The sequence below is a fragment of the Paenibacillus macerans genome (assembly GCF_050565405.1).
Classification (GTDB): domain Bacteria; phylum Bacillota; class Bacilli; order Paenibacillales; family Paenibacillaceae; genus Fontibacillus; species Fontibacillus macerans_B.
Genome location: NZ_JBNYYG010000046.1, coordinates 1 through 40,553 on the forward strand (window position 1 = coordinate 1; position 40,553 = coordinate 40,553).

Genomic DNA, 40,553 nt, shown 5'->3' on the forward strand with positions numbered 1-40,553 from the left:
TCCGCTCCTATTCACGTATTACAGAGCAGTATTGACTACTTTCCTTTGATTCAGACTTTAAGCCACTAAGTATAGCGACGAAGCTAGAAAATTAACCGTTGATCAAAAAAGTTATATTATTTATTTGTGGCATAATTTTTCATAAGGATTGAATCTAAACGAGGTGGTTTAAATGAATGAGCCAACCACGATTCTCGCAGAAATTAATGAATACATGAAAAGGAGGGAGCTTACTCTAACTCAATTGGCAAAGGAAGCGGAAATTAATCCGGGAACACTAAGTTCCATCCTGAAAGGCAACCGTATTCTAACCGTCGAGCAATTGGACCGAATCACAGAGTTGATGGGGGGGCCAAAGGGGCATTATTATGAGGCTTATCTTCAAGAGCATCTTCAGGAGATAAATCCCGACTGGCGTAGAGTGTATCCGTTGCTAAACAGTTGTGCCGAGTTAAATAAATTGGATTGTTTTCGTAAAGGCATCGATTTACTCCTGGATAATTTATTTTATGCTCCTCTGTTGTTCGATTTGGCGGAAGAGTTGTTTAGAAAAGGGAAATATGAAGCTGCGGAGATCCTATACGAAAATGTGGCGTTAAGCGAACGAAGGCAGCATTCCGAGCGGTTGGCTTTATGCCAATATCGGTTATTTACGATAAGACTTGGAAGCAACCAATTTCAAAATGTAGTTCTAGCTTATCAGTTCGAACCGTTCGTGGAGCGTCTAAACGAAATTGATCAGCTGGATGCGCTGAAGGATTTAGCGAACATCCACCGTGCGCTTCATAATTGGGACAAAGTTGAAGAATTGACCGGCATGTTGAGAAGCAAAGGGGAAATACAGTATCATTTGGCACATCGATCCAATAATAAGAAGAACGACTCTCCTAGCCCGGGAAGACCGTTGTTTTTTTATTGCGCTTATGCCGATCTACTCCACGCTAGCGCAAGTGAAGCTAAAAAAGATTATTTAGTAGCTCTACAGTATACGTATAACTACGCGAATTTGGATTGGGTAATAGAAACAGATGACGATACTCAACAGTGGGTTCAATTATTTAAAGGATGGGCGCAGGCCAATACATACGCATACACAATATTATCCGGGGATGCAGGCATCCTTCCAAAATATATAGAGTATATTAACGCGAATCAAGATGAGATTTTACCCGCATTGTTTAATATCATTGAAGCAGCTAACCGTTATGATTTTGATGTGGATGACATCCTTCAACGGTTTGATACGCACATTTCCGATTATATTGAGCAACAACATACCATAGGTTTTTATACAAACCAGTTGATTGCCAATGCATTTACTGAAATTTTGCATGAAATAGCTTGTTATTATTTTGGCCGCTACCAGTTTGCGCTAGGATTTAAGTATGCATTACATTGTTTGGATTTTTCCTTTAACCTAAATAAGAGCGGCTGTATACTAAAGTCGAAAGCAGGGTTATTTGAACATCATAGGGATAAGGCATCTTCTGAGATGAAATCAGCTTTTCAAAATTTGATGGATGAAAAAGGTAAAGCCGTTACTATGATTGGCGTCTAGCTTATTAATAACCAGCGCGTTTTTCGGTAGTGTCCAGAATTTACTTCACCTTCTGGGCTTCACGCATGGAGGCGGATGAACGCATCGTATTTTTAGCTTATTGTAAATAGATTTGCAAAGGGATTTCAATAGCCGTGGATAACAAGGCTACGAAATCCCTTTTATATGCTTCTTGGCGTTATATAAAATCTTACAGCGAATCTGCGAAACGGTGAACTCTCTTTGCGCAAGGAAGTGATTCCAGAGATATCATTGGCTTCGTATGGCCCTGCCCGCTGCCTTTAGTTCGCAGCATAAAGGCGGCTTTGCTCGTAAGAGGTCGCCGTCCGGCGCGAGTAGCAGTAAAGCTCGCGGTACGTTTCCAACCGCCCGCGGAATACGAGCTGGAGCATGGAGCAGGCGGAGAAGTCGGAAGGCTTCGTTAATCCTGCGGATTTATCCAGCAGCTTGACGCCGGCTTCTTGAAAGACGGCGCTGACGAATTGCGAGCAGAAATAGGAGTTTTCCCCGCCAAGCTCCGTATTCAGGATAATGCCTAAAAGGCCTAAAAAGTTATAATTGTAGAGTTCGCCGTTTTCCTCGAATTTTCTCACGTAGTTTCGCATCTGCATGTAGGTTTCTTTGCTGACCTTGCAGCAGTAAACCGCGCAGGTTGCTTTTTCGAAAACCCCGCAATGGATGTCTTCCTTCACAAAACCGCCGAAAATCGGGATGAACGGGTGCTTGCGTCCAAAGCTATAAACCTCGCGCAGCTCGGGATCAAAGGCGATGGAAGCATGGTTAAAAGGGGCTCTGGTGTATAATCCGATCATTTTGGCTACTAACGTTTTTGGATTGCTTAACAGGATATAGATGTTCATCTCTTTTTTCATTTTTTCGACCACCATTATTTGTTGATGATAGTTTCTTTTGATATTACCATGGTACTTGGTTTCGGGGAATACAAAAACGGACCGCAGGCGGAAATTTAACTGGACTAAGGTCTTGGATGCAACTCTACCGACTGCCCAGGCGACGTGATTTACTTTTCGCAAGCAATACGTTAAAATCGGGGGGGAATCCAGGGTAAAGAAGAGGATGGTCCAACGATGTATAAGTTAATTTTGGCCGATGACGAAGAAGACGTTAGGGAAGGGCTGTTGCGCCTGATCGACTGGGATAGTCTCGGCTATGAGGTTATGGAGACGGCGGAGAACGGCAAGGAAGCTTCCGAGCTGGTGGAGAAGCATGTGCCGGACGTTGTCGTGACGGATATCCAGATGCCGTTCATGAACGGCTTGCAGCTCGCCGAGTGGATTCGCGAGAAATACCCGGCCACCAAAATCATTATCCTAACGGGATACGAGGAATTCGAGTATGCGCAAAAAGCGATTCGCCTAGGGATTGACGAGTATGTATTGAAACCGTTTTCCGCCGGAGAGCTGGCGGATATTTTGCGTAAAGTGAAAGCGCAAATCGACGCCGAAATGGCCGAGAAGGAAAACGTGCAGCTTCTTACCGAGCACTACCGCAAAAATTTGCCGATCCTGCAAAGCCTGTTTTTGTCTTCGCTCGTTTCAAGGCGGCTGCGGGAGGGCGAAATCTGCGAGAAATGCCAGCATTACGATCTGGATTTGCGCGGCGACAGCTACATGGTCTCCGTCATTCGCATCGATTCCGCGGGGATTCGCCGGGACCGCGACGCTGGAGGAAATGGCGAGCCGGGGATTGGGTCCCTTTCCTTAAAAGATACCAACGATAAGCAGCTCCAGCTGTTTGCCGTGCTCAACATTGCCGATGAAATCGTGCAGCGCCATCCGGGAGACCGGGCGTTCATCCATCATGACGAGGTGGTGCTGCTTAGCATCGGGCCATCCGGCGGAGGAGAAGAGGGTTCGGAACGAACGCTGCATTTATTGGAAGAGATCCGATTCAGCGTGGAGCGTTTCCTGAAGCTGACGGTTACGATCGGCGCGGGTCCGGTCGTCTCTCAATTGAGCGAAGTCGTCGGATCGTACGATGAAGCGATCAAGGCCCTGGATTACCGGGTCATCCTCGGCGGCAATAAGGTGATTTGGATCGAAGACGTGGAGACCCGCCAATTCGTGCCGCTTACGATCGACGAACTGAAGGAGAAGGAATTGATCCGCTGCTTGAAGGTCGGCAGCGATCAGGAGCTGGAGAATCTGATGGAGGAGCTGTTTGCCGCTTTGGCCGAGAGCAAGGTGTCCTATCAGGATTTTCAGGTGTATTTGCTGGAAATTTTGACCTCCGTCATCAAAGTGGCGAAGGACATTCACGTTGATCTGGACAAGCTGTTCGGCGAAGGCAGCGGGTTTCTCGGGCAGTTCGCCAAGTTTGCCCATGCCGACGAGGCGAAGGCCTGGTTCATGGACATTTGCATGAAGCTGAAATACTTCATCGCTTCCGACCGCCAATCCAGCTACAATAAGCTGGTGGATGAGGCCAAGGAGTACATCGCCGCCCATTACCGAGACAATGATATATCCATCACGAAGGTATGCCAGCAACTGCATATCAGTGCCGGATATTTCAGCAATATTTTCAAAAAAGAAACGAAAACGACCTTTGTGAACTATTTGATGGGCGTGCGGATGGAAGCGGCCCAGGATTTGCTGACGACCACGGACCTGAAGGCATTTGAAATCGCCGAGCGGGTGGGCTTTGCCGATCCGAACTATTTCAGCTTCTGCTTCCGCAAGAAATTCGGCATTTCGCCCAAAGAGTACCGCGGCGGAGCGAGAAGCTCATGACATTTTGGCAGTCGGTCAAACAGTTCCTGAAGGGATTCCATATTCGCAATATTCAGGTACTTATTTCGGTCTCTTTCATTGCGGTTACCGTGCTTGCGGTCGTGCTGGTCAGCACGATGCTGTATAATCGCTTCTCCCGGGCGGCCGAGGAGAACGCTTATTTGAGCCTGGAGCAAATCGTCGAACAGGTCAACTCCAATCTGGAGCTTTATGTCAGCGGAATGCAGGACGTATTCGATCTCGTAGAGCAAAAAATCGATGCGGTTCCCGACCTTGCCGCCAACCGGCCGTTGGGTGAGCAACTGGACACGGTGTTGAGTACCCGCGAAGACCTGGTCTCGATGGCGTTGTTCACCGAAGAAGGGAAGCTGGTGCGGGGCGTGCCGTCGATTCCGATGCGGCAAAATACGCGGCTTCAGGAGCAGCTCTGGTTCGAGTCGGCCATGGAGAACCCGGACACGCTGCAATTTACGCCGCCGCATATCCAGAACCTGTTCAAATGGCAATACCGCTGGGTCGTTTCGATGAGCAAGACGGTGCACTACAGCGATCAAGGGAAGCGAAAACAGGGCGTGCTGGTCATCGACATCAACTTCCGCACGATCGACGAGCTCAGCCAACGCGTGAGCCTGGGCAAAAAAGGCTATGTGTACATCATCGACGCGGTGGGAAACATCGTTTACCATCCCCAGCAGCAATTGATTTATGCCGGACTGAAATACGAAAATCTGGAGCCGGTGCTGAATTATGCGTACGGGCGTTATTTTGACGAGTCGGACGGGGAGCAGCGCATCATCACGATTCAGACGGTTAAGCCAGCCGGTTGGAAAATCGTCGGGGTCGCTTATGCGGACGAGTTCTTGACGACGAAACAGGAGCTTGGCGATTTCCTTTCGTGGTTTTTGCCCGTCGTGATCGTCATTATCCTGGCTATCAGCATCTATGTGTCCGCCCGCATTTCCCAGCCAATCCGCAAGCTCGAGCGCTCCGTCAAGATGGTGGAACGCGGCGACTTCGGGACGAACGTATTCGTCAGCGGCGCGTATGAAGTGGAGCAGCTGTCCAAGCGGTTCAACCTGATGCTGCGGCGGATCCGCGAGCTGATGGATCAGATTATCCAGGAGCAGGAGGCCAAGCGCAAAAGCGAGCTGAACGTACTGCAGTCGCAAATCAATCCGCATTTCCTCTATAATACGCTCAATTCGGTGACGCGCCTTGCGGAGCTGGGGCGGAACGAAGAAGTCGTGACGACGATCACGTCGCTGTCGCGCTTTTTCCGGATCAGCCTGAGCAAGGGCAACCACATCATCTCCGTTCAGGAGGAACTGGAGCATGTTCGGCATTATCTGATCATTCAGACGATCCGGTTCAAAAATAAGTTCCGCTACGACATCCAGGCCGATGAAGAGGTGCTTGGCTGCCTGACATTAAAGCTGATCCTGCAGCCGCTGGTGGAAAACGCGATTCATCACGGGATCGAAAAATCCGCGGAGGAAGGTTATATTCGCGTCGAAGCCCGTCTTGAGGGGGAGCGTTTAGTATTCCGGATTCGGGACAACGGCATCGGCATGCCACCGGAAACGGTGGAGAAGCTGCTGCTCGGCACGGTGCGCAGCGAAAGCGGCTCCGGCGTTGGCGTCCGCAATGTGCAGGAACGGATCTCCCTGTACTACGGCCAGGGTTACGGGCTGCATTTTGACAGCGAACCGGAGGAAGGAACGACGGTGACGATTACGATGCCGGCCGTGCTGCCGGAGAGTGCACAGAAAGGCGGGATGGGACCGTGAGAAGACCGCGGATAAACGTCAAGTTCCCGCTGCTGCCCCTGCTGCTGGGAGTACTGTTGTCCGCCTGCGGCCAATCGGGCGACATGCAAACCAACGATCACCAAGTCAAGGTGGTGGATATGATCGTGAAGATGGACCGGGGCGACTATTGGGAGACGACTAAATTGGGCGCGGAGGTGGCGGCCAAAGAATATAACGTCAAGCTGAATTTTTTGGCACCCGACAATGAAAACGACGTGGCGGGCCAAATCCAGCTTATGGAAGAGTCGATTGAACGCAGACCGGATGCGATCGTCCTGGCGGCCAGCGATTATGAGGGGCTGGGACAAGTAACCGACCGGACCTCGTATTACGAAATTCCCGTCATTTCCATGGATTCGGAGGTGGCTTCGACCAAAGTGAAGACTTTCGTCGGAACCAACAACTACGAAGCCGGCCAAAAGGCGGCGGAGCGGTTGGTTGAGCTGACCGGCCCGGAAAGCGAAATCGGGATCGTCAATTTCGTGCAGGGCGCCCGCAATGCCGATCAGCGGGAGGAGGGATTCCTGGACTATATCGCCCGTTTTCCCGATGTTCATGTCGTCGATATCCAATATTGCGGCTCGGATGAACAGTTGGCCTACAGCTTGACGGTCGATATGCTAAAGCGGTTTCCGGGCCTTGACGGGATCGTCTCCTTAAGCGCGGAATCTTCGATCGGCGCCGGCCGGGCCGTGGATGAGCTGGGCTACGGCGGCAAGGTCAAGATGATCGCCTTCGACAATCCCCCGGAAATGCTGGAGCTGCTGCAGGAAGACAAGGTGCAGGCGATGGTCGTGCAAAACCCGTTCAATAACGGGTACATGGCGGTGGTGGCCGCGGTGCAGGCCGCGCGCGGCGAGAAGTTGGAGGATCGGATTCCAACGGACACGAAGCTGATCGATTTAAACAATATGTTATGGCCGGAAAACCAGAAGCTGCTGTTCCCGTTCGTGAAATAATTTATCTTGCGGAAAGTGAGCGGTAAATTGCCGCCCCCGGGGTATATTACAAGTATCTTTAAGGCATGGATGCTGTGTGATCTAACTTTAGGGGGGATGGGAATGAAAGAACGCAGTTTGCTCAATACGGGACTGGTGGATACGGTCCGGGTTGCGGACGACGTATGGTGCGTTCGCACGCTGATCGTCAATGCAGTTTTTGTAGGCGATTCCTTCAAGGGAGACTGGGTGCTGGTCGATACCGGGCTTGCCCCCTTTGCTGAGGCGCTAATCAAGGAAGCCGACTCCATATTCGGCCGGCCGCCGGCCTGTGTCGTCTTGACGCATGGCCACTTTGATCATGTGGGGAACGTATCCAAGCTTACGGAGCTGTGGGACGTGCCCGTATATGCCCACGCTTCCGAAATGCCTTACCTTACCGGACAAAGAGATTATCCGGAGGGAGATCCTAGCGTCGGCGGCGGGTTGATGGCGGAGGTAGCCCCGGCTTACCCGCACCGGGCGATCGATCTGCATGATCGGGTCCGTCCGTTGCCGGAGGGTGGCTTGGTCCCGGGTCTGCCCGAATGGCGCTGGATCTTTACGCCGGGGCATAGCCCGGGGCACATCTCGCTATTTCGCGAGCGTGACCGGCTTCTGCTTGCCGGCGATGCTGTTATCACCGTCAAGCAGGAGTCGGCTTTGGCCGTAGTGGCCCAAACCAAAGAGGTGCATGGGCCCCCGATGTATTTTACGCCCGATTGGGTGAAGGCGGGGGAATCGGTCAGAGCATTGGCTGCACTGGAACCGGAGGCAGCGGTGACTGGCCATGGCCAACCTCTGTTCGGCGAGGAGCTGCGGAGCGGCCTGCGCCGGCTGGCCGAACGCTTCGAAGAGCTGGCCGTTCCGGAGCAGGGCAAATACGTTCCGCAAGGCCTGCGTTCCTAGCTTGTGCCAAATGTTGCATATCACAGCAAGTCACTTCGGACTGCTCCGGAGGACTTGCTGTTTTGCTGTGCACGGAAGGTCGAAGAATTGAAAACATTAAAATCTCAAATGTACATCATCAGTATTTTGATAGAAACATCTTAGGATTTTAGATTCGCAACTAGTCGAAAAGGATACATAATGAAAACGTATCCAAGAGGATAACTCATAGAAATACATTTTGTTCAGGAGGTCAAACAAATGAAAAAGATTACGACGGTCATGTTGGCTGCGGCCATGCTGGGAGCAACGATGGTGGGCTGCTCCAATGGCGGAAATAAAGAAAGCGGCGCCGAGGGAGGCTCTACGCCTAGCGTTGGCGTAGCGATTTACAAATTCGACGACACGTTCATGACGGGCGTACGGAACTCGATTGAGAAAAACGCGGAGGGCATCGCGAAAGTAGATATCGTCGACAGCCAGAACTCGCAACCTACGCAAAACGATAAAATCGACTTGTTCTTGACCAAGAAAACCAACGCGTTGATCGTGAACCCGGTTGACCGCACAGCGGCCGGCGTCATTATCGACAAAGCGAAAGCGAAAGATACGGGCGTCGTGTTCTTGAACCGCGAACCGCTGCCGGAAGACATGAAGAAATGGGATAAAGTTTATTATGTAGGCGCGAAAGCCGAAGAATCCGGCACACTCTCCGGACAAATCGTGGTGGATTACTGGAAAGCACATCCCGAAGCTGACAGAAACGGCGACGGCGTACTGCAATACGTTATGCTGAAAGGCGAACCTGGACACCAAGACGCCGAGCTGCGTACGCAATATTCGATCCAAGCGATTGAAGATGCCGGCATCAAGGTTGAAAAAGTAGCGGAAGATACCGCGATGTGGGACCGCGTAAAAGGACAAGAGAAAATGGCCGCTTTCCTGGCCGCTAACGGCGATAAAATCGAAGCCGTTCTTGCAAACAATGATGACATGGCGCTTGGAGCTATCGAAGCTTTGAAAGCCGCCGGTTACTTCACAGGCGATAAATACATGCCGGTTGTTGGCGTAGACGCTACGGCTCCTGCTCTGCAAGCTTTGGAACAAGGCACGATGCTCGGAACCGTTCTGAACGACGCCGAAAACCAAGGCAAAGCGGCAGTAACGCTGGCTTCCTTGCTGGCTAAAGGCGAAGCGGTAAGCAAAGACAACGTTGGTTTCGACATCACCGACAACCAATACGTATGGATTCCTTACCAAAAAGTAACGAAGGAAAACGCTGCGGATTTTAAATAAGACCACGGCAGGCAGGTAAGCAGCAGGACTTCTCATATTCGAAAGGACAAATGGGAGGTTCGATGCCGAAGGGTACGAACCTCCCGGTTTTATAATTGGAAGGAATTACCGGAGGAAACCATGCTGTGCCTCTCTAAAGCGAAAGAAATGATCAGGGGGCGAAAACAATGTCTGAATTTATGCTCGAGATGAAAGGCATCTCCAAGGAATTTCCCGGCGTCAAAGCGCTGGATGGCGTTACGTTGCAAGTCAGACCCGGTACCGTGCATGCGCTGATGGGCGAAAACGGGGCGGGGAAATCAACGCTGATGAAATGTCTGTTCGGCATTTATAAGCCGGACGGCGGCGAAATTTATCTGAATGGTCAAAAAGCGGAAATCAACAATTCCAGCGATGCGCTAAAGCTCGGGGTTTCGATGATTCACCAGGAGCTGCATCCGGTGCCTTTCCGCAATGTCATGGAAAATATATGGCTCGGTCGTTTCCCGCGCATCGGATGGGGTCCTTTCCAATTCATCGACCACAAGAAGATGTACAAGGATACGGAAGAGCTGTTTAAACAGTTAGATATCGATTTGAAACCGGAAACGATCGTCGGGAAGCTGTCCGTTTCGAAGATCCAGTCGATCGAAATCGCCAAAGCGGTTTCGTTCAACTCGCAAATCATCGTCATGGACGAACCCACCTCTTCCTTGACCAGCGTCGAGGTCGAGCATTTGTTCCGCATCATAAACGACTTGAAGAAACGCGGCGTGTCGATCATTTATATCTCGCACAAAATGGAGGAAATCCTGCGGATTTCCGACGATGTGACGATCATGCGCGACGGCAAAAAAATCGGCACCTGGCCGGCGTCGGAAATGACCACCGACCTGATTATATCCAAAATGGTCGGGCGCGATTTGACGCAGCGGTTTCCGGACCGCCACAACGTGCCGAACGGCGTCATAATGAAGGTAGAGCAATTGACGTCCAGCAATCCGAAATCGTTCAAGGACGTTTCCTTCGAGCTGCGCAAAGGGGAAATTCTCGGCGTAGGCGGTCTAGTCGGGGCGCAGCGGACCGAATTGATCGAGGCGCTGTTCGGGATCCGCGATATCCAATCGGGAAGCATTTCGATTAATGGGAAGAAGGTCAATATCCGCAGTGCCGGAGACGCGAAAAAGTTCGGACTTGCCCTGTTGACGGAGGAACGCCGTACAACCGGTATTTTCCCGGTATTGTCCGTGCATGAAAATGCGGCGATCGCAAACATGGAGCGTTATGTATCGCCGATTGGTTTGCTGAATGAACGCAAGAAGAAAACCGAGGTCAACCAAATGGTCGAAAAGCTGCGGACCAAAACTCCGTCGCCGAAGACGCTGATCATGAACCTTTCGGGCGGGAACCAGCAGAAGGTTCTCCTGGCCCGTTGGCTGCTGACCGAACCGGATATTTTGCTGCTGGACGAACCGACGCGGGGGATCGACGTCGGGGCGAAATACGAAATTTACTCCATTATTGCGGATTTGGCACAGCAAGGCAAAAGCATCATCATGATTTCATCCGAGATGCCTGAACTGCTTGGGATGTCCGACCGTGTCATGGTAATGTCCGAAGGCCGTCTTACAGGGATTGTGGATGGAGACAAGGCTACGGAAGAAGAAGTTATGCGTTTGGCTGCCCAGCATTAAAGGCTAGAGAAGGAGGAGAAAATCATGAATACAAAAAAATTACAAAGCTTCGTAACCGAAAATGCCATTTATATCGTTTTGGCAGTGCTCGTGATCGGCATTGCCGTTTATGATCCCAACTTTATCGGGTTGAATACACTGCGCGACATTTTGATCCAATCGTCCACCCGGGTGATCATCGCCCTCGGGGTCGCTTTTATTCTGATCACGGGCGGTACCGACTTGTCCGCCGGCCGGATGGTCGGTCTGACGGCGGTCATTTCCGCTTCGATGCTGCAGGTTGAAGATTATCCGCGGCGATTCTTCCCGGATTTGCCGCAGCTTCCGGTGGTCGTTCCGATTCTGATCGCGATCGTCGTCGGTTTGATTTTCGGATTGATCAACGGCGTGATCGTCTCCAAGTTTAAGGTTCCGCCATTCATCGCGACGTTGGGTACGATGGTCGCGATTTACGGGATCAACTCACTGTATTTTGATACCGAGCCTAACCAATCCCAGCCGATCGGTGGTTTGCGTGACGACTTTACGACGCTGGGTTCGGGAAGCTTGTTCGGAACCGGGGATTTCTCCATACCTTACATCGTCATCATCGCCATCGTGGTCTGCTTTATCGTTTGGGTGATGTTCAACAAAACGCGGCTCGGCAAAAATATGTACGCCATCGGCGGCAACGAGCAAGCGGCCAAAGTATCCGGGATCAACGTATCCAAATACCTGATCCTGATCTATTCGATCGCAGGTGCCCTTTACGGTTTGGCGGGCGTGCTTGAAGCAGCCAGAACCGGCGGCGCAACGAATAACTACGGCAACATGTACGAGCTTGACGCCATCGCGGCGTGCGTCGTCGGCGGCGTTTCGACGACCGGCGGCATCGGTACCGTACCGGGCGTTATGGCCGGCGTACTGATCTTTACGGTTATCAACTATGGCCTGACCTTCGTAGGCGTAGGGCCTTACTGGCAGCAAATTATCAAAGGCGCCATTATCGTCGCTGCCGTAGCGTTCGACATGCGCAAATACGCAAGCAAAAAGTAAACGCACGGGTTTCCGGAGAGGGCAGCGAAAACGCTGTCCTCTTTCCATTTTTTAGTCAAGCGCCTACTCGGAAAATATGTTAAAATGTGACAAGAAACGAGTGTCTTGAAATCAGCTGAGGAGGAGCTATTCATCATGAAGAAATGGAGAAACAAAATTGTATCGGCGGGGTTGTTCATCACGGTGCTTTTCGCGTCTTTGACGGCGGCCCAGGGTGACGCCATCGGCGCGGGAAAGGCTCAGGCGGCAGCGGCCGACAAGAGCAAGGCGCTGGCGGTGGTCTATGCGAGAATTCAGACGCAAAACGCGGCCAATGTGGTTGCGCTCGTCAACAAGGAGCGGAACGCAGCCGGGTTGAAGCCGCTGATGGTGCATACCAATTTGTCGAAAATGGCCAAGACGAAAGCGGTCGACATGTTCACTAACCGTTATTTTAGCCATACTTCGCCGAAATTCGGTTCTCCTTTCGATATGATGGATTCGTCCAATATCACGTACCTCTATGCCGGGGAAAATATCGGCAAAGGCCAGCGTTCCGCGGAGCAAGTGGTCAAGGAATGGATGGACAGCCCCGGACATAAAGCGAATATCCTCAATCCGAAATACAAACTGATTGGCGTAGGCTATTACAACGGCTATTGGGTGCAGGAGTTTATCGGGAAGTGAGGAGCCCGGCAAATCTGCGAAACGCGATTCGCCGGGCTGCTTGTGTCTTTTAGCCGAATCAACGGAAGCGAATAACGACCTCGGGCCGCTGTTGTCCGCTGCTTGTCTGAATGATTAGACGGAAGGATGACAAGCTGCTCCCAAAGGCGGACGTAAACTCCCTCCGGTTCGTTACTCGCTTTCCTGCAGCAAGGAAAGGCTGGAAGCTGGACGCTCGCTCCTTAGCCGCGAGCAGAGAATAGAAGCAGCCCGGCAAATCTGTGGAACATGATTTGCCAGGCTGCTTTGTTATTCTAGCTGCTGAAGCCGGAAGCATAAGTGTTAGAGAAGTTGAACAGAGCAAAAAAAGGCCAGAGGGTGAAATGATTCTGAAGAAACGACAGTGTTCGCCTTTGTGAGAGGATTTCTACTGCTTCTGAATTAAGTTCTATCAAAGAAATCCACGAACAACAGCGATCGAAAGAACATTTCACACGGCGGCCCGCTATTGCTCTACACCACTGTTCAACTTAAGCCATACAATTTTTGAAACCTCCTGCACTCTATAGCGTAAACATAAGCATAATCTGAATTTTCAATCGGGAGGAAAAAAACAATGTCTATTTTTAAAAGATTGCGCGATTTGACGATGTCCAATATTAACGCTTTGATCGACAAAGCGGAGGATCCAATTAAATTGACGGACCAGTATATCCGGGACATGCAGGAAGACCTGGAAGACGCCGAAAAAGCGGTAGCCGCCCAAATTGCTATCGAGAAACGTTTTAAAGGCCTTTACGAAGAGCAAGAGGCGCTCGTCGAGAAACGCACCCAACAAGCTCATACGGCTGCCCAAGCCCAAAACGTCGAATTGGCCCGCCGCGCCCTGGAAGAGAAGAAAGCGGCCGAAGCCAAAATGGCGGAGTACAAAGCCAGCTACGATCAGAACAAAACGTCTGCGGACAATCTGCGCGCCAAGCTCGAGGAGATGCGCAAGCAGCTGACGGAAATGAAAAACAAGCGCGAAACGCTCGTAGCCCGCTACAATGCTGCCAAAGCGCAAAACGAAATCAACAAGGCGATGACCGGCTTCGGATCCGATACGGCAGCGAGCGGCCTGAAACGGATGGAAGAAAAAATGCTGCAAATGGAAGCGCAAGCCGAAGCCAGCAACGAAATGACCTCGAAGGGCAAGTCCTTGGACGACGAATTCGAAAACCTGAACAAGGATGCCGCGGTAGAAGCGGAGTTGGCCGAATTGATGAAGCAATACGAAGATAAAAAATGAGCGATTTCGATCTCAAAAGCGAGGCTTGACCTAACATGAGCGTATGGAAAAGAATCGGCAACCTGTTTGCCAAACCGGAACCGCCGTTGGCGGAAAAAAGCATGCTTGCGCTTGCGCCGGGAGACATCTGCGAGGTGTCGCTCGTCTCCTACGAGGTGACCGGACGGGTAAACAACCGCGGCCGCAACGCGGTCGTGTTGACCTTGCAGGACGGCAGCCGGATCAGCTACCTGCTGATCGAGGAACGGGAGACGCTGCAGTACCAGCAATACACGCCGATCGACGGGCGGCTTGACGATCCCAGCGAAGTGCCCGCCCAAATGGAGCTCGACGGCACCCATTATTTCCTGGAGGAAGAGTATGGCGGTTACGTGGCCGTAGTAGGAAGGACTCCTTTTATGCAGGGCGGGGAGCAGCATGTGTGGCAGTACCAGTCGGATGACGGGAAGTTGCTGCGCATCGAGTGGCAGAACGGACGGTTTATGCTGTATGAAGGCGTCAAGGTCATACCGGCGGATGTGAAGGTGATCCGCGCCAGCTAGGCACGGCATTGCGTCGATAAGGAATAAGGCGAAAGCGCGAGAAGCGAGGTCGTTTCGGCCTCAACGCTCGCGCTTTTTCTGCCGCAAATAAAACACCCCCCAGCTGCCATAGCAGTGGAGGATGTAGTTGATGGGTTATGCAGGGGTCGAACCTGCGACCTGCCGATTAAGAGTCGGCTGCTCTACCAGCTAAGCTAATAACCCATGATATTATTTTTTTGGAACAGAAAATATTATAACTCTGATACTTTCAAAAAGCTAGTCCTTTTGTGAAGAAAATTTGCATCTCAGAACGAGAAGTTTTATGTTATTTACATAAGTTGGAGACTTTATATAAGGGGACTATGACGGAACAGGGGGAAGGATAGCGATGAATTCGACGTCCCGGATATGGAGGTTGGCGGGGATTTTGTCCTCGTTGGCCACATTGCTGCTGCTGATCGGCTTCGGTTATGCCGTCGTTGATATAACTAATCCATCGGTTACGGCCGGAAAACTAATGGTTCCTTCATCTCCGGCGGGCCAACCCGTCAAGGCGGGAGCCTGGGACGTCACCGCCATCGGCGATTCCCTGGCCAAAGGTACCGGGGACGATAGCGGCAGCGGCTTTGCAAGAAGGACCGTGGATCTGCTCGGCAAGCAAGGCTCGGCTTCCAAGCTGGTCAATAACCTTGGCATCAACGGACTGACGACAGAGAGGCTGCTGCCGCTTCTGGGCGACCCGGGCGTAAAATATGCGCTTCAGCAAGCCGGCATTATCGTATTGTCCATCGGGGGCAACGATTTGTTCGACGGAACGGAAGAATTGACTGCAGGGGAGCACGTGCCTTCCCAAGCGGAAATCGAAGCGGCGATCACCGCAAGCGCGGCTGATTTCCAACAGATCGTCACTCAACTTAAGAAAATCAACCCGCAAGCGCTGCTGGTTTACGTCAGCTTGTACAATCCGTTCAGCGACCTGGAAGGCATGCGGGAAATCGGCAACGATGCGGTTGCGCGGTGGAACGCGATGGCGATGAAGGCCATGGGAGAATACGAGGGTACGCTGGTCGTTCCGACGTTCGATCTCTTTACGCAGAACTACGCCCGTTATTTGTCAGGGGATCATTTCCACCCTAACGGGGAAGGCTACCAGGCCATCGCCGAACGCATCGTGCAGGGCATAGCGCGCCAATAATTGCGCTTTATCGAAGAAACCATAAGGGGTGGAACGGACCATGGCAATTCAGGAGTCGGCTGCGGCGGTTGGGCGGGAAACGGTCCTGTCGGTACAGGGCCTCAAGAAGAGAATCGGACGGAAATGGATCGTGCATGAAGTGAGCTTCGAGGTGAACGCCGGGGAAATTTTCGGCTTTCTTGGGCCTAACGGAGCCGGGAAAACCACGACGATCCGCATGTTGGTCGATCTGATCCGCCCGACGGCCGGCAAGGTGGCGATTTGCGGATACGACGTACGACGGGAGCCGGAGAAGGCGCTGCGTTACGTCGGTTCCATCGTCGAGAATCCGGAGGTCTATACCTACTTGACCGGTTGGGAGAACCTAGAGCATTTTGCCCGCATGATTCCGGGAGTAGACGCAGGACGGATCGCTGAGGTTGTCAGAACGGTCGGTTTGGAGGGCCGGATCGGCGACAAGGTGAAAACCTATTCGCTTGGGATGCGCCAGCGGCTGGGAATCGCGCAAGCTCTCTTGGGGCGTCCGAAGCTGTTGATCCTGGATGAACCGACGAACGGGCTGGATCCGAAGGGCATCAAAGAAATGCGCGGCTTTATCCGCCGTCTGGCCGAAGAGGGCATGGCCGTTTTCGTCTCGAGCCATTTGCTGAGCGAAATCCAGCTGCTATGCGACCGGGTGGCGATTATCGGGCGCGGGCGCGTGCTGGCGGTGGGCAAGGTCGACGAGCTGATCAAGGACAGCTCCAATTATGTCGTCTGGGAGCTGGAGCCTCGGGAGCGGGGGGAAAGGCTGCTCCGTTCAGCCTTCGGGGTTAGCATCGTGAAGGAAGCGGAGAACGTGCTGGACGATACGATCATGGCGGGCATCGGAGGCCATGCCGTCGTCACGCAGATGCCGCCTGATCTGATCGACGGGTTGATTCCGCAACTGGTCAAGGAGGGGGTTCGGGTTGGCGCCGTGCAGAAGGTAAATCCGACGCTGGAACAGCTGTTTTTGGAGATGACGGAAGGTGAGAGCATTGAATAACATTCTTCCTTTAGTAAAAAATGAAACGATCAAGATGATCAAGAAGAAGCGGTTTTATGTCATCCTGCTCGTCCTGCTCGTTCTAGTTCCGATGTTCGCCTACGCACAGCTGCGGCAAGCCGAGGATAAACGGGAGAAGTTCGGCACCGACTGGCGCCGTGAAGTGCAGCAAGCGATCACGGATAACCAAAACTCGCTGGGCAGCGATCGGGTGCCGGAGGAGTGGAAGAAATACCGCCAAATTTATATTCAGCAAATGAAATATTATTTGGAGCATGACGTAAACCCGAAGGAACCGGGCGGCGTTTCCTTTACCCGGGAATTTCTGGACAACGCGGCTACGCTGTTCATTCCGCTGCTGATCATGGGCGTGGGTTCGGATATCGTCTCCTCGGAGCGGACGAGCGGGACGGTGAAGATGCTGTTGACCCGGCCGGTGCGACGATGGAAGATCCTGCTCAGCAAGCTGATCACCTTGCTGATGTTCGTCTCGCTGATCATCGTGTCGACCTGTTTGATCTGTTACCTGATCTCGGGGTTGTTTTTCGGATACAGCGGACTGAATCTGCCGGTATTTACGGGCTTTCAGCTCCACGGGTCCGAAGTGGACGTGTCGGGGGTACACGCGGTTCCGCAGTGGCAGTACATTTTCATGCAGGCCGGGTTAATCTGGTTCGTCAGCGCCGTCGTGGCTTGCCTGGCGTTTATGGTGTCCGTCTTGGTACGGAGTACGTCCGCGAGCATCGTCATCATGATGGCCGCGCTGATCGCCGGCAATATCCTGACCAATATGGCCGCCTCATGGACGAGCGCCAAATATTTGTTTATGGTCAATCTCGGCTTGACGAATTATTTGGCGGGTACGCCGGCGCCCATCGAGGGGATGACGCTTGGATTTTCACTCCTTGTACTCGCCGTGTGGGGGGCTTGTTCCCTCGTTGTTTCATTCCTTGTCTTTACGAAACAGGATATATTGAATTAAAATGGACGAAGGCAACAAAACATCTGTTCGACTACATAAAGAAATTAAAGGGGGAGCATGAATGGCCGAACAAATCGATTTGTTCGAGGACGTCCCCGGCACGAGTTCGGGAAATTCGTCTTCGGGATACGACGCGGACGACATTCAAGTGCTCGAAGGGCTTGTCGCGGTACGCAAACGGCCAGGTATGTACATCGGCAGTACGAGCTCGTCGGGACTTCATCATTTGGTATGGGAGATCGTAGATAACGCCGTCGACGAGCATCTGGCAAAGTTTTGCTCCAAAATCGACATTACGCTAAACAAGGACGGTTCGGTGACCGTCATCGACAACGGCCGGGGGATTCCGACCGGCATGCACAAAACCGGCGTTCCGACGCCGCAGGTCGTTTATACGATTCTGCACGCCGGAGGTAAATTCGGCGGTGCGGGCTACAAGAAATCCGGCGGCTTGCACGGCGTTGGCGCCTCGGTCACGAACGCGTTGTCCGAATGGCTGGAGGTGCACATTTACCGGGACGGAAAAATTCACCGGATGCGTTTTGAATATTGGGTCGACGATCAAGGCGTCGAACATGTCGGCGAACCGGTTACCGGACTGGAGATCATCGGCAACACGAACAAAACAGGCACCAAGGTGACGTTTAAGCCGGATATTCGCGTGTTTACGGCCGGCATCGGACTGAACTACGATACGCTCGCGGAACGTTTGCAGGAGATCGCTTTTCTGAATTCGGGCCTGAAGGTGACCTTGAAGGATGAGCGGTCCGACCGTTCCGACGAGTTTTTTTACGAGGGCGGGGCCAGCCAGTTCGTGCAGTTCCTGAACGACGGCAAAGACGTGCTGCATGACGTCGTGCATTTCTATGCCGAACGGGACGATATCGAAGTAGAGGTAGCGCTCCAGTATAACGCGGGGTATACCGAAACGCTCGCATCGTTCGTCAACTCGATCCCGACTCGGGGCGGGGGAACGCATGAAACCGGATTCAAAACGGCATATACCCGGGTCATGAACGAATACGCCCGCAAAAATAACCTGATCAAAGAGAAGGATAAAAATCTCGAGGGCAACGATTTGCGCGAAGGCATGATGGCCGTGATCAGCGTGAAGATGTCCGAGGTCGAGTTCGTCGGGCAGACGAAAGACCAGCTTGGCAGCGCGTCGGCGCGCAGCACCGTGGATGCGGTGGTCAGCGAGAAGATGGCGATCTTCCTTGAAGAGAACCCGCAAGTCGCGCAAACGCTGCTTAAGAAGGCGGTACAAGCCTCCAAGGCGCGCGAAGCGGCCCGTAAAGCCCGCGATGAAATGCGTACGGGCAAGAAGCGGAGCGAAAGCTCGAACCTTGGCGGCAAGCTGACGCCGGCGCAATCCAAGGATTTTACGCGTACCGAACTGTTTATCGTCGAAGGCGATTCCGCCGGCGGATCGGCCAAGCAGGGGCGCGATTCGAAAATTCAGGCGATCCTTCCGCTGAAGGGCAAGCCGATGAATCCGGAGAAGGCGAAGCTCGCCGACATTTTGAAAAACGACGAATATCGGGCGATCATCTCGGCGATCGGCGCAGGCATCGGTCCGGAATTTGCCGTGGAAGACAGCAATTTTTCCAAAATCATCATCATGACCGACGCCGATACGGACGGCGCGCATATCCAGGTGCTGCTGCTGACGTTCTTTTACCGTTATATGAAGCCATTGATCGACGCGGGCCGGGTGTATATCGCCCAGCCGCCTTTGTACAAAATTACGCGCCGCTCCGGCAAGCTGGAAACGATCCGATATGCCTGGAGCGACGAGCAGCTGCAAAACTACCTGAAGGAATTCGGCAAAAATTTCGAGCTGCAGCGTTATAAAGGATTGGGGGAAATGAATCCCGAGCAGCTGTGGGAAACGACGATGAATCCGGAAACGCGGACCATGCTGCAGGTGCAGATCGAAGACGCCGCCAAAGCGGAGCGCCGCGTATCTACGCTGATGGGGGACAAGGTCGATCCGCGGAAGCGCTGGATCGTGGAAAACGTGGATTTCACGGAGTTTGAGGAATAGAAGGTGAATTGATGTGAGCATGCTGGAAAACTTTTTGCCGGCGTTTCTGGAAGAGGTTGTGGGCGACCGCTTTGGCCGGTATTCCAAATACATTATTCAGGACCGGGCGATACCCGACGTTCGCGACGGCCTGAAGCCCGTGCAGCGGCGGATATTGTACGCCATGTACGATTCCGGCAACACACCGGACAAGCCTTACCGCAAATCGGCCAAAACGGTCGGGGACGTGATGGGGAACTATCATCCGCACGGGGACTCTTCGATCTACGAAGGCATGGTGCGGATGGCACAGCCGTGGAAGATGGGCCATGTACTGGTCGACGGCCACGGCAACTGGGGTTCGCAGGACGATGATCCCGCTGCGGCCATGCGTTACACGGAAGCCCGTTTGTCTCCGATCGCCATGGAGCTGCTGCGGGATATCGAGAAACGTACGGTGCCGTTCAAGGATAACTTCGACAATACGGCGAAGGAACCGGTCGTCTTGCCGGCACGGTTTCCCAACCTGCTGGTCAACGGGGTCAGCGGGATTTCGGCGGGTTTTGCGACGGAAATTCCCCCGCATAACCTGCGCGAGGTGATCGATGCCTGCATCGCCATGATGGAGAAGCCGGAGATGACGCTGGAGGAGATCCGCTTGTTCGTCAAAGGTCCGGATTTTCCGACGGGCGGCATCATCATGGGCGAAGAGGGGATCCAGGAAGCGTATCAATCCGGGAAAGGCCGGATCTATCTGCGTTCCAAAACAGAGATCGAAACGCTCCGCGGCGGCAAGCAGCAGATCGTCATTACGGAAATACCTTACCAGGTGGTCAAATCCCGGCTCGTGACGGCGATGGAAAACATCCGGCTGGAGAAAAAAGTGGACGGGATCGCCGAGGTCCGCGACGAGAGTGGCCGGAACGGGCTGCGCATCGTCGTCGAACTGAAGAAGGACGCAGACGCGCAGGGGATTCTGGCCTATCTGCTGAAGAAGACCGATCTTCAGGTCACCTACAATTTCAACATGGTGGCTATCGTCAACAAGGCTCCGCGCCAGCTGGGCTTAAAAGCGATGCTCGACGCGTACATCGCCCATCAGCGCGAGGTCGTCACATTCCGGACGCAATATGAGCTGGAGAAGCTGGAGGATCGCGCGCACGTCTTGGAGGGGCTCGTCAAAGCGCTGAACATTTTGGACGAAGTCATCGCCGCGATCAAAGCCTCCAAAAACCGCCAGGACGCCCAGAACAACCTGCAATGGATGTTTGGCTTCACCGAACGCCAGGCGGACGCGATTTTGACCTTGCAGCTATATCGCTTGACCAATCTCGAAATTACGACGCTGCAAAAAGAGCTGGAGGAAATCCAGAAGAAAATCACCGTGCTGCGAGGCATTCTGGAGAGCGACAAGAAGCTGATCGCCCTCATCAAAAAAGAGCTGCTGGAAATCCGCGAGAAGTACGGGATCGACCGGCGTTCAGTCATCCAGGACGAAGTGGAGGAGCTGAAGGTGAACCTGGAGGTGCTGGTCGCGCAGGAGGACGTCCTGGTGACGATTTCGCACGAAGGGTATATCAAACGCACCAGCATGCTGTCCTTTACCCGCTCCGGCGGGGAGCGGGACGGCTCCGGAGTCAAAGAAGGCGACTACATCAAGCATTTGTTTGAGCTCGACACGCTGCGGAACCTGCTGATATTTACGCAGCGGGGACAATATTTTCTGCTGCCGGTTCACCAAATTCCCGAATTCAAATGGAAGGACAACGGGACGGCGATGGTTAACGTCATCCCGCTGGCGAAGGAGGACCGCATCGTCAGCGTCGTGCCGCTGAAGAGCTTCGAGGAAGACCCGGAGCTGAGTTTGGTATTCGTCACGAAGCATGGCCAGGTGAAGCGGACCGAACTGAAAGAATACGAAACGAAGCGCGGCGGCGCGGTGGCCGCTTGTAAAGTCGGGGATAACGATGAAGTGTTGAGCGTTACCGTCAGCCGCAACCGGCAGGAGATTCTGCTGCTGACGAAGCAAGGAATGGCGATCCGGTTTGCCGAAACGGAAGTGAACCCGATGGGCCGCGTGTCCGCCGGGGTCCGGGGGATCAACCTGAAGGACGGCGATGAGGTCGTATCTGCCCTTTGGGTGGAAGGCGAGGAAGGCGAAGTCCTCGTCGTGTCCGATCTGGGGTACGGCAAGCGCAGCCTGCTGCTGGACTATCCGGTCCAAAGCCGGGGCGGCAAAGGCGTGCAGACGTTCGAATTCAAGGAAGGCAAACGCGTCAAGCCGAACGGCAGCCGCCTGGCTGGCGGGATCCACTGCAAAGAGCCGATCACGCTGGAAGCGGTGACTAAGGAAGGGCGGGTGCACAGCTTCACTACCGAGGATGCGCCGCTTGCCGACCGGAAATCGATCGGCAAGGCGTTGGCGGCCGTGGACAAAAATGACGAGATTGTCGATCTCTTCGTCAAAGAATAACCGTAAGAGGATTAACTCCGCGAAAGGCGCGTTTCATGCTTTTCACGGAGTTTTATTTTTAGGAGAGGGTAAGACAATTTAGAATTGTGGATGATTTGTTAGGTTCCGCAACCGAATTCCTTTGACTTTTCGAATATCATGTAGTACAAATTAGTTAAGCGCTTAATTATTTGATATGGGTTGAGGTGTCCGTTGGATGGAAAAACTGCAGGATTACGTATTGGATCAACCGCTGCATACTCGAGTTTTCTTCTCGCTGGTTGAAGCGACGGCAAGGCTCGTGGACGTTTCGGAGAAATATTGGCAATCCAAAGGACAAAACGGCGCCAGAATCCGCATCCTGGTCGAAATCATGAAAGAAGGGGGCAGCCTGCTTCCTTCCTTGCTGGCTCAGCGAATCGGCGTCACGAAAGCCAATGTCAGCTTGCTGTTGGTACCTTTGGAAAAGGACGGTTTGGTTCGGCGGGACGGCCATCCTACCGATGGACGAAAAACGGTGATCACCATCACGAGCGAAGGCCAATCGTTCCTGCTGCATCATTTGCCGGGAAACCGCAGCTCCATTGCCGAAAAGCTGCAGGTTCTTTCGGATGAGGAACTGGAACAACTGGCACTCCTGCTCAATAAACTAAAAAACCAGGGATAGCTTTTTCTTTAAATGGTTAAGCGCTTAACTAAATGGGGTGGAGGTTCATATGTCTATTGCGATAACCGGTGCGACCGGGAAGTGGCGCTTTAACACCGTTACGCGGGAGGACCTCGCTAAAGGTATCTCATCCGTATTGAACAGCACGGATAAGAGCCATGAGCATAAAACCTACGAACTGACGGCCCCCGGGTCCTGGGCTTTTCCTGATTTGGCATCGGCATTGTCCGATTTGGCGGGAAAAACCGTCGTCCATCGCGAAGATCCGCAGATCCAGGATTGGATTTACGGTTACCTTGCCAAGATGAATACATCATCGATCTCGGCGGACCTGGAAACGCTGATCGGCGGCCCCGCGTCTTCCTTGAAAGAAAGCATATTGTCTTTGATTTCGCCAAAGTGAAAACTTCGGGCCTACTCGGTCAAATGCCGGATAAAGGCTTGAAGCGCGGCATCCATAAACGCATTGCTGCGGTAGACCAGGCCTACGTTTTTGCGAGGGGCCGGTTCCGCCAGTGGAATGACGGCGAGATCGCCGTCCCGGCCGCTGCCGATCAGGGTCTTGGCATAGGAGCCCGGCAAGATCGTGCCGCCGACGTGATGGCGGACCATTCGAACCTGCGATTCCATGGTGGAGAGCTCCATGACGGGCGCAAGCGAGATGCCGCGGTCGGCGCAAGCCGCATCGAACAGCTGGCGCACGAAAAACTTCGGCGGGAACAGAACCAGCGGCAGCCCGGCAAGCTGTTTCAGTTCCACCTCGGGGCGATCCGCGAAAGGGTGCTCGCCGGAGATCACCAGCACCAGCTCTTCGTCGAACAGGGGCCGGCTGATGATCTGCTCGTCCTGAAGCGGCAAAAACACGACGCCAAGATCGAGCTGATTGCCGAGCAGTCCCGCGTGGGTTTCTTCGGTCGCGAGCTCGATCACGGTCAACTCGATGCCGGGGTATTGCCGGTGAAACGAAATGAGCTTGCTTTCCAGCAGGTGGTTGCCGGAGCAGCCGATCCGCAAGCATCCGCGCTGCATGCCGTTGAGCTGACCGATCTCAAGCCGGGCTTGTTCAAGCTCGTAGACGACCCGGCGGGCATGTTCGAGCAGAATATGTCCCGCCTGGGTCAAATAATTCTTCTTTCCGATGCGCCGAAACAAGGGCGTGTTCAATTCCTGCTCCAGCAGCCGGATTTGATGGCTGAGCGTAGGCTGGGAAATGCCTAGGCGGTCTGCGGCTTTGGTGAAATGCAATTCTTCGCCGACGGCGATGAAATATTCCAGTAACCGATGCTCCATCACGGGCTCCTTTTAATAATCATAGTTTTTGTCAATGATTATAATTGAAATTATACTATTGATCAATGATTGCGGAATCGGTATAGTTAAGGCAATCAAACTCGGAATACAAGAGGAGACGAAAGAAATGGGACAATGCGCGATCACGCTTGCGGCACATCGCAAGTCGAAGCCTGACGCTGGCGGGCTCGGCTTCGGGAAATATTTTACGGATCATATGCTGCTGATGGATTATACGGAGGGCCAAGGGTGGCACCACATGCGGATCGTGCCTTACGGGCCGCTCGCGCTGGATCCCTCGGCGATGGTGTTTCACTACGGCCAGGAGGTTTTTGAGGGAATGAAAGCCTACCGTACGCCGCAGGGAGAGGTCGTGTTGTTCCGGCCCGACATGAATTTGCGGCGGTTGAACGAATCCTGTGCCAGAATCAGCATTCCGGAGGTCGATCCGCAGGAGGTATTGGAAGGAATCAGCCGGCTGATCAAGCTGGAGGAGGATTGGATACCCGAAGGCGAAGGCAATTCGCTGTATATCCGGCCCTTCATCATCGCCACGGAGGCCGGACTAGGGGTTCGGGCGGCCCGGGAATATCAGCTGATCGTCATTTTGTCGCCGGTCGGGGCGTATTATCCGGAAGGCATTCATCCGGTGCGCATTTACGTGGAGGACCGGTACGTACGGGCCGTGCGCGGGGGCACCGGCGAGGCGAAAACCTCGGGCAATTACGCCTCCGGGATCAAAGCCCAGGAGGACGCCAAGCAGTTCGGATTTTCGCAGGTGATGTGGCTGGACGGCATCGAAAACAAATATATCGAGGAAGTCGGCAGCATGAACGTGTTTTTTAAAGTCGGCGGGGAAGTGGTCACGCCCGAGTTAAACGGCAGTATCCTGGCTGGGGTAACTCGCGATTCGGTTATCCGCTTGCTGCGCGAATGGGGAATTCCGGTCAAGGAACGCCGCGTTTCGATCGAGGAGCTGTATGAGGCTAGCCGGGACGGCAAGCTGGAGGAGGCGTTCGGCACCGGGACCGCAGCGGTCATTTCCCCTATCGGGATGATGCAATGGGAAGGCCGCGACATCGAAATTTCCGGAGGCAAGACCGGCGAGTTATCCGGAAAAATATACGAAATCCTCACAGGCATCCAGCGCGGAGGCGAGGCAGATCCTTTCGGTTGGCGCTATACGGTACAATAAACCGAAATAAATGGCATATCTGTGGCGGTCCGCCTGACTGCGACTTCGAGGTCGCGCCAGGAGCATCGCCTTTTTGCGTTTCGGCAGATTTTGCGAATAACCGCCAGATTATTAGCATGGACCAGCAGGAATTCGCAGAGAGCGCAGCGAATTACAGTAGATGGTCATGTTAGGCTGGGAGGGATAGGATTGCATACCGCTGAATTTGCCAGATTGCTGGAACTCATCGTCAAAGATTATCAGGCCCATATGGAAGAGGAACTGGCACCAACGTTGACTACATCACAGTTGACCGTTCTGGAGCTGCTGGAGCAGCAGGGCAATCTGAAGCCGTCCGATTTGATCCCTTTTCTCTCCACGACGCCGGCGGCGGTAACGATGCTGCTGGACCGAATGGAACGGGGGGAGCTGATCCGGCGCGACCGGGATGAGAACGACCGCCGCAACGTCTGGGTGTCGATTACCGATAAAGGACAAACCGAGGTACAGCGCGGAGTTGCCGTTAGAAACGCCTACTTGAGCGGCGTGCTCGACCGCATTTCGACGCATAATCAACAATTGCTGGTCTACTTGATGGGGAAGATCTCCGGCACGAAATAAGCGGCAAAGGAATAGAGGCGGGAAGCTTGGGTCAATGAATGATCCTCCCAAGCTTCCCGCCTCCTTGTTTCCAAATGGACATCTCGTTGGTTAATGCGGATAAGAACCCGTCAGAATCCGTGCTCTCCGCCTCGCAGCATCGCTGCCAGCTTGGCAAATATGGCCTCATCCCACAGGCTCCATGGATGCCGGCGCGGCGGGAGGGAGACCAAATCGACCGGCGTTTGGGTCACCGGATGCGGGAATCCGACGTACAGCGACCAGAGGGCGATTTGCTGACCCGGCTTGTTCACCGCCGCGCCGTATTTCTGGTCGCCGTACAGCGGACAACCGATCCGGTTCATCTGCACGCGGATCTGATGCGGCCTGCCGGTGTGCAGTTCGACCTGTACCAGGCTAAGCCCTTCCTCCGCCGAGGTGCCCAGCACTTTATAGTCGAGCCGGGCTTCCTTGCCGCCCGGCGTCCCTGCGGGAACGACGGACACCGTATTGGTGCGTTCGTCCTTAAGCAGCGTATGGTTCAACCTGCCTTGGCGCTGCGCAGGCGTTCCGTGAACGACGGCCACGTACGTCTTGCTGAAGTTGCGGCTGCGCACCGCTTCCGCCAGGCGCGAGGCGGCTTTGGACGTCTTGGCGAAGATCATGGCGCCGCCTACCGGCCGGTCAAGCCGGTGCACCAGGCCAAGGTACACGTTGCCGGGCTTCCGGTAACGCTCCTTGAGGTCCGCCTTGAGCAGGCTGAGCAGATCGGGATCGCCGCTGGCATCCTCCTGGCTCGGAACGTTGACCGGCTTCTCGATGCCCAGCAGGTGGTTGTCCTCGAACAGGATCGCCATTTCCGGCTGCCCCGTCGTCCGCTTTGCTCCGGAATCCATCGTTTACTCCTCCCAGCGCCCGAGGATGCCGCAGGGAAGATGAAGTCCGGACCGCGTGATCGGCAAGCCCAACTCCCCGGCGGAGATCCGCCCGCCATACCGCTGCTTGACCGTCATCGACAGAATGTTATGCAGCACGGTCGGCGATATCCCGGTCGTATAGGAGTTGATCAGGAAAAACAAGGGGTTGTCCGACAAGATCGACAGGCATGATTCCACGAACGGGTACAAGCTGGTCTCCAGCTTCCACATTTCGCCGCCGGGCCCGCGTCCGTAAGAAGGCGGGTCCATGATGATCGCATCGTAGCGGTTGCCGCGCCGCTGCTCCCGCTGCACGAATTTGAACACGTCGTCCGTAATGAAGCGGACGGGGCGGTCGGACAGGCCCGAGAGAGCGATGTTCTCTTTGGCCCACTGCACCATGCCTTTGGCGGCGTCGACGTGGACGACCGAGGCGCCGGCCGCAGTCGCGGCCACGGTGGCACCCCCGGTATAGGCGAACAGGTTCAGCACCTGGATCGGCCGACCAGCCGCTGCGATCTTGTCCATCATCCAGCGCCAGTTGGCGGCTTGCTCCGGAAACAATCCGGTATGCTTGAAATTGGTTGGACGAATATAAAATTTCAACCGGTCGTAGGACACGGTCCAGCGGTCGGGAAGCTGCTTCTTCATTTCCCACTGCCCCCCGCCGGAGGAGCTGCGATGGTAATGCCCGTGTACATCGCGCCAGCTCTTGTCCTCGTCCGCGATCGGCCAAATGATCTGCGGATCGGGACGGCGCAAAATCACGTCACCCCAGCGTTCCAGCTTCTCCCCGTTTCCGGTATCCAGCACCTCGTAATCTTTCCAATCGTTAGCTATGTACATGTTACGATCCTTCCTTCCGCATGCGTAAAGCGGCCTGACCCTTCAGGGCTTTCCCGATGTTCTGTTGATTCGGTAGTTATTGTACCTTATTTCTCTATTCGCATGCCAGCCGTCCGTGAAAACTTCTTCAAATTATCTTAAAACTGTGATAGTCTTTTCACCAAATGAACCAAGCTTGCCGGAGCAAGGAAAGATGGGAGAGAGAAAATAGAGATGCTTCGCCGTTTTTTTACCTATTACCGTCCTTATAAGAAATTGTTCATCCTCGATTTCACTTGTGCCGTGGTAGCAGGACTGCTGGAGCTCGGCTTTCCGATCGCCGTCAACCAGTTCGTCGACAAGCTGCTGCCGGGACGCGACTGGGAGTTAATCGTATGGGCTTGCGCCGCTTTGCTCGGCATTTACGTGCTGAACACGGCGCTGAATTACATCGTGACCTACTGGGGGCATATGCTGGGCGTCAACATTGAAACGAATATGCGCAAAAAGATGTTCGACCACCTGCAGAAGCTGTCCTTCCGTTTTTACGACAACCACAAGACCGGACATCTGATGTCGCGGATTTCCAACGACCTCGATAACATCGGCGAGGTGGCCCACCACGGGCCAGAGGACGTGTTTATCGCCGGGATGACCTTGATCGGCTCGTTCCTGCTTATGCTGGCGATCAACTGGAAGCTGGCGGTGCTTACATTTCTGGTCGTACCCGTGCTGGTCTGGACGGCGCTTTATTTTAACGGAAAAATGACCAAAACGTACCGCGGCCTGTTCTCGGCGCTGGCCGATTTCAATTCCCGGGTGGAGGAGAACATCGGCGGCATCCGCGTCGTGCAAGCCTTCGCCAACGAGCAGCATGAACGCGAGCTGTTTGCGGAGAACAACAACGCCTACCGCGCCACCAAGATGCGGGCTTACAAGATTATGGCCGGTAGCTTGTCGGTCAACTACATGCTGATGCGGCTCGTCTCGCTGTTCGTCATGATCTGCGGCACCTGGTTCGTGATCCGCGGCGAGCTGTCGTACGGGGAGTTCGTCGGCTTCCTGCTGCTCGCGAACGTTTTTATCCGACCGATCGAGAAAATCAACGCGATCATCGAAAGCTATCCGAAAGGAATCGCCGGGTTCAAGCGGTATCTGGAAATTATGGATACCGAGCCGGACGTGGCCGATGCGCCGGGCGCAACCGATGCCGGGAAGCTACGGGGAGACATTGATTTTGATCATATCTCCTTTGGTTATGACGATACGTCGCGCGTGCTGGAAAACGTCAACTTGCAGATTAAAGCGGGGGAAACGATCGCTTTCGTCGGTCCCTCCGGCGCCGGCAAAACGACGCTTTGCAGCCTGCTGCCGCGCTTCTATGAGGTGGACGGCGGGAAGATCGCGATCGACGGCAAAGACATCCGCAGCCTGACGCTGGCGTCGCTGCGGCGAAACATCGGGATCGTGCAGCAGGACGTCTACCTGTTCTCCGGCACGATTCGCGAGAATATCGCTTACGGCAAGCTGGACGCGACGGAGGAAGAAATTTGGGAGGCGGCCCGGCGCGCGCAATTGGAGGAATTTATCCGGTCGCAGCCGGAAGGAATGCAGACGGTGATCGGAGAGCGGGGCGTGAAGCTGTCCGGCGGACAAAAGCAGCGGCTTGCGATCGCGCGGATGTTCCTGAAAAATCCGCCGATCCTGATCCTCGACGAGGCGACCTCGGCCCTCGACACCGAAACCGAGCTGGCGATCCAGCAATCGCTTGCCGAATTGTCCGCCGGGCGGACGACGCTGGTGATCGCGCATCGGCTTGCCACCATTAAAAATGCCGACCGGATCGTCGTCGTGACGGAGGTCGGCATCTCGGAGCAGGGGCGCCATCAGGAGCTGATCGCGGCGGGCGGCCATTACAGCCGCCTGCATCAGGCTCAGTTCGGGCGGATGAACGCTTAGCCCGGCCCCCGATTAACGCAAGTACGCGTAGTAGTCCTGGGAACGGCGGACCTGGAAGCCGGCGTTCTCGTACAGTTTTTTGGCATGAGCATTGTCCAGGGCGACCTCCAGCCAAACCTCGTAACCGGCGGCCCGCTCCCGTTCGATGATCTGGTGAAGGGTGGTGCTGCCGATCCCCTGGCCCCGGTGCCGGGCCAACACGACGAAACCGTAAATCCAGGATTCGCCGTCGCGGCGGGCGACGCGGATTTTCCCGACCGGTTCGCCGCTTACCACGATCAGCTCATGCTTGGCGATTTCCTCGGCGGACATCTCTTCGTAGTACAGGCGGGTCTCGTCCGCGTCGATGCGAAATCCTTCGTGGTCCAGTTCGGCCAACAGCGGCAGATCGTCCTTAAGCGCGTCGCGCAGCGTTACGGCGGGGCCGGGCGAAGCCGGGAGGCCGCTGTCCGCTGCATGGCACATCTGGTATTCCGTGAAGGAGAAGACGCAGGATACGCGGGCGAGAAACTTCTTGGCCGATTCCGAGTTGCCGGGTGCATTCAGCAATAGCTTGGAGTACGGCAGAATGGCCGGATCATCCATCGCGCGTTGCAAAAGGCCGGCGAATATCCCTTGCCTGCGGTAGTCCGGATGGACCATGCCGCAAACTTCCATCGTGGAGCCGAAAGGATACCTGCCCAAGAAAGCGACCAGTTTGCCGTCGCGGTATTCGGCCAGATCGTTCCCGTCGTTCGGCTTCCGGGAAAGCAGGGTGTCCCAATTCAGTTTTAAGGCGATGCCGTCGTGCTGCTCGCATGTTTTTTGCAAAGCCTCGACTTCATTCCAATGTGTTGCAGGGTGCATGTACGGCTCACTTCCTTTCCCTAGTATTCTAGCGTATTCCTGGGGAATTGGCACGAGAAACCGAGGAGCGGCGCTTGACAGCCTCCCGGGGCGGGAGTAGCTTGTAAATACGGTAAACCTACTTTGGGAGGTACTCTAGCATGAAACCGATAATAGAGATGAATCAGGTAACTTGGACCCGAGAGGGGAAAACCGTGCTGGACGGGATCGATTGGACGGTCCGGGAAGGCGAGCATTGGGCGTTGCTGGGTTTGAACGGTTCCGGCAAAACAACGCTGCTAAACATGCTTTGCGGTTATTTGTGGCCCACGTCCGGAGAAATCAGCGTGCTGGGCAACCGTTTCGGGGAGGTGGATTTGCGGGAGCTGCGCAAATCGATCGGTTGGGTCAGCTCGTCGCTGCAGGAGAAGCTGCACGGAGGACAGAAGGCCCAGGATTTGATCGTAAGCGGCAAGTTCGCCTCCATCGGACTGTACGAGCAACCCGCGTCGGAGGATTACGATCGGGCTGTCTCACTGATGAATCAACTGCGCTGCAGCCACCTGCTGGACCGTACCTACCAGACCTGTTCGCAGGGGGAGCAGCAGAAGCTGCTGATCGCCCGGGCGTTGATGGCCTCGCCGAAGCTGCTGATTTTGGATGAAGCGACGAACGGGCTGGACTTCATATCCCGGGAAGGCCTGCTGGAAAGCATCGCGCAATTAGCGACTGAACCGAACGCCCCCCACATGCTGTACGTTACGCATCATACGGAGGAAATTCTGCCGATCTTCGGACGGACGCTGCTGCTCCGCCGGGGCGAAGCGTTCATGCAGGGGAAGACGGACGAGGTGTTGAGCGAAGGGAACCTGTCGGATTTCTTCGAGGTTCCGGTCGAGCTGCGCTGGAATCGTGAGCGTGCCTGGTTGTCGCGGAAATGAGCGGTTTAGATAGGGGACACGCGCTCAAGTCAAATTTTGTTACCAAACGAGTACATCCTGCGTATTACTTGATATAGTTAGCCGGCCAGCAAAACCAGCTTAACCAGGTCTGGAGCAACAACCAATCAAGCGGAGGGATGTACATGGAAGCAGGAACCAATCAGAATCCGAAACGAAGTAATCTTCCCGTGGGAAAAGTAATTTCCACAGCCATTATCGTCGTCGTCTTGCTGATCGTCGGATCAAGCAGCTTTGCCCAGGTCGAATATGGCCACGTAGGCTTGTATAAAACGTTCGGCAAATTGAACAGCAACATTTTGTCACCGGGCATGCATTTGAAAATTCCGTTCATACAAACGGTAATCCAAGTGAATACGCAGGTGACCAAAACGGAAACGGACACGACCGCTTCCTCCAAGGACTTGCAGCCGGTATCCACGCATGTCGCCGTCAACTATTCGGTGAATAAGGAAGCGGCGTACAATCTGATGAACAATATCGGCGGCAATTACGATACGGTCATCATTAACCCGGCCGTGCAGGAGATCGTCAAGGAAGTCACGGCCCGTTACCAGGCCGAGGACCTGATCGCGAAACGCGACGTGGTCGCCGGGGAAATCAGCGAGCATTTGACCTCCCGGCTGGCGAAATACGATTTGATCGTGAACGAAATCAATATCGTCAATTTCAAATTCTCCGACGCGTTCAACCAATCGATCGAAGCGAAGCAGGTCGCGCAGCAGCAGGCGCTCAAAGCGAGCAACGACTTGAAGCGGATCGAAATCGAAGCCCAGCAGAAAATCGCCCAAGCCGAGGCCGAAGCCAAATCGCTCAAGCTGAAGAAGCAGGAAGTCACGCCTGAGCTTGTCCAGCTGAAGCAAATCGAGGTGCAGGAAAAAGCGCTGGAAAAATGGGACGGAAAACTCCCGCAGGTCACGGGCGGGGCTACCCCGTTCGTCGACGTCCAGTCGCTGACGGGTCAGCCATAATCGATAGAACTTCATTCCGGAACCGTCAGGCTGTATGCCTGGCGGTTCTTTTTATTAGGGATAACTCCGCGGCAATTTGGTTATAAAGGGTAACATATCGCAATCGCAGAGAATGGTTACATAGATGAGGGTGAGAATCGACATGCCTAGATTTCTATTCAGAAAACCCGTCAAGAAACTTAGCCCGCTCAAAAAAAGCGATACGCCGCAAGCGGACGGCGCCGCGTCTCCGATTTCCCGGCAAGCCCGGGCGAATGTCGACAAGATCGTCGGCATCTTAAATTCCCCCGATGATTTGGTGACTCGTTATTTTACGTTCGGCGATGGGAAACAGCATTGCGCCGTCATTTGCATAGCCGGATTGTCGGATATGACCATGATTAACGACCAAATTGTATATCAACTGCAGCAAGCCATAGCCGAAGGCAAGCAGAAGGAGCCGTTCTCCGGCCATGAGATGCTCGGCATGCTGGAGAAGCAGTTTTTGTCGATCCATAAATATAAAAAAACGAATTCGCTGGACGATATCGTCGTCGCGATTCTTTCCGGCGATACGGCCTTGTTCCTGGACGGTTACGACCAGGTATTGCTGATCGGAAGCCGGAAATGGACGGGCCGGAGCGTGGAGGAGCCGCAAACGGAATCGCTCGTGCGCGGTCCGCGCGAGGGGTTCAACGAAAGCATCGAAACGAATATCATCCTGGTTCGCAAAGCGCTTCGCGATCCCGATCTGCGGTTCGATACGTATCGGGTCGGCGATCGGGCCAAAAAAGAGCTGGTCGTCGTCTATATCGAGGGCATCGTGCATCCGGCCATCATTCAAGAAGTCAAACGAAGGGTGGATACGATTTCGATCGACGACGCGCCGGAGAGCGGGACGATTGAGCAATGGATCGAAGACAGCTTTTTGTCGCCGTTTCCTCAGATCCTTCACACGGAGCGCCCTGATAAGGTGGCGGCCGCCATTTTGCAGGGAAAAGTCGCCATTCTGCTCGACGGGACGCCGTTCGCGTTGATTATGCCGACGACGTTCGTGTCCCTGATCCAGTCGCCGGAGGATTACTACGAGCGCTGGCAGATCGGGACGCTGATCCGCACGCTGCGTTATCTGGCGGTGGGGATTTCTTTGGTATTGCCATCGCTGTATATTGCGCTCGTCTCTTACCATCAGGGGATGATCCCGTCGAAGCTCGCGTTTTCCATCGCGGCCTCCCGGGAGGGCGTACCGTTTCCGGCCGTGGTGGAAGCTTTGCTGATGGAGTTTACGCTGGAGCTGCTCCGTGAGGCCGGGGTTCGTTTGCCGAAGCCGATCGGACAAACGATCGGGATCGTGGGAGGATTGGTCATCGGCGATGCGGCGGTCCAGGCGGGGATCGTCAGTCCGATTATGGTCATCGTCGTAGCCGTGACGGCCATTTCGTCCTTTGCCATCCCGTCCTACGACGCCGGGATTGCTTTTCGGATGCTGCGGTTCGCGACGATGATTGCAGCTGCGATGTTAGGCTTGTACGGGATCATTTTGTCGCTGATCATGCTCAGCGTCCATTTGTCCCGACTGCGCAGCTTCGGCGTTCCGTATCTGACCCCGTTGGCTCCCAGTTTTCCCCACGATTGGCGGGATGTGTTGATCCGTGCTCCGATCGTGATGCTGGACAAGCGGCCGCAGTTTATGCAAACCAAGGATGAACGGCGGATGAAAACAGGGGAGGACGGGCCATGAAGTCCTTTGAATACGGAGATAAAGAGGTTGGGACTAACGAAGTGTTCGCTTCGGTCGCCAACATGGTCATCGGCTTCGGCGTATTGACGCTGCCTCGATCTACCGTAGAAATCACCAAATCGGTCGATGGCTGGATGTCCATCGTGATCGGCGGTATAACGGCCTTGGTATTCACCTGGATTGTCGTTAAGCTGATAACCCGGTTTCCGAAGCAGAATCTGCTTGATATTTCATCCGCGATCATCGGGAAGCCGATCGGCGTCTTCCTGACGTTGCTGTTTGCGGTATATATGTTGATGTTCGTCAGCTACGAAACCCGAGGCGTTGCCAGTATTTCGCGGGTTTATCTGTTCGACCGCACTCCGGTGGAAGTGATCAGTCTGGTATTTTTGCTGGTGCTCGTTTATGGCGTGGTAGGGCCCAGCCTATCGCTCTTTCGGCTGAACGTCGTATTTTTGCCGATCGTGATTCTCCTGGTGATCGTATTGATCATCATGAACATCGGTTTTTTTGAAATTCGCAATCTCAAGCCCTTTTTTGTCACGGGCTGGCGTGAGGTGGCCCTTGCTTCGAAGGAGTCGGCGTTTTCGTTCTTAGGCTTCGAGATCCTGCTGTATTACAACGTGTTTATCAAAAAACCCAAAAAAGTCATGAAGGCGGCCTTGTTGGGCATGCTCTTTCCTTTGCTGCTTTATTTGCTGGTCTTTTTGTTTACGATCGGCGTATTTGGGGCCGAAGTCACGGCGAGCACGCTTTATCCAACCGCGGAGCTGGCGAAGGAAGTCGAGGTGCCGGGCGGCTTCTTCGAACGGTTCGAATCGATCTTTTTTTCCATATGGGTGATCACCTTGTTTAACACGGCAGCAATGGCCTTCGATGTATCGCTGCAAGCGCTGGAATCCGTTTTTAAAAAGGCCAAGCGGATTACGTTGACGTTATGGCTGTCTCCGCCGGTCTTCCTGATCGTCATGCAACCGCAAAATTTATGGGAGATCACGGTATTTGGGGAATGGATCAGCTATGCGGGAGTTTGCTTTGCCATGGTGATTCCGGCTTTTTTGCTGCTCATTGCCTTATTGCGCGGGGTGAAAGGACATGCGTAAAGGCTGGGCGGCGTTCTGCCTTCTGCTGGGCCTCTCCTTTCTTAGCGGCTGCTGGGACCGGGTCGAGATCGAAGAAAGAGGGTTTGTCGTAGGCGCCGGGATCGATATGGCCGGTGAGGAAGAGCAGGGGAAAGGCAAGTACGTTTTGACCTTTCAGTTTGTCATTCCCGGCGGGCTGCAAGGCAAGGAAGGCGGAGGCAAAGACGGGAGAGGGAGCGGCGGCGAAGCTTTTTTTAATTTGTCTTCGACGGGCAACACGATGTTCATGGCGGCCCGGGACATGTCCTATACCACCAGTCGCAGCCCTTATTTGCAGCATATCCGCATGATCATCATTTCCGAAGAGATGGCTAAGGATGGCGATTTCGTCAAGACATTGGATCTTTTCCTGCGCGACCATGAGATGAGAAGAGCGACCAAAGTGATGATTTCCGAAGAGGACACCCGGGAGCTGCTTAACGTCAAACCGAAAAGCGAAAAGCTGCCGGTTGTGTATTTTGAATCGGTGGCGCAAAACCCGACCAAAAGCTCGAGGATTTATCCGCCCGTCAATATCGGTGACGTTCAATCCTTCATTATTGGCAAAAAAAGCTTTGCCCTCCCCCGAATGCGGAAAATGGGCAATGAAGTATCGATAGCCGGAGCCGCTATTTTTAACGGTTCCTCAAACCGATTATTGGGGTACCTTGAGGATGACGAAACGTCAGGACTCAATCTATTGAGGGGAAGTGCGCAGGATGGGGTTCTGGAGTTCAAGCTGGATAACGAATATGTAGCTTTCGAAATCAAAGGATCCAGGCGGGAAATTACAGCCGACGTCTCCGACCCGGAGCGCATTCGCTTCACGATAAAAATAAATATGGAAGGCAATGTCGGAGAAACGCAGGAGCAGATCGATTTAATGGACCCGTCGCAATTGGCCAAGATCAAGCGCGAAGCGGAGAGTGAGTTGTTGCGTTTAACGACGTCAACGGTGGAGAAGTTGCAGCGGGAATTCGCGACCGACGTAATGGAGCTCGGGGATTATTTGAAGCAGGAGTATTTTTCGGTGTGGAAAGACATCGAGGATAACTGGGATCACGGCGAAAATATATTTGCCAAAAGCGAAATTACCATCGAAACCAAGGTGCATGTAAGAATTATCGGCTCCACGGTAGAAACGAAATAGTCATGGAATGAGAGGAGGCCATTGAATGTGGCAGCTGCTATTGGAGCGCTTGCCGTCCATCAGGGTGATCGTCTGTGCCGCATTATCCACGGCGATTCCCTTGGTGGTCTATTTGATCAATCAGAAGCTGCACAGGTACGGAGATCCGCCTTGGAAGAAGGAGAAGCCTTAAGGGCTTAATGCCTAGTCTGCGCGGCAAAAGGCGGTTCGTACGACCAACAAATCCCGCCTAAAGCACTATTTAGAAAATGCTGGATTTGATCGATATTTATAGGTAAATGGATTTGATTTCGTCGCGCAAAAGGATGAGGGGAGGGAAAACATGAAAACTCACGTCATGGAGCTTCAGGAAGGGGATCGGCTGAAATCGGATGTGTTTAACCGGGCCGGTCTGCACGTTCTTCCCAAGGGGACAAGCATTCATACGGAGGAAATCGCTCTACTGATTCGGCAAAGCATCGACTATGTCGATATTGAACTGCGCGAAGGTGAAGAGGCTTCGGAGGCCGGCGACCTCAAAAGTTTCACGCAACGGTTACGGGATAACTTTTATTTTACTTTGAAAGGGTACCAGTCGATCTTCTTAGAAGCGCTGACTACGGGGAAATTTAATCAAGCCATGGTGGATCAGCATTTGGTGCCTATGCTTGAAGTGCTTGACCGGAATAAGGACGTCGTTTCGCTGCTGATCGCATTTACCGAAGATGACGCTAATATATATAACCATTCCTTGCAGGTGGGCCTATTGTCCTACTATATCGCCACTTGGCTCGGATATTCGCCGGAAGAATGCTACGAGGTGAGCAAAGCCGGATATTTGCATGACATCGGCAAAAGCCAAGTTCGCCAATCGCTGCGCAACCGCGACCGTGAGTTGACCGTTGAAGAGCAGGAGGAAATGCGCCGCCATACCTCGTACGGTTACGAGATTATCCGCAAATCGACGGGCGAGGAAGTCACGGCCCTGGTGGCGCTTCAGCATCATGAGCAGGAGGACGGGTCGGGGTATCCAGCCGGACTGCGGAAGGAAAAAATCCATCCATACGCGGAAATCGTCGCCGTGGCCAATGCTTATATCGGTCTGACTTCGCCGGACGGCTCCCGTTCACGGCAAGACCTTCTGACGGTGCTCCGGAAGATTCACGAGCTGGGTTTCGGCAAGCTGAACGAGAAAGCGGTTCAGGTATTGACTCGCAATCTCCTGCCTAACTTTATCGGCAAAAGAGCTAAGCTGAGCAACGGCGAAACCGCAACGATCATATGGAACAACCCGATCGACATCTTTAAGCCGCTGGTGCAGATCGACGCGGAACGATTCCGCGATTTGTCAAGGGAACGATCGATCGACCTGGAGCAAGTGTTTATTTAACCATCGGCTCAAAAGAAACAAAGACAACCCGTTCACGCAGAGTGAACGGGTTGTTGTTATTCCCAAAGCCCGAGGGCCTGGTACACCGGTAGCGATACCATGCCGTTAGGGATTAGCTGATGGTCGCGTTGAAACCGGGTTAAGGCGGCGGCGGTATCCGCGCGGAATTTGCCGTTGCAGATGCCGGAGTAATAACCGGCGCTTTTGAGGCGGGATTGGATGAGTTGGACGTCGCCGCCGACATCTCCTTCCGCCAAGTCCCGCGGTTGACGCATGGCATCCCCCAGGATATGGCCATAGATCGTTACCTTCGTTCCGATCGGAATCAGCTCGAATAGCTCGACCACGTCGCGGTTGCGCATCCGAATGCAGCCGTGGCTCAGGTGCTGCCCGATCGAATCCGGACGGTTCGTGCCGTGGATGCCGTAGTATCCCCAGGGGACGTTAAGCCCCAGCCAACGCGGCCCGAACGAAGGGCCCCAATCCTTGCCCTTGTAGGTGATTTGATACTCCCCCACCGGTGTGGGCGTTGACGGATTGCCTACGGCAACGGGATAGGTTCTGTAAACCTGGCCCTGAAGTTTTACGATCAGGCGATGCTGCTGGGGATATACCTCAAGCGAGAAGATCCCTTCTTCCGAAACGATCGGCAAGGAAGGAGCGGCCTGAGCCGGATAAATGCTTCCTGAAAACAGCAAATACAAGAGGAACAACGGGAGGGCAATCAACCTCCGCGCCAAAGCCGTTAGGCGAAGTCTATTCTTCATCATGGATTCACCGTGTGTTTTTATGCATAACGTATGTAGATAACCGCTTATAGTGTAACCTTGGCTTCCCGGATTATACGTATTGAGGCCAATGGATTTGCATTGCCGCAGCGAGTGAGCTATAGTTGGATTAGTTATTGACTAATCAATACATTGAAAAGGAGGAGGGTACGCATGGCAAAGGATGCATCTACATCAGTGAACCGCAAATCGGAAATCATTTCGGCAGCGATCGAAGTATTTGCGGAAACCGGTTATTTTCGGTCCACTACGGCTCAAGTCGCGGAGCGGACGCAAATCTCCCAGCCGTATATTTTCCGCTTCTTCGCCAGTAAAGAAGCTTTATTGCTGGCTGCGTTAGAGGTGTCGTGGACCCGCGTGGTCGAGTCTTTCCGGCAGGTGGTGGCTACGGCAACCGTAGAACGTTTGGAAACCGAGTTGGTTGATGCTTACGTGCGCATCGCGGAATCGCACCGCAATGAAATTTTGCTGCAAATGCAGGCACAGACGATTCAGGAGGAATTAATCCGGGAGGCGATGCAACGCGGTTTCGGCGAAGTTCGGCAAATCGTGATCGACGCCTTTCGGCAGGCGGGAATATCCGATCCGGAAGGGCGAACCCTGATTTTTCTGGCGCGGGGGATGTTATGTAACGTTTCGATGGCACTGGGGATGCCGGAGTTGATGGGCAAGTAAAGGCACGGCGGCATTATGCCGTAAAAATTAGTTAATGACTAATCACTAACAAGACGTTATATTGTTCTCAAGCATAGTATGTGATTGATCAATTACTAAATTGGGAGGCGGGAAAAACATGAAAAAAGCAATGGTTTTAGGGGCAACCGGCGGGACGGGAGCGGCAATTACGGCTGAGTTGGTGAGCAGGGGAATCGCTACGGTAGCTTTCGGGCGTTCCAAATCCAAGCTGGAGCAAATGGCCGCGGAGCTGGGATATCCCAAGGGCCTGACGCTGGCGTTGGGCGATGCATTCCGACCGGAGGATATTGAGGCTGCGGCTGACGGGGCTGAAGTCATCTTCCATAGCGCCAACGTGCCTTACCACGAAATGGTCGGCAAGCTGATTCCCTTGGGCGAAAGCGTCATGAAAGCGGCTGATCGTCTGGGCTTGAAGGTGGTTGCCGTAGACGGCATTTATCCCTATGGCCGAAGAACGGCAAGCCAAGCCACGGAGGATCACCCGAAGAACCCGCATACCCGGAAGGGCAAAATCAGGCTGTCCTTTGAGCAAATGCTGTTCGATAAGCGGTGGAGCAATGCGCAAACCCTGATCGCCCGGCTCCCGGATTACTACGGTCCCACGGCGAATCGGGCCTCTTATCTGGGCTCGACGCTGGAAGCGATCGCGGCGGGAAAGCCGGCGGTGTTCATCGGCAATATGCACACGCCGCGCGAATTCGTGTATTTGCCGGATGCGGCGAAGATGATGGTGGAGTTGGCCGGCCGGGATGAAGCTTACGGGCAAAACTGGCATATTCCGGGGCCCGGCACGATTTCCGGTCGGGACATCGTTCGCATCGCACGGCGGGCCGCCGGAGTGAGCAAACCGGTTATCCCCCTGGGAAAGGCGGGCTTGTCTTTGATCGGACTATTCGAGCCGGTCATGAAAGAGATCGTCGAAATGCTGTATCTGACGGAGGAGCCTTTCGTGCTTAGCGGAACGAAATACGAGTCCTTGATCGGGCCGATTCCGGCAACGCCGTTTGAATCCGGCATTGCCGAAACGATCAGAACGTTGCGAAAAGAGCGAGCAAGATGAACTGAGATTCATAGAGGACTTCGGAAAAAGCAGCCTTAACGGCCATAGGCGTTGCATTAAACCCAACAATTTACCCGATGTGCATAAAGACAGGCCAAGGTGTGGCGGTCTATAGGGTTCGAGTCTTGTTGTCTCTGCATGCTGCTTTGCACGATTATCCCTTTCGTTAAGGGAGCAAAGGTCGGGGGCTAGTAGATGTGAAGCAGACCGGAGAGGAGATCCATGACAAGAAGCGATTGATACGAAAATACTGTGATTTTGCTGCAGTCTAAACCCTTCCGTCAGCAGAAACGACTGCATCGTCATACGGACCCCCGCCTGCTTCTTTGGCCTAA

36 protein-coding genes and 1 tRNA gene are annotated in these 40,553 nt (G+C 53.9%); 30 read left to right on the forward strand and 7 right to left on the reverse strand.

Going from position 1 to position 40,553, the window contains the following annotated elements; translation table 11 throughout:
- The first annotated feature begins 172 nt into the window (after window positions 1–172).
- Entirely contained in the window at window positions 173–1,558 is a 1,386-nt protein-coding gene (locus ACQ4N8_RS21065; protein WP_430706316.1) for a helix-turn-helix domain-containing protein, read from the forward strand.
- A 281-nt stretch (window positions 1,559–1,839) separates the two neighbouring features.
- On the opposite strand, the gene ACQ4N8_RS21070 is transcribed toward ACQ4N8_RS21065, so the two are convergent.
- On the reverse strand, window positions 1,840–2,430 hold the full coding sequence (locus ACQ4N8_RS21070; RefSeq protein WP_430706317.1) for a hypothetical protein: 591 nt from the start codon (window positions 2,428–2,430) through the stop codon (window positions 1,840–1,842).
- Between the two features lie 216 nt (window positions 2,431–2,646).
- On the opposite strand from ACQ4N8_RS21070, the gene ACQ4N8_RS21075 reads away from it, so the two are divergent.
- From ACQ4N8_RS21075 to ACQ4N8_RS21120, 10 genes are all read left to right on the forward strand, one after another.
- A complete protein-coding gene (locus tag ACQ4N8_RS21075; protein ID WP_430706318.1) occupies window positions 2,647–4,311 on the forward strand; it encodes a response regulator in 1,665 nt (554 codons plus the stop codon).
- Entirely contained in the window at window positions 4,308–6,098 is a 1,791-nt protein-coding gene (locus ACQ4N8_RS21080; protein WP_430706319.1) for a sensor histidine kinase, read from the forward strand. The genes ACQ4N8_RS21075 and ACQ4N8_RS21080 overlap by 4 nt, the downstream gene beginning before the upstream one ends.
- The gene (locus ACQ4N8_RS21085; protein ID WP_430706320.1) at window positions 6,095–7,078 is read left to right on the forward strand and encodes a substrate-binding domain-containing protein; all 984 of its coding nucleotides are present in this window, start codon (window positions 6,095–6,097) and stop codon (window positions 7,076–7,078) included. Before ACQ4N8_RS21080 ends, ACQ4N8_RS21085 begins: the two co-directional genes overlap by 4 nt.
- A 102-nt stretch (window positions 7,079–7,180) precedes the next feature.
- Window positions 7,181–8,005: an MBL fold metallo-hydrolase gene (locus tag ACQ4N8_RS21090; protein WP_430706321.1), complete on the forward strand. Its 825-nt coding sequence runs from the start codon at window positions 7,181–7,183 to the stop codon at window positions 8,003–8,005.
- Between the two features lie 240 nt (window positions 8,006–8,245).
- The gene (locus ACQ4N8_RS21095) at window positions 8,246–9,280 is read left to right on the forward strand and encodes a galactose ABC transporter substrate-binding protein (RefSeq protein ID WP_430706322.1); all 1,035 of its coding nucleotides are present in this window, start codon (window positions 8,246–8,248) and stop codon (window positions 9,278–9,280) included.
- A 167-nt stretch (window positions 9,281–9,447) separates the two neighbouring features.
- A complete protein-coding gene (locus ACQ4N8_RS21100) occupies window positions 9,448–10,953 on the forward strand; it encodes a sugar ABC transporter ATP-binding protein (protein ID WP_430706323.1) in 1,506 nt (501 codons plus the stop codon).
- 24 nt (window positions 10,954–10,977) lie between these two features.
- The gene (gene mglC, locus ACQ4N8_RS21105; protein WP_430706324.1) at window positions 10,978–11,988 is read left to right on the forward strand and encodes a galactose/methyl galactoside ABC transporter permease MglC; all 1,011 of its coding nucleotides are present in this window, start codon (window positions 10,978–10,980) and stop codon (window positions 11,986–11,988) included.
- 135 nt (window positions 11,989–12,123) lie between these two features.
- The gene (locus tag ACQ4N8_RS21110) at window positions 12,124–12,654 is read left to right on the forward strand and encodes a CAP domain-containing protein (RefSeq protein WP_430706325.1); all 531 of its coding nucleotides are present in this window, start codon (window positions 12,124–12,126) and stop codon (window positions 12,652–12,654) included.
- Window positions 12,655–13,249: 595 nt separating this feature from the next.
- Window positions 13,250–13,921, forward strand: a complete 672-nt coding sequence (locus ACQ4N8_RS21115) for a PspA/IM30 family protein (RefSeq protein ID WP_430706326.1) — start codon at window positions 13,250–13,252, stop codon at window positions 13,919–13,921.
- Window positions 13,922–13,956: 35 nt separating this feature from the next.
- The gene (locus tag ACQ4N8_RS21120; protein ID WP_430706327.1) at window positions 13,957–14,463 is read left to right on the forward strand and encodes a DUF4178 domain-containing protein; all 507 of its coding nucleotides are present in this window, start codon (window positions 13,957–13,959) and stop codon (window positions 14,461–14,463) included.
- A 131-nt stretch (window positions 14,464–14,594) separates the two neighbouring features.
- Here ACQ4N8_RS21120 and ACQ4N8_RS21125 read toward each other — a convergent pair.
- Window positions 14,595–14,667, reverse strand: a tRNA-Lys gene (locus tag ACQ4N8_RS21125).
- Window positions 14,668–14,833: 166 nt separating this feature from the next.
- Between ACQ4N8_RS21125 and ACQ4N8_RS21130 the strand changes: the two genes are divergently transcribed.
- The 7 genes from ACQ4N8_RS21130 (at window position 14,834) to ACQ4N8_RS21160 (ending at window position 23,197) form a co-directional block, all read left to right on the forward strand.
- A complete protein-coding gene (locus ACQ4N8_RS21130) occupies window positions 14,834–15,640 on the forward strand; it encodes a GDSL-type esterase/lipase family protein (protein WP_430706328.1) in 807 nt (268 codons plus the stop codon).
- Window positions 15,641–15,680: 40 nt separating this feature from the next.
- Window positions 15,681–16,667 carry an ABC transporter ATP-binding protein gene (locus ACQ4N8_RS21135; protein ID WP_430706329.1) on the forward strand — a complete coding sequence of 329 codons (987 nt, stop codon included), beginning with the start codon at window positions 15,681–15,683 and terminating at the stop codon, window positions 16,665–16,667.
- Window positions 16,660–17,649 (forward strand): ABC transporter permease, encoded by a 990-nt coding sequence (locus ACQ4N8_RS21140; protein WP_430706351.1) that lies wholly within the window; start codon window positions 16,660–16,662, stop codon window positions 17,647–17,649. The genes ACQ4N8_RS21135 and ACQ4N8_RS21140 overlap by 8 nt, the downstream gene beginning before the upstream one ends.
- Window positions 17,650–17,710: 61 nt before the next feature.
- On the forward strand, window positions 17,711–19,696 hold the full coding sequence (parE, locus tag ACQ4N8_RS21145; protein WP_430706330.1) for a DNA topoisomerase IV subunit B: 1,986 nt from the start codon (window positions 17,711–17,713) through the stop codon (window positions 19,694–19,696).
- A gap of 13 nt (window positions 19,697–19,709) precedes the next feature.
- Window positions 19,710–22,148: a DNA gyrase subunit A gene (gene gyrA / locus ACQ4N8_RS21150; RefSeq protein ID WP_430706331.1), complete on the forward strand. Its 2,439-nt coding sequence runs from the start codon at window positions 19,710–19,712 to the stop codon at window positions 22,146–22,148.
- A 196-nt stretch (window positions 22,149–22,344) separates the two neighbouring features.
- Complete coding sequence (locus tag ACQ4N8_RS21155; RefSeq protein WP_430706332.1) at window positions 22,345–22,794, forward strand: MarR family winged helix-turn-helix transcriptional regulator; 450 nt, start codon at window positions 22,345–22,347, stop codon at window positions 22,792–22,794.
- Window positions 22,795–22,843: 49 nt separating this feature from the next.
- Entirely contained in the window at window positions 22,844–23,197 is a 354-nt protein-coding gene (locus ACQ4N8_RS21160; RefSeq protein ID WP_430706333.1) for a hypothetical protein, read from the forward strand.
- Window positions 23,198–23,208: 11 nt separating this feature from the next.
- Here ACQ4N8_RS21160 and ACQ4N8_RS21165 read toward each other — a convergent pair whose 3' ends face one another.
- Window positions 23,209–24,084: a LysR family transcriptional regulator gene (locus ACQ4N8_RS21165; RefSeq protein WP_430706334.1), complete on the reverse strand. Its 876-nt coding sequence runs from the start codon at window positions 24,082–24,084 to the stop codon at window positions 23,209–23,211.
- A 127-nt stretch (window positions 24,085–24,211) separates the two neighbouring features.
- On the opposite strand from ACQ4N8_RS21165, the gene ACQ4N8_RS21170 reads away from it, so the two are divergent.
- Complete coding sequence (locus ACQ4N8_RS21170) at window positions 24,212–25,279, forward strand: branched-chain amino acid aminotransferase (RefSeq protein WP_430706335.1); 1,068 nt, start codon at window positions 24,212–24,214, stop codon at window positions 25,277–25,279.
- A 189-nt stretch (window positions 25,280–25,468) separates the two neighbouring features.
- Entirely contained in the window at window positions 25,469–25,879 is a 411-nt protein-coding gene (locus ACQ4N8_RS21175; RefSeq protein ID WP_430706336.1) for a MarR family winged helix-turn-helix transcriptional regulator, read from the forward strand.
- Window positions 25,880–25,989: 110 nt separating this feature from the next.
- Here ACQ4N8_RS21175 and ACQ4N8_RS21180 read toward each other — a convergent pair whose 3' ends face one another.
- Together ACQ4N8_RS21180 and ACQ4N8_RS21185 are read right to left on the reverse strand one after the other, a co-directional pair.
- Window positions 25,990–26,754, reverse strand: coding sequence for an RluA family pseudouridine synthase (locus tag ACQ4N8_RS21180; protein WP_430706337.1), 765 nt, complete (start codon window positions 26,752–26,754; stop codon window positions 25,990–25,992).
- A gap of 3 nt (window positions 26,755–26,757) precedes the next feature.
- On the reverse strand, window positions 26,758–27,621 hold the full coding sequence (locus ACQ4N8_RS21185; RefSeq protein WP_430706338.1) for a class I SAM-dependent methyltransferase: 864 nt from the start codon (window positions 27,619–27,621) through the stop codon (window positions 26,758–26,760).
- Window positions 27,622–27,834: 213 nt separating this feature from the next.
- Between ACQ4N8_RS21185 and ACQ4N8_RS21190 the strand changes: the two genes are divergently transcribed.
- Window positions 27,835–29,559, forward strand: coding sequence for an ABC transporter ATP-binding protein (locus ACQ4N8_RS21190; protein ID WP_430706339.1), 1,725 nt, complete (start codon window positions 27,835–27,837; stop codon window positions 29,557–29,559).
- A gap of 12 nt (window positions 29,560–29,571) precedes the next feature.
- Here ACQ4N8_RS21190 and ACQ4N8_RS21195 read toward each other — a convergent pair whose 3' ends face one another.
- Window positions 29,572–30,405 carry a GNAT family N-acetyltransferase gene (locus ACQ4N8_RS21195; RefSeq protein ID WP_430706340.1) on the reverse strand — a complete coding sequence of 278 codons (834 nt, stop codon included), beginning with the start codon at window positions 30,403–30,405 and terminating at the stop codon, window positions 29,572–29,574.
- A gap of 140 nt (window positions 30,406–30,545) precedes the next feature.
- Between ACQ4N8_RS21195 and ACQ4N8_RS21200 the strand changes: the two genes are divergently transcribed.
- From ACQ4N8_RS21200 to ACQ4N8_RS21230, 7 genes are all read left to right on the forward strand, one after another.
- A complete protein-coding gene (locus ACQ4N8_RS21200) occupies window positions 30,546–31,325 on the forward strand; it encodes an ABC transporter ATP-binding protein (protein ID WP_430706341.1) in 780 nt (259 codons plus the stop codon).
- 143 nt (window positions 31,326–31,468) lie between these two features.
- Entirely contained in the window at window positions 31,469–32,314 is an 846-nt protein-coding gene (locus tag ACQ4N8_RS21205) for a prohibitin family protein (RefSeq protein WP_430706342.1), read from the forward strand.
- 142 nt (window positions 32,315–32,456) lie between these two features.
- Window positions 32,457–34,034 (forward strand): spore germination protein, encoded by a 1,578-nt coding sequence (locus tag ACQ4N8_RS21210; protein ID WP_430706343.1) that lies wholly within the window; start codon window positions 32,457–32,459, stop codon window positions 34,032–34,034.
- Window positions 34,031–35,137, forward strand: coding sequence for a GerAB/ArcD/ProY family transporter (locus tag ACQ4N8_RS21215; RefSeq protein WP_430706344.1), 1,107 nt, complete (start codon window positions 34,031–34,033; stop codon window positions 35,135–35,137). Before ACQ4N8_RS21210 ends, ACQ4N8_RS21215 begins: the two co-directional genes overlap by 4 nt.
- Window positions 35,130–36,305 carry a Ger(x)C family spore germination protein gene (locus tag ACQ4N8_RS21220; RefSeq protein ID WP_430706345.1) on the forward strand — a complete coding sequence of 392 codons (1,176 nt, stop codon included), beginning with the start codon at window positions 35,130–35,132 and terminating at the stop codon, window positions 36,303–36,305. Before ACQ4N8_RS21215 ends, ACQ4N8_RS21220 begins: the two co-directional genes overlap by 8 nt.
- 25 nt (window positions 36,306–36,330) lie before the next feature.
- A complete protein-coding gene (locus ACQ4N8_RS21225) occupies window positions 36,331–36,477 on the forward strand; it encodes a hypothetical protein (protein ID WP_430706346.1) in 147 nt (48 codons plus the stop codon).
- A 150-nt stretch (window positions 36,478–36,627) separates the two neighbouring features.
- Window positions 36,628–37,674: an HD-GYP domain-containing protein gene (locus tag ACQ4N8_RS21230; protein ID WP_430706347.1), complete on the forward strand. Its 1,047-nt coding sequence runs from the start codon at window positions 36,628–36,630 to the stop codon at window positions 37,672–37,674.
- Window positions 37,675–37,730: 56 nt separating this feature from the next.
- Here the strand turns inward: ACQ4N8_RS21230 and ACQ4N8_RS21235 are convergent, their stop codons facing one another.
- The gene (locus ACQ4N8_RS21235) at window positions 37,731–38,444 is read right to left on the reverse strand and encodes a L,D-transpeptidase family protein (RefSeq protein ID WP_430706348.1); all 714 of its coding nucleotides are present in this window, start codon (window positions 38,442–38,444) and stop codon (window positions 37,731–37,733) included.
- 171 nt (window positions 38,445–38,615) lie between these two features.
- Here ACQ4N8_RS21235 and ACQ4N8_RS21240 point away from each other — a divergent pair, with 171 nt between their 5' ends.
- Together ACQ4N8_RS21240 and ACQ4N8_RS21245 are read left to right on the forward strand one after the other, a co-directional pair.
- The gene (locus ACQ4N8_RS21240; RefSeq protein WP_430706349.1) at window positions 38,616–39,137 is read left to right on the forward strand and encodes a TetR/AcrR family transcriptional regulator; all 522 of its coding nucleotides are present in this window, start codon (window positions 38,616–38,618) and stop codon (window positions 39,135–39,137) included.
- Between the two features lie 118 nt (window positions 39,138–39,255).
- Window positions 39,256–40,218, forward strand: a complete 963-nt coding sequence (locus ACQ4N8_RS21245; protein WP_430706350.1) for an SDR family NAD(P)-dependent oxidoreductase — start codon at window positions 39,256–39,258, stop codon at window positions 40,216–40,218.
- Window positions 40,219–40,553 lie beyond the last annotated feature (335 nt).

Bases quoted from the DNA above. Each gene is read 5' to 3' on its own strand.
- ACQ4N8_RS21180 (WP_430706337.1), bottom strand. From the start codon at position 26,754: ATGGATTCCGGAGCAAAGCGGACGACGGGGCAGCCGGAAATGGCGATC.
- ACQ4N8_RS21135 (WP_430706329.1), top strand. From the start codon at position 15,681: ATGGCAATTCAGGAGTCGGCTGCGGCGGTTGGGCGGGAAACGGTCCTG.
- ACQ4N8_RS21095 (WP_430706322.1), top strand. From the start codon at position 8,246: ATGAAAAAGATTACGACGGTCATGTTGGCTGCGGCCATGCTGGGAGCA.
- ACQ4N8_RS21235 (WP_430706348.1), bottom strand. From the start codon at position 38,444: ATGATGAAGAATAGACTTCGCCTAACGGCTTTGGCGCGGAGGTTGATT.
- ACQ4N8_RS21220 (WP_430706345.1), top strand. From the start codon at position 35,130: ATGCGTAAAGGCTGGGCGGCGTTCTGCCTTCTGCTGGGCCTCTCCTTT.
- ACQ4N8_RS21100 (WP_430706323.1), top strand. From the start codon at position 9,448: ATGTCTGAATTTATGCTCGAGATGAAAGGCATCTCCAAGGAATTTCCC.
- ACQ4N8_RS21170 (WP_430706335.1), top strand. From the start codon at position 24,212: ATGGGACAATGCGCGATCACGCTTGCGGCACATCGCAAGTCGAAGCCT.
- ACQ4N8_RS21190 (WP_430706339.1), top strand. From the start codon at position 27,835: ATGCTTCGCCGTTTTTTTACCTATTACCGTCCTTATAAGAAATTGTTC.
- ACQ4N8_RS21130 (WP_430706328.1), top strand. From the start codon at position 14,834: ATGAATTCGACGTCCCGGATATGGAGGTTGGCGGGGATTTTGTCCTCG.
- ACQ4N8_RS21210 (WP_430706343.1), top strand. From the start codon at position 32,457: ATGCCTAGATTTCTATTCAGAAAACCCGTCAAGAAACTTAGCCCGCTC.
- ACQ4N8_RS21120 (WP_430706327.1), top strand. From the start codon at position 13,957: ATGAGCGTATGGAAAAGAATCGGCAACCTGTTTGCCAAACCGGAACCG.
- ACQ4N8_RS21110 (WP_430706325.1), top strand. From the start codon at position 12,124: ATGAAGAAATGGAGAAACAAAATTGTATCGGCGGGGTTGTTCATCACG.
- ACQ4N8_RS21080 (WP_430706319.1), top strand. From the start codon at position 4,308: ATGACATTTTGGCAGTCGGTCAAACAGTTCCTGAAGGGATTCCATATT.
- ACQ4N8_RS21165 (WP_430706334.1), bottom strand. From the start codon at position 24,084: ATGGAGCATCGGTTACTGGAATATTTCATCGCCGTCGGCGAAGAATTG.
- ACQ4N8_RS21230 (WP_430706347.1), top strand. From the start codon at position 36,628: ATGAAAACTCACGTCATGGAGCTTCAGGAAGGGGATCGGCTGAAATCG.
- ACQ4N8_RS21240 (WP_430706349.1), top strand. From the start codon at position 38,616: ATGGCAAAGGATGCATCTACATCAGTGAACCGCAAATCGGAAATCATT.
- ACQ4N8_RS21160 (WP_430706333.1), top strand. From the start codon at position 22,844: ATGTCTATTGCGATAACCGGTGCGACCGGGAAGTGGCGCTTTAACACC.
- parE (WP_430706330.1), top strand. From the start codon at position 17,711: ATGGCCGAACAAATCGATTTGTTCGAGGACGTCCCCGGCACGAGTTCG.
- ACQ4N8_RS21115 (WP_430706326.1), top strand. From the start codon at position 13,250: ATGTCTATTTTTAAAAGATTGCGCGATTTGACGATGTCCAATATTAAC.
- ACQ4N8_RS21200 (WP_430706341.1), top strand. From the start codon at position 30,546: ATGAAACCGATAATAGAGATGAATCAGGTAACTTGGACCCGAGAGGGG.
- ACQ4N8_RS21195 (WP_430706340.1), bottom strand. From the start codon at position 30,405: ATGCACCCTGCAACACATTGGAATGAAGTCGAGGCTTTGCAAAAAACA.
- ACQ4N8_RS21065 (WP_430706316.1), top strand. From the start codon at position 173: ATGAATGAGCCAACCACGATTCTCGCAGAAATTAATGAATACATGAAA.
- ACQ4N8_RS21070 (WP_430706317.1), bottom strand. From the start codon at position 2,430: ATGAAAAAAGAGATGAACATCTATATCCTGTTAAGCAATCCAAAAACG.
- ACQ4N8_RS21225 (WP_430706346.1), top strand. From the start codon at position 36,331: ATGTGGCAGCTGCTATTGGAGCGCTTGCCGTCCATCAGGGTGATCGTC.
- ACQ4N8_RS21090 (WP_430706321.1), top strand. From the start codon at position 7,181: ATGAAAGAACGCAGTTTGCTCAATACGGGACTGGTGGATACGGTCCGG.
- mglC (WP_430706324.1), top strand. From the start codon at position 10,978: ATGAATACAAAAAAATTACAAAGCTTCGTAACCGAAAATGCCATTTAT.
- ACQ4N8_RS21185 (WP_430706338.1), bottom strand. From the start codon at position 27,621: ATGTACATAGCTAACGATTGGAAAGATTACGAGGTGCTGGATACCGGA.
- ACQ4N8_RS21155 (WP_430706332.1), top strand. From the start codon at position 22,345: ATGGAAAAACTGCAGGATTACGTATTGGATCAACCGCTGCATACTCGA.
- ACQ4N8_RS21215 (WP_430706344.1), top strand. From the start codon at position 34,031: ATGAAGTCCTTTGAATACGGAGATAAAGAGGTTGGGACTAACGAAGTG.
- ACQ4N8_RS21205 (WP_430706342.1), top strand. From the start codon at position 31,469: ATGGAAGCAGGAACCAATCAGAATCCGAAACGAAGTAATCTTCCCGTG.
- ACQ4N8_RS21075 (WP_430706318.1), top strand. From the start codon at position 2,647: ATGTATAAGTTAATTTTGGCCGATGACGAAGAAGACGTTAGGGAAGGG.
- ACQ4N8_RS21245 (WP_430706350.1), top strand. From the start codon at position 39,256: ATGAAAAAAGCAATGGTTTTAGGGGCAACCGGCGGGACGGGAGCGGCA.